General features: G+C 58.1%; 38 protein-coding genes, 4 pseudogenes and 1 riboswitch. Of the genes and pseudogenes, 24 read left to right on the top strand and 18 right to left on the bottom strand.

Features of this window, described 5'->3' with window-relative positions; translation table 11 throughout:
• Positions 1–746 precede the first annotated feature (746 nt).
• The 6 genes from IQ16_RS46950 to nodD1 all read right to left on the bottom strand — a co-directional run bounded on the left by IQ16_RS46950 (position 747) and on the right by nodD1 (position 6,365).
• Positions 747–1,103: a type 1 periplasmic-binding domain-containing protein gene (locus tag IQ16_RS46950; RefSeq protein ID WP_231166580.1), complete on the bottom strand. Its 357-nt coding sequence runs from the start codon at positions 1,101–1,103 to the stop codon at positions 747–749.
• A gap of 344 nt (positions 1,104–1,447) precedes the next feature.
• Complete coding sequence (locus IQ16_RS46945; RefSeq protein ID WP_028154217.1) at positions 1,448–1,738, bottom strand: ABC transporter substrate-binding protein; 291 nt, start codon at positions 1,736–1,738, stop codon at positions 1,448–1,450.
• A gap of 424 nt (positions 1,739–2,162) precedes the next feature.
• A complete protein-coding gene (locus IQ16_RS37480) occupies positions 2,163–2,876 on the bottom strand; it encodes a MerR family transcriptional regulator (RefSeq protein WP_026312621.1) in 714 nt (237 codons plus the stop codon).
• Between the two features lie 122 nt (positions 2,877–2,998).
• A complete protein-coding gene (locus IQ16_RS37475; RefSeq protein WP_014497819.1) occupies positions 2,999–3,208 on the bottom strand; it encodes a hypothetical protein in 210 nt (69 codons plus the stop codon).
• Between the two features lie 586 nt (positions 3,209–3,794).
• Positions 3,795–4,787 (bottom strand): transcriptional regulator NodD2, encoded by a 993-nt coding sequence (gene nodD2 / locus IQ16_RS37470; protein WP_011084818.1) that lies wholly within the window; start codon positions 4,785–4,787, stop codon positions 3,795–3,797.
• Between the two features lie 633 nt (positions 4,788–5,420).
• Entirely contained in the window at positions 5,421–6,365 is a 945-nt protein-coding gene (gene nodD1 / locus IQ16_RS37460) for a transcriptional regulator NodD1 (RefSeq protein WP_018646994.1), read from the bottom strand.
• Positions 6,366–7,158: 793 nt separating this feature from the next.
• Between nodD1 and IQ16_RS37450 the strand changes: the two genes are divergently transcribed.
• From IQ16_RS37450 to IQ16_RS37365, 14 genes and pseudogenes are all read left to right on the top strand, one after another.
• The gene (locus IQ16_RS37450) at positions 7,159–7,791 is read left to right on the top strand and encodes a NodA family N-acyltransferase (RefSeq protein WP_011084822.1); all 633 of its coding nucleotides are present in this window, start codon (positions 7,159–7,161) and stop codon (positions 7,789–7,791) included.
• Entirely contained in the window at positions 7,788–8,447 is a 660-nt protein-coding gene (gene nodB / locus IQ16_RS37445; RefSeq protein ID WP_011084823.1) for a chitooligosaccharide deacetylase NodB, read from the top strand. Before IQ16_RS37450 ends, nodB begins: the two co-directional genes overlap by 4 nt.
• 14 nt (positions 8,448–8,461) lie before the next feature.
• Complete coding sequence (gene nodC, locus IQ16_RS37440; protein ID WP_011084824.1) at positions 8,462–9,919, top strand: chitooligosaccharide synthase NodC; 1,458 nt, start codon at positions 8,462–8,464, stop codon at positions 9,917–9,919.
• On the top strand, positions 9,846–10,475 hold the full coding sequence (gene nodS / locus IQ16_RS37435; RefSeq protein ID WP_014497813.1) for a nodulation methyltransferase NodS: 630 nt from the start codon (positions 9,846–9,848) through the stop codon (positions 10,473–10,475). The genes nodC and nodS overlap by 74 nt, the downstream gene beginning before the upstream one ends.
• Before the next feature lie 13 nt (positions 10,476–10,488).
• Positions 10,489–12,198, top strand: a complete 1,710-nt coding sequence (gene nodU, locus IQ16_RS37430; protein WP_018646997.1) for a nodulation protein NodU — start codon at positions 10,489–10,491, stop codon at positions 12,196–12,198.
• A 1-nt stretch (position 12,199) separates the two neighbouring features.
• Complete coding sequence (nodI, locus tag IQ16_RS37425) at positions 12,200–13,120, top strand: nodulation factor ABC transporter ATP-binding protein NodI (protein ID WP_011084827.1); 921 nt, start codon at positions 12,200–12,202, stop codon at positions 13,118–13,120.
• 3 nt (positions 13,121–13,123) lie between these two features.
• Positions 13,124–13,912, top strand: a complete 789-nt coding sequence (locus IQ16_RS37420) for an ABC transporter permease (protein ID WP_011084828.1) — start codon at positions 13,124–13,126, stop codon at positions 13,910–13,912.
• 255 nt (positions 13,913–14,167) lie between these two features.
• Positions 14,168–16,194 (top strand): annotated as a pseudogene (locus tag IQ16_RS47400) (carbamoyltransferase family protein).
• A gap of 165 nt (positions 16,195–16,359) precedes the next feature.
• Positions 16,360–17,472, top strand: a complete 1,113-nt coding sequence (locus IQ16_RS37400; RefSeq protein ID WP_011084832.1) for a nodulation protein NodZ — start codon at positions 16,360–16,362, stop codon at positions 17,470–17,472.
• A gap of 728 nt (positions 17,473–18,200) precedes the next feature.
• The gene (locus tag IQ16_RS37395) at positions 18,201–19,037 is read left to right on the top strand and encodes an SDR family NAD(P)-dependent oxidoreductase (protein ID WP_018646999.1); all 837 of its coding nucleotides are present in this window, start codon (positions 18,201–18,203) and stop codon (positions 19,035–19,037) included.
• Between the two features lie 252 nt (positions 19,038–19,289).
• The gene (gene nifA / locus IQ16_RS37390) at positions 19,290–21,038 is read left to right on the top strand and encodes a nif-specific transcriptional activator NifA (RefSeq protein WP_014497807.1); all 1,749 of its coding nucleotides are present in this window, start codon (positions 19,290–19,292) and stop codon (positions 21,036–21,038) included.
• 517 nt (positions 21,039–21,555) lie between these two features.
• Positions 21,556–22,422: an electron transfer flavoprotein subunit beta/FixA family protein gene (locus IQ16_RS37385; RefSeq protein ID WP_011084835.1), complete on the top strand. Its 867-nt coding sequence runs from the start codon at positions 21,556–21,558 to the stop codon at positions 22,420–22,422.
• Between the two features lie 1,211 nt (positions 22,423–23,633).
• Entirely contained in the window at positions 23,634–24,785 is a 1,152-nt protein-coding gene (locus IQ16_RS37370; RefSeq protein WP_014497805.1) for a GFA family protein, read from the top strand.
• Complete coding sequence (locus IQ16_RS37365) at positions 24,770–25,447, top strand: 2OG-Fe(II) oxygenase (protein WP_014497804.1); 678 nt, start codon at positions 24,770–24,772, stop codon at positions 25,445–25,447. The genes IQ16_RS37370 and IQ16_RS37365 overlap by 16 nt, the downstream gene beginning before the upstream one ends.
• 543 nt (positions 25,448–25,990) lie before the next feature.
• On the opposite strand, the gene IQ16_RS46070 is transcribed toward IQ16_RS37365, so the two are convergent.
• From IQ16_RS46070 to trpD, 5 genes are all read right to left on the bottom strand, one after another.
• A complete protein-coding gene (locus IQ16_RS46070) occupies positions 25,991–26,458 on the bottom strand; it encodes a hypothetical protein (RefSeq protein ID WP_018647484.1) in 468 nt (155 codons plus the stop codon).
• A 469-nt stretch (positions 26,459–26,927) separates the two neighbouring features.
• Positions 26,928–28,238, bottom strand: coding sequence for a preATP grasp domain-containing protein (locus tag IQ16_RS37355; RefSeq protein ID WP_018647485.1), 1,311 nt, complete (start codon positions 28,236–28,238; stop codon positions 26,928–26,930).
• Positions 28,239–29,030: 792 nt separating this feature from the next.
• Positions 29,031–29,291, bottom strand: a complete 261-nt coding sequence (locus tag IQ16_RS37345) for a hypothetical protein (protein WP_133415003.1) — start codon at positions 29,289–29,291, stop codon at positions 29,031–29,033.
• An 872-nt stretch (positions 29,292–30,163) separates the two neighbouring features.
• Positions 30,164–30,349 carry a hypothetical protein gene (locus tag IQ16_RS37335; protein WP_014497801.1) on the bottom strand — a complete coding sequence of 62 codons (186 nt, stop codon included), beginning with the start codon at positions 30,347–30,349 and terminating at the stop codon, positions 30,164–30,166.
• A gap of 239 nt (positions 30,350–30,588) precedes the next feature.
• Positions 30,589–31,602 carry an anthranilate phosphoribosyltransferase gene (trpD, locus tag IQ16_RS37330; protein WP_014497800.1) on the bottom strand — a complete coding sequence of 338 codons (1,014 nt, stop codon included), beginning with the start codon at positions 31,600–31,602 and terminating at the stop codon, positions 30,589–30,591.
• A gap of 1,196 nt (positions 31,603–32,798) precedes the next feature.
• Between trpD and IQ16_RS37320 the strand changes: the two genes are divergently transcribed.
• From IQ16_RS37320 to IQ16_RS37285, 7 genes and pseudogenes are all read left to right on the top strand, one after another.
• Positions 32,799–33,032, top strand: coding sequence for a hypothetical protein (locus tag IQ16_RS37320; RefSeq protein WP_014497799.1), 234 nt, complete (start codon positions 32,799–32,801; stop codon positions 33,030–33,032).
• Positions 33,033–34,540: 1,508 nt separating this feature from the next.
• Positions 34,541–35,785, top strand: a complete 1,245-nt coding sequence (gene ltrA, locus IQ16_RS37310; RefSeq protein WP_014497798.1) for a group II intron reverse transcriptase/maturase — start codon at positions 34,541–34,543, stop codon at positions 35,783–35,785.
• Positions 35,786–35,961: 176 nt separating this feature from the next.
• Positions 35,962–37,066 (top strand): annotated as a pseudogene (locus IQ16_RS37305) (IS3 family transposase).
• 89 nt (positions 37,067–37,155) lie between these two features.
• A pseudogene (locus tag IQ16_RS37300) lies at positions 37,156–38,201 on the top strand (IS110 family RNA-guided transposase).
• Positions 38,202–39,139: 938 nt separating this feature from the next.
• A complete protein-coding gene (locus IQ16_RS46065; protein WP_014497793.1) occupies positions 39,140–39,301 on the top strand; it encodes a hypothetical protein in 162 nt (53 codons plus the stop codon).
• Positions 39,283–39,702 (top strand): DUF7694 domain-containing protein, encoded by a 420-nt coding sequence (locus IQ16_RS47720; protein ID WP_011084853.1) that lies wholly within the window; start codon positions 39,283–39,285, stop codon positions 39,700–39,702. The genes IQ16_RS46065 and IQ16_RS47720 overlap by 19 nt, the downstream gene beginning before the upstream one ends.
• 603 nt (positions 39,703–40,305) lie before the next feature.
• Positions 40,306–41,202: a YopT-type cysteine protease domain-containing protein gene (locus IQ16_RS37285; RefSeq protein ID WP_011084854.1), complete on the top strand. Its 897-nt coding sequence runs from the start codon at positions 40,306–40,308 to the stop codon at positions 41,200–41,202.
• Positions 41,203–42,441: 1,239 nt separating this feature from the next.
• Here IQ16_RS37285 and groL read toward each other — a convergent pair.
• On the bottom strand, positions 42,442–44,082 hold the full coding sequence (gene groL, locus IQ16_RS37280) for a chaperonin GroEL (RefSeq protein ID WP_014497791.1): 1,641 nt from the start codon (positions 44,080–44,082) through the stop codon (positions 42,442–42,444).
• An 84-nt stretch (positions 44,083–44,166) separates the two neighbouring features.
• Positions 44,167–44,481 carry a co-chaperone GroES gene (locus IQ16_RS37275; RefSeq protein WP_014497790.1) on the bottom strand — a complete coding sequence of 105 codons (315 nt, stop codon included), beginning with the start codon at positions 44,479–44,481 and terminating at the stop codon, positions 44,167–44,169.
• A 950-nt stretch (positions 44,482–45,431) separates the two neighbouring features.
• Between IQ16_RS37275 and IQ16_RS37265 the strand changes: the two genes are divergently transcribed.
• Positions 45,432–46,079 (top strand): FkbM family methyltransferase, encoded by a 648-nt coding sequence (locus tag IQ16_RS37265; protein WP_011084858.1) that lies wholly within the window; start codon positions 45,432–45,434, stop codon positions 46,077–46,079.
• An 822-nt stretch (positions 46,080–46,901) separates the two neighbouring features.
• On the opposite strand, the gene IQ16_RS37260 is transcribed toward IQ16_RS37265, so the two are convergent.
• The 5 genes from IQ16_RS37260 to IQ16_RS37235 form a co-directional block, all read right to left on the bottom strand.
• Positions 46,902–48,068 (bottom strand): flavin-dependent monooxygenase, encoded by a 1,167-nt coding sequence (locus tag IQ16_RS37260; RefSeq protein ID WP_014497789.1) that lies wholly within the window; start codon positions 48,066–48,068, stop codon positions 46,902–46,904.
• Positions 48,069–49,964: 1,896 nt separating this feature from the next.
• On the bottom strand, positions 49,965–50,708 hold the full coding sequence (locus tag IQ16_RS37250) for a carbonic anhydrase (protein WP_026312601.1): 744 nt from the start codon (positions 50,706–50,708) through the stop codon (positions 49,965–49,967).
• 8 nt (positions 50,709–50,716) lie between these two features.
• Entirely contained in the window at positions 50,717–51,430 is a 714-nt protein-coding gene (locus IQ16_RS37245; RefSeq protein WP_014497787.1) for a thermonuclease family protein, read from the bottom strand.
• 1,134 nt (positions 51,431–52,564) lie between these two features.
• Positions 52,565–53,290 (bottom strand): hypothetical protein, encoded by a 726-nt coding sequence (locus tag IQ16_RS37240; RefSeq protein ID WP_014497786.1) that lies wholly within the window; start codon positions 53,288–53,290, stop codon positions 52,565–52,567.
• 345 nt (positions 53,291–53,635) lie between these two features.
• Positions 53,636–53,926 carry a hypothetical protein gene (locus IQ16_RS37235; protein ID WP_131234261.1) on the bottom strand — a complete coding sequence of 97 codons (291 nt, stop codon included), beginning with the start codon at positions 53,924–53,926 and terminating at the stop codon, positions 53,636–53,638.
• Positions 53,927–54,277: 351 nt separating this feature from the next.
• Positions 54,278–54,479, top strand: a riboswitch (cobalamin riboswitch).
• A 101-nt stretch (positions 54,480–54,580) separates the two neighbouring features.
• Between IQ16_RS37235 and metE the strand changes: the two genes are divergently transcribed.
• Complete coding sequence (gene metE, locus IQ16_RS37230; protein WP_011084864.1) at positions 54,581–56,926, top strand: 5-methyltetrahydropteroyltriglutamate--homocysteine S-methyltransferase; 2,346 nt, start codon at positions 54,581–54,583, stop codon at positions 56,924–56,926.
• A gap of 597 nt (positions 56,927–57,523) precedes the next feature.
• Positions 57,524–57,671 (top strand): annotated as a pseudogene (locus IQ16_RS37220) (IS5/IS1182 family transposase); the annotation flags it as partial.

Here is a 57,671-nt window from a genome sequence, read left to right as displayed (position 1 = left end):
GCGCAGGCGAGCAATCTCACCGCCTTCATCGGAGCCGGTTGATTGGTTCTCCTGCTATCCGGGCTAGGAAGCATAGGGAATGCCCGGGCAGGCGGCTGAGCCGCTGATGACCCGCCATGCTTGAGAGCGCACGAAGTAGCGGAACGAGTAGCGTTGACTTGGACGCCAAAACCTTGGTGCCCCCGCGGCCAAGAGAGACATGCATCCCGGCGCCGGCTATCCACCAGCTCTCGCTACCCGTATACTCGGCTATAGTCTAGGTAGTGGGCCTGATTGCTTCGTGCCGTCCCGCTGTCTCTTCCATTCGTGGATCTGAGATTGCGCGATATAATCCAGGCTAGAGAATGCGTAGATGCTGGTCGGGCACGAATCTGACAGAAGACGAACGCCTCCAACAAAATCCGTGCTTGTCCATAAAGAATCGTTAGCTTCGCTTTCCTAGTCCTCAACCTTCGATCACTGGCTGCATAAGGGGCATGCCTTCAAACCTAGCAGAACGGTAAATGGCCGCCTCCGAGGCCAGTGCTGCAGACGGGATCAGACAAGGGGGCTGCTATTTGTCTATCATCGGGCGTAGCACCTTCGGCAGGGCGGCGCTCGGTAGCTCTGCGAGCGCCGCAGCGAGCGCGAAAAACGCTGCAAAAGCAGCGAATATAAAAGCGCTAGCGAGCATTGCTGCGACAACGTTCTGAGGGCGTCTCATCATTCGAGATACTTCGCGTGGGGAATGCTGCGTTGCATGAAAATCAGTACTTCTTGACACGCTCGACATGACCGTCGCGCCAGCGATAAACCAAAAATCCAGAAGCCGAGTTGTCCCTCCTTTTGTCGAACCGGTCGATCGGTCGGGAACGAAGCGCGCTGGCGACCCGGTCAGCATTGAAGGAGCCGCTCCGGTTCACCGCCTCTGCCCAGGCTTGCACAGCGGCACAAGCGTATAGTGTGTAGCCTTCACCGGGCAGCCCGGAAGCTTTGAGTCCGGCGACCGCACTGGCAGCATTGGCGTTCCCAGCGGGGTTGGGCATGAAGGTAAACAATGTGCCATTCCCAGCGCTGCCGGTAATGGCCCAGAATTCGGAGGTCATCAGCGGATCGTTCGCCATGACCGTGAGGTCTGCTTTTGCTTCTGCTGCCTGGGCGTACCAACAATCCGACTTCGGTGTGGTAGCCGCCGATATAGGCGACGCGCAGCCGGTCCTTCTCCATTCTTGAGAGCAAGGCTCTGAAGCCCCTTTCACCGGCAACATAGCTTTGCCGGCTCACCTGCCGTCCCAATCGATGAAGCCGGGCTTCAACCACGTCGACAATCCCCCTGCCAGCAGTCCTCTTGTCGTCCAGCACCGCGATTTTCTCGAGGCGATAATTCGTGTGAATGTACTCGGCGGCAACGGCTCCCTGTTGGTCGTCGGGCCGCAGATCCGAAAGACAGTCTCAAGGCCGTGCTCTGTTAGTTGAGGAGTTGACGAGCCTGGTAACACCTGGACGATGCCAGCTTCGCGTAGATGTCGGAGGCCGGGATCGACGAAGAGGAACAAAAATGGCCAACCACCAACAGGATCCGCTCTGTCGTGAGCTTATTCGCGACTGCGACAGCTTGCCTAGGGTCGCAGGCGTCGTCAGCGACGCTCAATATAGTTTTGGCATTATCGGGAAGCTGGCCTGAGGCGTTCAGGACCTCGACCGCCGCAGCCGCACCATCGCGCATTTGCGCGCCGAATGCAGCGCTGCTTCCGGTCATTGGGCCAGCCACGGCGATCTTTATTTCAGAGCCGCGCGCAGACGGAGCGACGAGAGCGCAGAAGAGAAGCGCCGCAGGCGCAAGAGAGGCATGCCGCTTATTTACCATTGTAGAGCTTCCAATGCTCACCTGAAGTGAACCGCAACTGGTTGTAGTCAACCACGCCTGTAGACAGGCGTTGCTTGCTGGGCAAACCTGCGTTGGCCGGGCGAGCCGCCAACTACGGTAAGATCTACAACTTGACGTTACGTGCGGATCAAGCCCTTTTGGGAAGAGCGATGGAGGCGTCAGGGACGCGGATCGACCGGCGGTGACAATCCTTCCGTTTGATTCCGTAAAACTCCAAGCCGCGTCGGAGAGCGGCCGGTTCACCTAGCGTTTCTTAGCTTGCCCTAACCGGCGTGTGGAACCCGCCATGAATGCGTCAGTAAGGCTGATCCTCCAATCCGCCAAGGGCAAGATCGAGATATTGCATTAGACAGGGATCCCAACCAGCCAGACTGCGGGGCGCGCTTAATCGTGCAAGTACCTTCAGGATCATCGAAACACGTGAATCGTCGCCGGCGATTTCGCTGATCAGCAAGCGTGCTGCAACCGCGACAGCCTTTGCGCGCTCTCCGCAAGGGTGCTCGCCCCCATCCATGCAGTCGCGAAGATCATCACGGATTCGCCGCCAGCGGTCCTCTCGCTCCGCAGCTAAATTGCAGGTGCACCGGGACGTCTGACTCCGCGTCTCGGCGCGCGACATGGCGTTCAGGGTGGCAGGCAGCTCATCCACACTTACCTGCGCCTCGCTGTCGATGGTCATGTTGCGCAAACGGTCGCGCAACAGAGTTGTGCGCGCGACTTGGACTTCTATGCGCTCTAGATGTTTGCGCAGCAAGTCCGTGAGTGAGGTCGTCCCCTCCATAGCTTTACGGATCTCCACGAGCGAGAAGCCAAGCTCACGCAGCGCGCGAATCTGATGAACCCGTTGCCCGCTTTCGCGGTCATACATCCGGTGACCGCCCTCAGTGCGCTCTGTCGCTGCTAGCAGTCCAGTGTGCTCATAATGGTGCAGCGTGCGCACCGTTACTCCGGTCGCCTCTGCAAGTTCGCCAATGCGCCATCGACGCCGTCTTGGTGTAGCTCTGTTCATGTTGTTCAATTTCAAAGCCTACAACCTGACGTCACGTATGATTCAAGCGGATTTCTAAGCTCCAGTTGAATCGCCTTTAATTCATGCGCGCGAGTGGTGACTATCCTTAGAATGGCGGCTGATCAACCCTCAGGAGAAAGGGTGATCAACAAGTTCGCCAGGCGTGCCAGTTCAGCCTCGCCAGCCGCCGTACGCTCCAGGATAAGTTTGGCGATTGCTGCGCAGTTTTCTGGACTCCGCATCGACGGAGGTAGCGCGTCGACGGCGCCGTCATAAAGCCGTCCGAGGGCAGATAGCTCTTCTGGATCGAACACCCCGCTGCAAAGCTTCAACGTTCAGCTCCTTGTTTGAAATTGAGTCAAGCGCAGCGCACGTCGTCAAGACGTTTGGCTGCGGTAGGGCCAAAAGAAGTCATACCTGCGGCGCAAAGCGATGAGGATGTGATGTGCTGCTGTGTGATGCGTTCAGGCCACACGCGTTCGCGATGCTAGCTTCGACGGCACGGCAAGTCCGACGATCTCTATGCTCACAATGAACGGTGGTAGGAATCCGAATAAGCTGATCATCTCCGTTCATCGGGAGCAACTACCGACCCAGGGAGTTGACGGCAAGAGCTCCGTGCCTGGCCTACCTTCTTGAGAGAGCTGCGCCCTGCCGCGGCCGTTGCAACGTAAACGCCTAGCTTCAGTGCGAAGGCATTGCTCCGTCGCTCGCCGGCCCCGTTCCGTTCCCGTCCCTAAAAGCATCAAGTCGGCAGTCTGCCGTTTCTCGCCCCCGAGGCGGAGGTGCGAAGAGCGAAAGCGCCTCTTGCCTGCCGCAAGGATCCTTTCCCCCGGCAATAAGAGCAAGCCAGGCGAGCAGGAATTGTGTGTTGAGACAAGTGTTGGAATGTGAGGTTCGTAGACTTCGCGAATGTGCTTACGGCAACGGTGAGACGGATCGCACGAAATGTCCCGGGGGCTCCGCGTCTTCCGGGCTGCTGGTCACACGGAGCTCTTGTGTAGTTGCCATGCGGGTGGCCTCCTGAAACAAAATGTCCCTCATCCACAGACTTCCCGGGTCGCTGTTGTGAAGTGAGGGCCATTGGACCGCCTCGGTGAAGGCGGGGAATGGATGCGGAAGCTCAACGATCCGAAGGGGCATCGTTCTTTGGAAATGCCTCACGAGCCCTAATGGCATCGTGCCTATGCGGTTCGTCCCAACTATGAGAGGCGGGATCATGCTGAAGCTCTGCACGAGGATGTCGATGCGCCGCGTGGGTCCGAGATCAGTCAAAAAGGAATGCTCAACTGGCGTCCGGGGCGCACCTCCGTGCTTAACTGCAACGTGACCCATCGACATATATCGATCGAATGTAAGCCGGGGTTGTAATTCCCTATTGGTGCAGCAGCCTACGCAGACGAGTCGCTCCTCGAATAGGGCCGCTCTGGGGTGCGTGCTGGACATGAAAAAATCTGGCCGGATAACAAAATCGACTTCACCGCGGCGGAGGAGCAGCTCGTGTTCATCGGTCGGCGCAGCCAATTCGAAGCTGACGGCGGGGGCTTCTCGCGTGACGCGTGCTACGACATTTCGGAAGAGCACAACTGTTACGAAGTCAGAAAGGACGATCCTGAATCGGCGGTTCAATCGAGCTGGGTCGAACGGATGTCGGGCCATAATCGAGAGTTCAATGTGCATCAGAGCCTCGCGCACAGGAGCCGCGAGCCCTTCCGCGCGTGAGCTCAAGACAAGTTCGCGCCCCCTCATTCCAAACAGTTCATCACGGAAATGCTTGCGCAGCCGGGCAACGGCTGCGCTCATTGCCGGCTGACTAAGATTGATCTTGCGTGCGGCTGACGAGAGGTTGCGCTCAGTTATTAGAGCATCCAGCGCGACCAGAAGATTTAGATCCAGACCTTTGAAACGCATCTCTTCCTATCCGGCACAAACGTCGTTGCTGCGCAATAGCGTGCGGTGGCGCCAGCGCCTGGAGCAATCGTCTTGGCCCGCCCCAATGGACATCGGCTCATTCCTGCGCCCGGGAAAGGAAGCTTGCGAGATGACCGCAACAATGGAGAGCAGGCGGAAAGCCGATCGGCAGCGGCGGGAAAGCGTCGGGAGCTCCAAGCTAATTGGTCTTGCCGGTTCCGGCCGGCCACGCAGCAGGGTCGTTCAGTCCGCTGATGGCAGATCAGCCCAGTGTTCGTCAGCGTGCCAAAGCGCGGTGTCGACAGCTGGGTCGTGCAGCGCTTGTCACGAGAGCAACCTACAACCTGACGCAATGTGCGGTTCAAGACATTTTAGTGATAGAGCCAAACATTTGCACGGCAGGCATATTCTTCTGCGATGGTTGCCGGACGTAGCCTGAATGCGTCGTGAGCGCATCAAACCGCACCTTCGAGGTCACCACGCGCACAACTGGAAAAGGCTTCGCGACCGATCGTCGCATTGCGCGTCTGTGGCTCCTTCTCACCTCCATACCCTGGAGAGACGAAAGAAAACGGGGCACGTCGAAGGTTCTACAGTGTGCCGGGGATGTTCAGAGCGCAGCTTAAGGTAAGCCTAACAGCGCCTGCGAGTTGGAGGCTCCTGGTCCCCAGATGCCATGTTGGATGCTTCCTCGAGCAATATCCGACGCATCCAGATGCTCGCGGGGTCGGTATTGTGGAATGAGGGCCACTGCAGGGCCTCTGTGAATGTGGGCAGGGGGAGGGGCGGTTGGATGATCCGCAACGGCATCCGCTTTTCGAAGTGCCTGGCCAGTCGTAAGGGCATCGTGCCGATACGGCTCGTGTCTAGCAACAGGGGCGGAATCAGGCTAAAGCCCTGCACGACGACCTCAATTCGTCTCCTCAGGCCGTGCTCAAGCAAAAACCATTCTTCGAGGTTCGGTCTCAGTGCGCGTCCGAACTTGGCAGTAACGTGCCCCATCGAGATGTATTGTTCGAACGTAAGCTGCCGGGATAGCTGCTTGTTCGCGCGGCATCCGACGCATACGAGGCTCTCGTCGAACAGCGTCGCCTTAGGGTGCGCGCTCGACATGAAAAGTTCCGGCAGAATGAGAAAGTCGACCTCGCCCCGCCGCAGCAGCTCATCCGGTTCATCAGAAAATGGCAGCAGTTCGAAGCGCACCGCGGGGGCTTCTTGCGCCATGCGGTCCACAATTCTGCGGAAAAAAACGATCGTCATGAAATCTGAGAGAATGACCCTGAAGCGTCGGCTCGATTGAGCAGGGTCGAGCGCGTCCCGCGATATGATTGAGAGTTGGATGTGCAGCAGAGCCTCGCGAACCGGACCTGCAAGCGCTTCCGCGCCAGGTGTCGGGACGAGTTCGCGACCTCTCATAGTAAAGAGTTCATCGCGGAAATAGGTGCGCAGCCGTGCGATCGCAGCGCTCATAGCAGGCTGGCTCAGATTGATTTTGCGAGCCGCCGCTGTGAGGTTGCGCGCCGTCATCACGGCGTCGAGCGCAACGAGAAGATTTAGATCAAGTCCCTTGAACCGCATGTGATGAGTCTATCCATCGTGTGGATGTGTTCTATCGAAACAATCGATTTTACCAAACTGGGGGAGGTTGGATAGCAAACTGAAGTTTGGAAAAAGCAATTAGACGCGCCACGATGGTTTCCGGTCGTTCACGTGAGCTAAGAGAAGAGCTCCCAGACGTGGGAGCGCACCATGGGCGCGCGTTGTTGTTTCTCCTTAAGCGTGGCCGTTCGAACGCCAAGCGCGTCCCGATAAACGTTGGTATGCGGATATCATCCGTTTCCATATTTCAGGTTTACCCGCGTACAATTGAGGGCGCGTTCAGCCTCATTCTAGTGTCGAAGAATAGAGGCAGACGCAGGTTGCGGATGCCAAGAATTCCAGGCGCCGTTCCAAATGGCTCGCCTGTCCAGTGCATGTGGGGCGTGTCGAAGATGTATAAAAGCCAGTGTGATCTGATGCCGCTCCGATGCGCCATCGATGAGGCTTGCGCGCCGATGGCCGGCCCTCAGACGTCAAAGCGCCGGAGGGCGATGCGACTGCAGGCACAAAAGCTCGCTGGTGCAGACAGGTTCTGGCTAGCCCAACCGCCTCGTCGGCAGCTTCCGAGTTATCGTGAGCGCGGCATCAACCGCACGAGGGTGCAATCAAGCGATCGCTCCGTCGCGCAAAGGCCAGCGGCGCGGAGTAGGCGAGCAGTGCCGAGCTCCGACAGAGCATGGCGGCGCATCTCAGCATTCATCGGCGGTTCGGCGAATAGCGAATTGACGTGACCATCCCCGCTCTTCATTCCACCGGCGCAAGGAAGCTCGCCATGAACATTGCCGTCTCCCCGACTGCGGAAGGATCTTCTGGGCGCGCTCAAGTGCAGTGGAGCCTTCGTTGGGAAAGTGAACTGCAGCTCGCCGATCATGCCGAGCTCGCGGAGTTCTTCCGCAAGAGTTACGGACCGACGGGTGCGTTCAATGCGCAGCCGTTTGAGCGGAGCCGAAGTTGGGCTGGAGCAAGACCCGAGCTCCGCGTAATTGGTTACGACGCGCGCGGGGTAGCGGCTCACATCGGGCTACTGCGCCGCTTCATCAAAGTTGGTGAAGTCGATCTCCCTGTGGCCGAACTGGGGTTGTATGCGGTGCGCCCCGATCTCGAGGGGCACGGGATAGGCCACGCAATGCGCGTGATGTATCCCGCACTCCAGGAGCTCGGCGTTCCATTCGGATTTGGCGCGGTTCGCTCGGCCCTCGAAAAACATTTGACCCGACTGGTCGAAAGGCAGGGGCTCGCCACCCTGATGCGTGGCATTCGCGTCCGCTCCACCTTGCCGGATGTCTATCCAAATTTATCGCCGACGCGCATCGAAGACGTGATCGTCGTGGTGTTTCCGGTCGGACGCTCGATAAGCGAATGGCCGGCCGGGACTGTCATCGATCGTAACGGGCCTGAGTTGTGACAGAGCGTTCCACCCTATCTACTGTCCGCTGCGACTACGCTGACGCGGGCGGAAGTCGAGCTGTCCATTTGACCTTTGACGATGGGCCAAATCCATTTTGTACGCCAGAGGTGCTCGATGTCCTGGCGCAACATCGGGTCCCCGCGACATTCTTCGTCATCGGGACGTACGCGACGGAGCATCCTGAACTCATCCGACGAATGATTGCGGAAGGGCATGAGGTTGCGAACCATACGATGACCCATCCTGATCTATCCAGATGCGGACCTACGGAGCTACACGACGAGGTGCTGACGGCGAGCGAAGCCATCCGTCTGGCGTGCCCGCTGGCCTCGCCCAGGCATATGCGAGCGCCTTACGGCATATGGACGCGAGATGTGCTCGCAGTGGCGGCGAGCGCTGGTCTCACGGCTCTGCACTGGTCGGTCGACCCTAGAGATTGGTCCCGCCCCGGGGTTGATGCAATTGTGAATTCCGTACTGGCGAACGTACGCCCGGGTGCAATTGTGCTCCTGCACGACGGATATCCTCCCGATGAGGAGGGATTGCCCAGTGGCTCTACGCTGCGCGATCAGACCAGGACGGCGCTGGCATATCTCATTCCAGCACTACAACGGCGCGGGTTTGTAATCCGTCCACTCCCTCAACTCCACTGAAAAAACGACACCCCATGGACCTGCTCGCGACGACCAGTGCTGCCGCCGTTTCATCTTATGCGCTCCTATCGACGATCTATAAGAGCGTGCAAGCGCTTTATGCTCAGCCGGCGATCAACTCATCGCTGGACAACCTTGGACAAGCCGAGGTGGTCGTTCCTGCTGTGGACGTGATCGTGCCGTGCTTCAACGAGAATCCGAACACACTCGCCGAATGTCTGGAGTCGATTGCCAGTCAAGACTACGCCGGAAAGATGCAGGTATATGTGGTCGATGACGGATCGGCAAACCGCGACGTTGTCGCGCCTGTACACCGGATATATGCGAGCGATCCGAGATTCAGTTTTATCTTGTTGGCGAACAATGTGGGAAAGCGCAAGGCGCAGATCGCAGCGATACGCAGCTCATCCGGTGATCTGGTTCTCAACGTCGATTCCGATACGATACTTGCTGCCGACGTCGTCACGAAGCTTGTATTGAAGATGCATGACCCGGGAATCGGTGCGGCCATGGGTCAGCTGATCGCGAGCAATCGCAACCAGACCTGGCTGACCAGGCTGATCGACATGGAATATTGGCTCGCGTGCAACGAAGAGCGCGCGGCACAGGCGCGCTTCGGTGCCGTCATGTGTTGCTGCGGCCCATGTGCCATGTATCGGCGTTCCGCGCTCGCCTTGCTTCTTGATCAATATGAAGCCCAATTCTTTCGTGGGAAGCCGAGCGATTTCGGCGAGGACCGCCACCTAACGATACTCATGCTCAAGGCGGGGTTTCGAACCGAATACGTTCCGGACGCCATAGCAGCCACAGTCGTCCCGCACAGTCTTCGGCCATATCTACGACAGCAACTCCGCTGGGCGCGAAGTACCTTTCGAGATACGTTTCTTGCTTGGCGCCTGCTGCCAGAGCTCGATGGTTATTTGACGCTAGACGTTATCGGGCAAAATCTCGGCCCATTGCTCCTCGCCATTTCATCACTTGCTGCGCTCGCACAGCTCCTGATCGATGGCTCTATACCCTGGTGGACGGGATTGACGATTGCTGCAATGACTACGGTCCGGTGCTGTGTGGCAGCGCTTCGTGCCCGCGAGCTGCGGTTTATCGGCTTCTCGCTCCACACGCCGATCAATATCTGTCTCTTACTGCCTTTGAAGGCCTATGCGCTTTGTACATTGAGCAATAGCGATTGGCTATCTCGGAAAGTCACCGATATGCCGACGGAAGAGGGGAAACAGCCTGTCATCCTGCACCCGAATGCCGGACGAAGTCCTGCTGGTGTAGGGGGGCGCCTGCTCCTATTCGTAAGGCGGCGTTATCGCAGCCTCCATCGAGCCTGGCGGCGACGGAGAGTGTTTCCGGTCGCGATCGTTCGACTGTCTACAAATAAGTGGTCGGCTGATGACTCAGGACGAAAACCATCAGTTATTAGAGCGAGAGTTGGCTGTCGACGACCCGTGGCGCCTCGACACTAGTGCGTTCGAGCAGCAGCGATACGCGCAAATGCTCCGGATGTCGCGCCGCGACGGAGATGCGGCGTCTGCGCTCGAAGTAGGATGTGCAGCCGGTGCATTCACGGAGATGCTGGCGCCGCTATGCGAGCGACTTACGGTCGTGGATGTCATGCCGCAGGCAATCGAGCGAACGCGACTGCGGACCGGGAAATGGTCACATATTAGTTGGGTGACCTGCGACATTCAGCGGTTCTCGACCACTGAGCAATTCGATTTGATTGTCGTGGCTGAGGTTCTTTACTACCTCAGGGACGTCGTCGAGATGCATGCGGCTATCCGCAACCTGGTGAGTATGCTTGCGCCAGATGAGACTCTCATTTTCGGGTCTGCGCGTGATGAAATATGTCAACGCTGGGGGCATGCTGCCGGTGCTGAGACGGTGATCGCTCTCTTCAATGAGAGCCTATCAGAGATCGAGCGCCGGCACTGCTGCACCGGGTCGGCGAGCGAAGACTGCTTGATCGTCCGGTTTCTGAAGCCGGGCGGCGCGTCGGCACAATCAAACGCCGGTCATTAGGCCAGGAGGACGTATGCGCATCTGCGGAATAAAGTTGACACATGACGGAGCAATTGCTGTCGTCGAGGACGGTCGGCGTCTTTTTTGCGTCGAGCAAGAGAAGCGCGGCAATGGTCCTCGCTATCAGTCCGTCGACAATCTCGATGCAGTCGTCTTCGCCTTGGCGGAGCATGGCCTGAATCCGCGCGACATCGATCAGTTCGTGATTGATGGCTGGGACGGGGAGAATGAATCGCAGTTCCAGCTCCTAAGCGGAGCGGTGCCGGTCGCGCTAAAAGGCGCGCCATATGTCGAGCGTCATGCTGAGGGCCTCCTTGATTCCGTCGACGGCTATGGCCTCCTCCTCGGAGGCGAGGAGTTTCCATATAAGAGCTACCCGCATGTCACGGGCCATGTCGCCTCAGCATATAGCACCAGTCCTTTCGCCAGCGCGGGGAAACCCGCGTTGTGTCTGGTATGGGACGGCTGTATCTTTCCACGCCTTTACTATGTCGAGCCCCAGGGCGCGCGGCTCATCGGATCGCTGTTTCCGATGATTGGCCATGCCTATGCCGCCGCGGGCCTTCACTTCGGCCCATACCGGCAGCCGAACCGCTCCAGTTGGGATTTGGGCATTGCTGGCAAGCTGATGGCCTACATCGAGCTTGGTTCCGTGGACGAACGCATCGTGGAAGTGTTCCAGGAGCTTTATGAAACGCGCTCAGCGGCTGACACGGAGCAGGCTCGTCGCTACCGCGAAAACATCAACAATGCGGAAGCGTCTCTCGCAGTTATTCACGACTTCTTCGAGTCAAGCGCATTGCGCCTGAAGGCCAAGCGCGCGGAGGACGTCCTCGCGTCGTTTCATGTGTTTCTGGAACGTCTTCTCGTTAAGGAGATCGCGATGGTTCTGCTACGGCACTCGTCGCTTCCGGGAGCGCGAAATCTATGCATCGCCGGAGGTTGCGGTCTCAACATCAAATGGAACAGCGCGCTTCGCGCGACCGGATTATTCGATGATGTCTGGGTGCCGCCGTTTCCAAATGACAGTGGCTCGGCAATCGGCGCGGCGTGCGGCGCTATGGCAGCGCAAGATGGCTTCGAGCCGTTGGAATGGTCAGTTTACAGTGGCCCCGCCCTGCAGGAGAGCGAGGTTCCGCCGGACTGGGAGGCGGCGCCGTGCAGTCTGCCTGAACTTGCCTCGATTCTTGCTGACAACAAGCCCGTCATCTTTCTTTCCGGGTGTGCCGGGCTCGGGCCGCGGGCGTTGGGCGGTAGAAGCATTCTTGCGGCCCCAACGTCCCCGGAGATGAAGGATCATCTCAACGACATCAAACGGCGCGAACACTTCCGGCCGGTGGTGCCGATCTGTCTGGAAGATCGTGCGCCGGAGATCTTCAGCCCGGGTACGCCAGATCCTTACATGCTATTCGATCACCAAACCCGGGCGAATTGGCGCGACAAGATCCCGGCAGTGGTACATCTCGACGGCTCGGCGCGGCTGCAGACAATTTCCCGCAACTCTCCTCACAAAATTGCTGCGCTTCTCATCGAATTTGAGCAACTCACCGGCATTCCGCTGCTCTGCACCACGAGCGCCAACCTCCATGGACGGGGATTCTTTCCCGATGCTGCGGCGGCATGCCAATGGGGGCGCGTCGAGCATGTGTGGTGCGAGGGCATGCTCTGGAGCAAAACGGTCATCAAGAAGTCATCGCCTACGGAACGACTTCTGTCAGCCTAAGATGAACATGTCCAATATGGCGATCGACCTTGTCGGCGTGAGAAAGTCATTCGGGGACAAGGTTATCGTCAATGACCTGTCGTTCTCGGTTGCGCGCGGAGAGTGCTTCGGGCTGCTTGGGCCAAATGGAGCTGGCAAAAGTACGATTGCACGCATGCTCCTCGGCATGATTTCCCCCGATCGAGGCAAGATTACGGTCCTCGATGAGCCTGTGCCTTCCCGCGCTCGTGCGGCGCGCGTGCGCGTAGGCGTGGTGCCGCAGTTCGATAACCTTGAGCCCGAGTTCACCGTGCGGGAGAACCTGCTTGTGTTTGGCCGCTATTTCGGCATGAGCGCTCGCACGATCGAAGCGGTTGTGCCCTCGTTGCTTGAGTTTGCGCGGCTTGAAAGCAAGGCGGACGTGCGCGTCTCCCTTTTGTCCGGTGGTATGAAGCGGCGGCTGACGCTGGCGCGCGCTCTGATCAATGATCCACATCTACTCGTGATGGACGAGCCGACGACGGGGCTCGATCCGCATGCTCGCCACCTGATCTGGGAACGCCTGCGGGCTCTTCTTGCGCGCGGCAAGACGATCCTCTTGACCACTCACTTCATGGAAGAGGCCGAACGCCTTTGCGATCGGCTATGCGTGCTTGAGAGTGGATGCAAAATCGCCGAAGGCAAGCCAGACGCCTTGATCGACGAGCATATCGGCTGCAACGTGATCGAGATCTATGGCGGTGATCTAGATCAACTCCGGGAGCTGATCAGGCCGTATGCGCGGCATATCGAAGTGAGTGGAGAGACGCTTTTTTGTTACGCGCGATGTCCGGACGAAATCAGCGTGCACCTGCGCGGGCGAACGGACCTTCGCGTTCTGCAGCGCCCCCCGAATCTCGAAGACGTGTTTTTGCGGTTGACCGGGCGCGAGATGGAGAAATGAGCGATGGATGATGGTTATGCGTCGGTCATGCCGGCTAATGCGTACAATTGGACCGCGGTATGGCGTCGAAATTACTTGGCATGGAGGAAAGTCGCGCTTGCATCGCTTCTCGGCAACCTCGCAGATCCCATAACCAATCTGTTTGGCCTTGGCTTTGGGCTCGGACTCATTGTGGGACGGGTTGAGGGGACTTCGTACATTGCGTTTTTGGCGGCGGGTATGGTCGCGATTAGCGCTATGACATCCGCGACCTTTGAAACTCTGTACGCAGCCTTTGCTCGGATGGATGTCAAGCGCACCTGGGAGGGAATTTTGTTCACACAGCTCACGCTTGGCGATATCGTTCTAGGTGAGTTGGTGTGGGCGGCCAGTAAGTCCGTTCTAGCCGGGACAGCAATCGGGATTGTCGCTGCCACCCTGGGTTATGCATCCTGGACGTCGGTTCTTTGTGCGATACCGACAATCGCCCTTACGGGCCTTGTCTTCGCCAGCCTGGCAATGGTCGTCATATCTCTTGCGCCAACTTACGATTACTTCGTGTTTTACCAGTCGCTCGTCCTTACGCCCATGGTGTTCTTGTGTGGCGCGGTCTTTCCGACGAGCCAAATGCCCGACTCATTTCAGCACTTTGCCGGCTTGTTGCCGCTGGCACATTCGGTCGACCTTATTCGCCCAGTGATGCTTGAGCGCGGCGCCGACAATGCCGCCCTACACGTAGGCGCGCTCTGCGTTTACGCGGTCTTGCCCTTTTTCGCGTCGATCGCGTTATTTCGGCGCCGCCTGCTGCGTTGACGTGAGTTCAGCGAAACGGAGAAGTCAAAGCGATGCAGTGTCATGATGCGTTCCGCGGTAGCTCGCGAGTGACCTGGTCTGTCAGAGCAGCTTGTGAAACGGCCTTGAGAAGCCGCGATCGAGCCAGCTCTACGGCCGCCTGTTCGGCCGATCGGACCTTGCAAAGTCGTGTTGTGCTGCCTGGCACGCGCACCGGCTGCGCGTGACTGTACAGATTAGATCGGTGGGACGGCATGGCCTTCCATGGAGAACGGGATGTTGAGCATAGGACTGAGTGGCGGCCTTGACAGAATCTATGAAAGCTCTCCGGAGCTGCCGAATACATTTCTTCACGATGGCGCTGCGGTACTTGTGCAGGACGGCCGCGTAATTGCTGCTGTCGAAGAGGAGCGCCTCAACCGCGTCAAGCACTCCAACAAGTTCCCCAGCAATTCGATCCGATACTGCCTTTCTACCGCAGGAGTCGAGCTCGGCGACATCGACCGTATCGCGTTCTACGCGACTGAAGCTTACTGCAAAGCCATGCTCGAGCGCCTTTCTGTTTCTCAGCCCGTTCCGTTGGACCCCAAACTGTTGCTGCGGCAGCTGTTGGCACGGGAATTCGGGGCCGAGATCGATCCGTCCGGGTTTCCTTCGTGAATCACCACGAAGTACATGCCGTGAGCGCGTTTGCCATGTCCGGGTTCGAGCAAAGTCTGGTGTTTGCGATCGACGGCGGGGGCGATTTTCTCTCAGGCTTAATGGCGGTAGGGTCCGGGACCGTAATTGCGCAGCTTGTAAGTTTCCCGGAACACAACTCTCTTGGGCTGTTCTATCTCGAGACGATCCGATATCTCGGCTGCGGGATGTTCGACGAATACAAAGTGATGGGGCTTGCACCGTATGGTGATCCCGATCGCTATCGCGAGCTCTTCGCGCAGTTCTACGAGTTGTTGGACAGCGGTGGCTATCGCGTTCACCTGGATCGAATCGGACCAGCCCTTTTGCGCAACATCCAGGTTCGGCGAAAGGGAATGCCATTCACCCAACAGCATCGAGATGTCAGCGCGTCGCTGCAGGAAGCGCTGGAGCGGATCGTGTTTCACACCCTGCGGCACCATCGTAAAGCGACGGGCATGACACGCCTGTGCCTAGCTGGCGGGGTGGCCCATAATTGCACGCTGAACGGTAAGCTGCTTTATTCCGGGCTATTTGACGACATCTTTGTTCAACCCGCGGCGCACGACGCCGGTTGCGCACTCGGCGCTGCATTAATGGTATCAAGCGAGCTAGGCAGGCCAGCGCCGCGCGAGCGACTGCCGGACGTTTATTGGGGGCCCGATCTTGGGAACGAGCAAGCCACAGAGCTTGAGCTCAACGCATGGTCAGGCCACCTCGACATTCAACGAAGTGATGACATAGCATCCAGTGCGGCGGACTGGATGGCAAATGGCGCTGTAATCGGCTGGGTTCAGGGGCGCTCTGAGTTCGGCCCACGTGCGCTTGGTAACCGCAGCATTCTAGCGGACCCGCGGCCTGCGGAAAACAAGGATCGCATCAACGCGGTGGTCAAGAAGCGCGAGAGCTATCGCCCCTTTGCGCCATCTGCATTAGAGGAGGATGCGAGCGAGTTCTTTGAGCTCCCCGACGGCACGCGGCAGCTCCCCTTCATGAACTTCGTAGTTCGCGTGCGTGAAGCCAAGGGTAACGTGCTCGGTGCGATCACGCACGTTGATGGGACGGCTCGGCTGCAGACCGTATCGCGCAAGACAAACCCCGCCTACTGGGACGTCATTAATGCGTTCAAGAAGCGAACGAGCCTTCCGATTCTTCTAAATACCTCATTTAACAACAATGCCGAGCCGATCGTGCAGTCCGTGTCAGATGCGATCACCACGTTTTTGACGACTGATCTGGACGGACTTGTTGTTGGGCCGTTCCTCGTCAGGAAGCGGCCAGCATCACTGCAGGATTGGAGTGCGCTGGCTGCGTCATTGCCGCCGTACGCATCCCTTCATCGTGTTCGCTCCCACATAGCGCCAGATCGGCAGGAAACGGTCTGCGAGATCCGCATGGGACATTCCGCCCACTCTAGTATGCGTATCTCACCTGAGCTTTTCGAGATCTTGATGCGAATCGAGGGCGAGGCGTCGCTCGGGTCGCTTTTCGACACAGCCCTGCTGGACCAGGCCAAGCGTGAAGATCTTGTGAAGGAATTGCGGCTCGTATGGGAGCTTCGGGGCGTTCGCCTGCATCCGCTGCACGCGGCTTGCCGTCACGATAATGTACAAAGCGGAACATAGCCATGACTCATGCGCATGGCCACGCCCATGCGTGCATGTGAGGGGACCAGGCCATCCGATGCAGAGCGGGGCATCGGGCATCGGGCTTCGGGCAGGTCGATGCAACACCGTTGAAGAAAGGACGATCGTATTGAGAGAACGCGGCCCGTCACGGATAGCCCTGCTATGAAGTTCTACCGATGCAGCTCGCCGGCACCGCGATTTCAGGCCGTGACGCCGGGCGAGAAGATACGCGAGACGTCTGTACTGACGTCTCTTGTCCAACCAGGAGCGCGCGAAAAGGCAAGGCAGATGGTTAGCGGTTCGAGCAATGATCGGTTCGTAGTGTCCCGGCGACGTACGGGGTTTGGCGACTGTCTGTGGTCACTCGCGGCAGCCTGGCGATTTGCAAAGCAGACAGGACGGACGCTAGCCATTGATTGGCGGGGATCTTGTTATCTTGATGAACCATTCACCAATGCCTTTCCAGTCTTCTTCGAACCGGTTGAAGACATTGGCGGAGTGCGAGTAATTTGCGATGACGACATCAATACGCGTTCGTTTCCAGGACCATTCTTTCCAACATGGTGGAACAAGCCATCTTTCGATTGCATCTATCGACCGGACGAGCAGATTTTCAGGGAACGCGATCAACTCGATCAACTGTTCCAAAGTCAGAGAGATAGTGACGCTAACACGGTTGTGTGTGATGCCTGCCTGATGTGGCGCTGCGATCAGGAAGCGGAACGCGAAATCTTCCGGAGTATTAAGCCGCGGCCTGAAATTCAGGCCCGGATTGATGCTATCTACCGCGAGCACTTTGAGCCGTACAGCGTAATCGGCATTCATGTCCGGCATGGCAATGGCGAAGATATTATGGGGCATGCCCCTTACTGGGCGGACACGGAGCGCGCCTTGCGGCAGATCTACAATGCCATTGATGAGGCCAGGAGTTTATCCCACGCAAAACCTGTGAGGGCGTTCCTGTGCACGGACAGTGCGCTCGTCCTCGAGCAGGTTTCGGTTAAATTTCCCGATGTCTTCGCGATTCCAAAGCAGTTCCAGGCGCCTCAAGCGGGCCCATTGCACCATCCCGCCCTCGGAGCTGAAGGCGGCTTTTCTGCCCTCACCGAGATGTATCTCCTTGCCCGCTGCGACACGGTGATCCGTTTTCCGCCAACGAGCGCTTTTACGCGCTATGCGCGTCTTTTCGCCCCACGCGTTATAGAATTCGATTTGAACGATCCGGGCCGGTTGATCCTGATTGAAGACAACTCGCAAGCGCTTATGGCTTCGTGAAAGTCGCAAACCCGCGTGATCGATCTCACCGCCGCTCTTTACGTCCGATAGCCGTGGAAGTTCTTCTCCGGGCGACGATTTTCTGGCCCGCGGGCTGTCATTGCCGCAACGTTCCAGGGGCGAAGAGAACGAAGCCGCGGCCGAATGCGTTCGGCTAAGGCGCGGCTTCGACAACAACGGCCCTAAAGTGCCGCTGCGTTTTACAGAAGGAGCACGCCTTCGTCTTCGCTTCGGGCGGGCCGCAGACGGAAGCTAAACAACGCTCAATCACGGATGAACATTTCAGCTCGCCAGCTCATGCTTGGAACTAGCGCCGCGAAATCCAGTGCCGCTCAGAGCATGGCGCGATAGATCAAAAGTGGCCGCCGACGAATCTAACGTGCAAGCTTGGTACATCAGTTTTATGTTGGGGCGGCTAATGGCCGTGGCCGTTATCCCCGGGCATTTTTCGACTTCGACGAGAGGCGCCGGCCAGCCGCAGGCTCGTACGGTTGTGCGATCGTGAAAGCGAACGCGGGCTGGGTAGCCCTTTCATGAAGCGGGCGAGTGCTCGCGAACTTACGTAGCAGAGTCACCATCGCTGTCAGAAAGCTCACCTCCGCTGTCTTGAATGCGCCAAGCATTCCGCGTGCGCGACATTAGGACGCAAAACGGAAGCGCATTTACGTACATCGCAGTGGCGCAAATCCTGCTACGCGTGCGCGGGCGCAAAAGTAGAGGAGGCGGCCGTGGGTCTCGATCTGCCAAATGACAATCTGATCCGAGGTCCGCTGCCCGAAGCACATTTGGATCGCCTCGTTGACGCCGTTAATGCGCGCGTTGATCGTGGAGAACTGAAGGTGATGTTACTCACCGGCGCATCGCGCGGAATTGGCCATGCCACTGCCAAGCTATTCTCGGAGGCAGGCTGGCGCATCATTTCTTGCGCACGCCAACCGTTCGACGGCGAGCGATGCCCCTGGGAGGCTGGGAATGACGATCATTTCCAGGTCGACCTCGGCGATCATCGAATGCTGCCGCGCGCAATCACCGAGGTTAAGAAACGCTTGGCCGGTGCGCCCTTGCACGCGCTGGTGAATAATGCGGGTGTGTCGCCGAAAACGCCCACAGGCGATCGGATGACATCGTTGACCACCTCAACCGATACCTGGATGAGGGTCTTTCATCTTAATCTGGTGGCTCCGATCCTGCTGGCGCAGGGTTTGTTTGATGAGCTAAGAGCCGCGTCAGGATCGATCGTGAATGTGACTTCAATCGCGGGCTCGCGGGTGCACCCATTCGCCGGTAGCGCCTATGCGACCTCGAAAGCTGCGCTTGCGAGCCTCACACGCGAATTGGCCCACGACTATGCGCCGCATGGCATTCGCGTCAATGCGATCGCGCCCGGCGAAATCAGGACCGACATGCTGTCGCCCGACGCGGAAGCGCGCGTCGTGGCAAGTATCCCGCTGCGCAGAGTGGGTACTCCGGACGAAGTGGCCAAGGTCATCTTCTTCCTATGCTCGGATGCGGCGAGCTATGTTACGGGTGCCGAGGTGCCGATCAACGGTGGCCAGCATCTGTGAAGCGGCCGGCCCGGCGGCGAAGCTGACTTGAGCTTCCCAACGGACTCACGTTCTCCGCTGACCACGCGCATACAATCAACAGAAAATGAATCGAAGGCACACGGCAAGTTTACTGTCGTGCCATGAAAAAGTGTCACGGTTCGATGTCATCTCGTCAACACTTGGCGCTAGATCGAGAGTGACATGCAAAACGAACCTCGCCAATCCGGACATGGGTCCAGGGAGGATGATCAAGGAAACGGAGACAGGCTTATGCTGCATATCCCCTCCTCGAGCGAAAGACCTGCCTCGCAGCCGGAACCGGAGCGTGCCCCCCCGGGGGAGCCGTCGCATGAGAGCGCGCTGGCCGGCATCTACGAAATATCGAAAATACTAAATGCTCCCGGCCGGCTCGAAGTCACCTTGGCCAACGTTCTCGGTCTTCTGCAATCGTTTGTGCAGATGCGACACGGCCTCGTCTCGCTGTTCAACGATGACGGCGTTCCAGAACTTACAGTTGGCGCCGGCTGGAGCGAAGGCACTGACGAACGTTACCGGACGTGCGTGCCGCAGAAAGCAATCCACGAGATCGTAGCGACAGGCAGGTCTCTTATGGTCGAGAATGTAGCCGCCGAGACGGCCTTCAGCGCTGCCGACCGGGAGGTTCTCGGCGCCTCTGATAGTATACCGGTAGCGTTCATCGGGGTCCCGATTCGCGTTGATTCGACGGTCGTTGGTACGCTGACGATCGACCGTATCCCGGAAGGCAGTTCAAGTCTTCTCGAGTACGATGCGCGGCTGCTCGCCATGGTCGCGAACGTGATAGGACAAACGATCAAGTTACATCGCTTGTTCGCCGGCGATCGCGAACAATCGTTGGTGGACAAGGACCGGCTAGAGAAACAGACAGTTGATCGTGGGCCGCCCGCTCGCGAGCGCAAGCAGCTTCAGGCACACGGGATCATTGGCGACAGCCCGGCGCTGAGCGCACTGCTTGAGAAGATTGTCGTTGTAGCCAGATCAAACAGCACGGTTCTGCTGCGTGGCGAATCCGGTACCGGGAAGGAGCTGGTAGCCAAGGCCATTCACGAGTCGTCCGTTCGTGCTAAGCGGCCGTTCGTTAAGCTGAATTGCGCGGCGCTCCCCGAGACGGTCCTGGAATCGGAATTGTTTGGCCATGAGAAAGGTGCCTTTACCGGTGCTGTCAGCGCCCGCAAGGGGCGCTTCGAGCTTGCTGACAAAGGGACGCTATTTCTTGACGAGATCGGAGAGATCTCACCTCCGTTCCAGGCGAAGTTGCTGCGAGTTCTGCAAGAGCAGGAGTTCGAGCGCGTCGGCAGCAATCACACGATTAAAGTCGATGTTCGGGTGATAGCTGCGACCAACAGGAACCTTGAAGAGGCTGTGGCAAGGAGCGAATTCCGCGCGGACCTCTACTATCGTATTAGCGTAGTTCCCTTGTTGTTGCCGCCGCTTCGCGAAAGACGCAGTGATATTCCGCTGCTCGCAAGAGAGTTCCTCAGAAAGTTTAACAGCGAGAACGGCCGCTCTCTTACTCTGGAGGCGAGTGCGATCGATGTACTGATGAGCTGTAAATTTCCGGGAAATGTCCGCGAACTCGAGAACTGCATCGAGCGGACCGCGACACTCAGTGCCGGAACATCGATTGTAAGAAGTGACTTTGCATGCAGCCAAGGCCAATGCCTTTCCACGACGCTTTGGAAAAGCACATCGTATGGCAAGACAGACCCGGCGGCACCGATGCAACCGGTGCCTGCAAAGTCCATCATCCCGCTGGCTGAAACGGCCCCTCCGCCGCAGGCTGTCTGCGAACCGGGCTCATTGGCACCTTCCGGCACAGTTCTCGTTAGTGGTGCGAGAATGGCTGATCGCGAGCGGGTCGTTGCGGCTATGGAAAAGTCTGGCTGGGTGCAGGCCAAGGCAGCGCGCCTACTCGGGCTAACCCCGCGCCAAGTCGGCTACGCGCTGAGGAAATACGGAATCGAGATAAAGCGGTTCTGAGCGCCCCGCATCGGCCTGGACTGATTCCGCCAAATCGATAAGTGAAGACGGTCCGCGTAGTTAATCTAGCAATCTGAGGGGAATGGACCGCCGGGGGCGTCGGCTTGCCACGACCCCGAGAAGGGCTCAACTATTCAGCGACAGATGGGGCGGAGAGCCTCACTTGCGAGTCGCACAATCGCGAACCGCCGGTTGCTCGAAATGCAAAGAGCTATCATCCTTATCTCAATCAAGCCGGATTGGCGAACGCAATGCTTAATGACCCTCGACCGGTCCGGGCCTGCAGGGGATTAGCGGCAGTCAATCCGCAAGCAGTCCCGCCGCCACTTGCCAGCGTGGTGCTGCGAAACAGCGCTGTCCGAGCCTGCTTTGTGCCGGCATCCCTTTCAGGAAGCGCGGGGTAGAGAGGGCGCACTACCCGGTGTTAAGCCTTGTGACAGCGAGCGGTCCCAAGCGGCGGGGATGGTACAAGACTTGCTGTTCTCTTCCCAACTGACGTAACTTTAGGAGCAACACCTTGCATAATATTGTCTGCATCAAGCAAGTTCCGGACTCGGCGCAGATCCGCGTGCACCCCGTGACCAATACAATCATGCGTCAGGGAGTGCCGACCATCATCAACCCGTATGACCTATTCGCGCTCGAGGCCGCGCTGGGGCTGCGCGATCGGTTCGGTGGCGAAATTACCGTGCTTACCATGGGGCCGCCATCGGCAGAGGAGTCGTTGCGAAAGGCGCTGACTTATGGTGCTGATCGCGCCGTCCTACTTACTGATCGCTGCTTTGCGGGCTCGGATACGCTGGCCACTACGTATGCGCTTGCAACAGCGATCCGGAAAATTGGCAAGGAATATGGTCCGGCAAACCTCATCTTCACGGGAAAGCAGACCATCGACGGCGATACAGCGCAGGTTGGTCCTGGCATCGCGAAGCGACTGGGCGTAGGGCAGCTAACTTACGTTGCGAAGGTCAGATCCGTGGACGTCGCCAATGAAACAATTGAAGCGGAGCGGCGCTCGGAAGGCGGTGTGCAGGTTCTGCACACTAGGTTGCCCTGCCTCATCACCATGCTTGAGGCGACGAATCAGATTCGGCGAGGCGCGATGGCGGATGCCTTGCGTGCCGCGCGAGCCAAAATCGTGAAATGGAGCGCGCAAGATGCAGGTGTCGAAGACATCTCCAAATGTGGGCTCAAGGGCTCGCCGACTGTCGTCAAACGTGTGTTCGCTCCCCCTGCGCGGGCCGAGAGGGCGGCGCTGGTTGAGTCCGCCGAGCAGCCGGCGCAGGCGCTAATAGACGCAATCTTCTTGAATCAACCGAAGCTCGAAACCGATCTGGCGACACTTGCTCGTGACGCCCGATCTGGACTGTCCGGGCAATGTTAGCAACGCGCTCCAAGAAATGTATCAACGCTCGCACCCGAGTCGATGAGAGCGCAACATGTCGTTGTGCAACGCGGTAAGCTACCATAAGAGTTTGCTATGCCATCCGTCGATCTCGCCATCGGCTGAGGCCGCATGTTCCGTAGAGCACGTTATCGCTACGATCGAGTCCGGAGCCGCCCAGGATTGCCGGGGCACGGCCAAACAGGCCTGCGCATATTTCAGATCTTCCGTTTTGTCGTGTTCGACCGTGGAAGACCATTGCGTCCTCCGTACCGGTCGCGAGCAAAGACGGAATACGTCAGCAACCCGGGTCACCATGCTAGCGCTGCCGTCTGCACGTCCAAAGCCCTGTCGCTGGCTTTAAGGAGCAAAGCCAACCTATGCGGCGCCTTTGAAGCAATCCGCCAATTCAGCAGCCGTGTGTATGTGAACAGCCGCTGTTTCGTTCCTGACGGCGGTGCGCAGCCTCTCAAGTGCTATGCACTTGCTATGAGGATAGGTCACAAGTGTTATACCAGCTTCTTCGGAATCTGACGGAGCAAATTCAAGAGTTGGCATGATGGTTGCTGTTAGCCAGTAAAAATTAAGAGGGGGTAACCGCGAATGCGAAGAACAGGCGAGCGGCATGCCACGAACGACCTGAGGCCCTGTGAGGTCGGTAGGCACGAATTGGATTTTACAATGCTGTACCAAGTTGACAGCGGTTCGATGAAATGGCGGCAGCAGCAACCGCGAGGGCTTCATTCATTTGCTCAGGCAGCCAAAGCTGCACCGCGCGACTAGGCGTGTCATTCGCGCATGCGGCATTAGCATCAGAATGGCATGCGCGGCGAAGTATCCAAGACGATTCTCCGCGCGCATGCTCGCCGTGGCTGCCATTGCGGCATCGGATTGCTGCTGGACTGGAAGCCAACCGGATCCTCGCCGCTCCCTCAATGAACGAAGTCCCTTCGATGCGCATGACCAGGACAGAGAAGACCGCAATCTGCCGTGGCCAGGAGAACGACGAAAGTTTGCGTGAAAGGTGAACGCAACATTAGGCCCTTTGAAGCCAATGAACTCAGCGCGGTCAATAGTCGGCCCGGACATGAAGGTAGCTTCGTCAAGGACCGTTTCGCTTCTCATCTGCAGGGAGTCAAATGATATCTCAAGCGTCTCGATTTGCACCGGATCAGCCTCCGAAGTTATCCTGCGAGTACTTGACTGAGCGAGTGCGAGCCTTGTTCGGCCCGCATCCGTTCGCCTCCCAGATGTCCGGAGACCAGGTCGCCAGCCTGCTGCCTGAATACCTAGCGATGTCACAGGCGTTCCCGTACCTGCAGGCAGGGTCGCAAAGGGACCTCATATTCGATGCAATGCATCAAAATCGGGACATTGGGAGGGACATTGAACTGACCAGCGTGGTCGCGAATTTTATCTGCTGGGATGAGACCGGTGGCCATGGCGGGATTCTCCGGGGCGGCAAGGCGGCGTTGCCCGATATTCTTTTGACAGAAAACTTTCACTCCAACCTCTTGAGAAAGGATGCTGCACGACTACTCGGCAGAGCGATAAGGCCCAACTATAGCGACAGGACGAAGCAGTACCTGCATTCTCTCTATGCCGGATTGTCATCGAAAGACCCCCTGGTTCGTTGCGCCTACATGGTCGCCTTTGAGCTCCATGCTGCAGACATGATCCAGTCGCTGTGGACCACTCTGGTCAAAACCTTCAAGGCGCGGCCGGACGATCTTGAGTATTTTCGCGGCCATGTCGGCGGAGAAGATCCCGCGGAGAAGTACCACGGAGAAATGACAGGCCGGCTGATTGGTGAACTTGTGCAGCCTGGCCTTAATGATCGCTTTTTGAATGAATTCGGCCGAGCCTATCGGCTCAGCGTCCAGTGGTGTCGCGATCTGCTCGGAACGGCGGCGCGTACGGGAGATGATCACTCCGAGATGCAACATCATGGCCGTTGTCATTGCGGCGCTATCAAATTCTACGTCAATGCACCTCGAGAGCTCTCTGCAGTTCGATGCAATTGCTCAATTTGTCAAATGTCTGGATTTGTCCACTTGCTCGTACCTGGCGATAAGCTGCGCATCGAGTGCGGCGAAGAGTTCCTCACGACATACCAGTTCAACAAGAATATTGCGCGGCACACGTTTTGCCGGCTTTGTGGCGTAAAGCCATTCTATAGGCCGAGGTCGAATCCCTCCGGGTACAGCGTAAATATCCGATGTCTGGATAGAAAGACCATCGAGCACTTAAGAATATCTGAGTTCGATGGCGCGCATTGGGAGCAAGCATTCCTGTCAATGCAGCAGGACCCGGAGTCATGCTTCGAAGATCAAAGGAGTGAGCTCGAATGGCGCGCGCAATGAAAGATAAATCCTGTCTTCTTTCAGAAGAAGTCCTGACAAAGTACCGGATTGAGCTGCTAGTAAAGGGGTCCGTCGTAATCGCCCCGCAAATGTTATTCACTCAAGACGACATAGCCAGGATCGATCAGCTGCAGGCTGAGATTCCGGAAGAAGAAGTGCGGGAGGGAGATGCGGGCGACTTGCACAGCGTCTTTGTCCAGCGCGTGAGGGTAGACCCGCCCGGCCACGCGCCTAGCAACGTGAGTGGTACTGCTTCGGGTCAGATCATGGAGCTGCTCGAAAGTAGAGATCGCAGCTTCGCGCTAAGAAAGATCTTCGGAGCATCCGCAGATTACGTGGTTCGCCGATGCCAGATGCATCGTATGCCGCCGGGGTCCTTTATCGGCATTCATTTGGATGCGGCGAGTGATCCGGATTTCGAGTACTCGGTGATTGTGCAGCTAGCGAGAGACTTCGACGGCGGTGAATTCGTGGTATATCCAACCGGGTACGAACAACACGTATTCCGGCCGCCATTTGGCGCTGTGCTTGTCACAACCTGTAAGGTCCGGCATGAGGTAAAGCCGGTATCAAGCGGGGAGCGCCGATCCCTCGTATACTTCTGTTCAAAACGCAGCGGCGTGAACCGCCGGATCATCGAGGGTTCTAACGCTCGGCCCTAGCGTGCCGCGCCTGATATGGGTCTCTGCAAATCGTGGGCTGAGCGAGCTCTCCGGGGAATTGATGGCTTTCCCATCTTGCGGGTCCTTCGTGAGGTCCGACACGAGTCTGGTCGCAAGCGATGGCTTACATTGATCGTACGCGTCCGGTGACGGCCCCTAGTTGGGCGTCTTGAGCGGATGGCCGACCTCGCTCATGGGGCATGAGCGACGTTCTGAGGTTACCAATTCCGGGCGTGAGTTCGTGGACGCGCTTGGCGAGATGATCCAGCAGGCAGGCCAGCACAAGCCTGTGGATCTAGGGCTTGGCTGTGGCGATGAAGTGATCGCTTTGGTCGTGTCATTGTTACTCCAAGCTCTGCGCCCCGATCCGGGCCTTTTCCTCGCCCGTCCATCGTCGGCGACGATCCCAGTGATCACCTCGACGCGACGATCACCTTGCTACTGGCTCGAGCATGGTATTTGCCATCGTTCCTCCTCCACGGATCCGCTCATGCCGAGCTGTATCGCGGGCGCCGAAAGGGGAGCGGTTGGGGCCTCACGCCGTTACAATGGGCCGAATATTTCCACCACAATCACCACAATCACGAGGAGAGTGGTCGCAAAGGCCATGATGACCATTCCGCTGCCCGCAGGTAGGAGGCTGAGAGGCGAGGCGATAGGATTGCAGATCGACGGCATCACACGGGGCGGGAGATTGAGCCTCTCAGTGCTATCGAAGATATAGCTAGTCGGGCGTCGGGACTCACGGACCACACATCCAAAGCTGGGTTGCATCCCCGCGGAATTGTCAGCCAGCTGGTCCCGACCGGGGTTGTCCGGCGGCTGCCCGGGAACGAGCGGCGTTTGGCTGTAGTAGGGACCACCATGCTTGGAGCTCGGTGCCACCTCGCGCAGAGCAGTCTGCCTGACAAATGCGGAACTTGCGCCAGCGGCCACATTCATGGCTTTTGCAACTCCAGATGCAAGCAGAATCAAAGCCAAGTCGAACAAGATCAATCGGATCAGCCTCATTGGGGCTCCGAAGATAGCTGCTGCGGCCGCGTTCTTTGCGGCAACTCCTGCTCCTATGCAGCAATTTACGTGCCGGCAAAGTGCGGTCTTTTGGGGCCGCTTATTTCATAGTGAAACTCGCATAAACCCAAGCCAGCGAGTGCAATCGCGCATCGTATTGTCGAGTTTCAACGTAGGCGTCGCAAATCGGCCAAGCAGGACGTGCAATGCGATTAGCTTTTGGGGTCGGCAACTGCGCTGGCAGCCTTACGCCATGACGCTCGTCGCTGTACAAGCTTCGGCGCACCGCTGGTCTCGTCCGGGACGAACAAGAGCACTCTCATAGGGCCACCATTCATCGTCCGACCAAAGCTTGCTCGGTGATTGGGGCACCTTCGTCGCCACGTGAAGGAAGGGAGGCGCGCGTTCCCGGTGCGCGATGGTGTATCCCAGGCTTCGAAGCGATGAATTGAGCGGCTGACGATGTTTGCTACGACTTCAATAGTCGGTGTTGCTGATCGTGGGCCGCGGGCCTGTTCGGCGCAATCACAACGCACTCCACAGTGCCAGCCTTTTCATCGGCAGCAAGCGGGATCACGCCCTCCTTACGTGTGTGGTCGAATATAAGTCCATCCTTGACGAGACGATCATGCGCCGCCCGGAAGGATGCTGATCGCACATTTCTCACAGATAAAATAACGTTACAGCCGAAATAGTCGACGCCTAGCAGCCGGACGGCAATGTCGTGTAACACCGAGCCGCCACCCCAGCGGCCGTTCGCTTCATTGAACAGCAACCGCCCGTCTTGTGCGAAAATGGCGTCGATGTTGATCATTCCGCGATACCCCAGGTCTCGCGCGAGTGCCACAAAACGGTAGGCATGGGCCTGGGCAGCTAACAATTGCTCTTCCTCCAAGTCGCTTGGAAGCTCAAGTCCCGTCCGGATCAGAGCTCTTTCGGATCGGTCTGCGCTTTTACGCAGACGTATGCTTCCACTATTGACAAAAGCGATTGATGCATCATCCTGGATTGTATACTCGAGATAGAATAAAGATCGGGCCAAGTGGTACGATTCCACGACCAGCGTCTTACACGAGGCTGTTGTCATCTCAGACCACAATGCTTCGGGATCAAACGACGGCCACGAAACCCACCGAGTATCTCTGGCTCCAGGTAGCGGATCGCTCTTATTGCTGGTCAGGATGACGTTTCCAACTCCACCAGCTCCATTATCCAACTTTACAATGACCGTGCCGGTCTCGGATTTGAGGGAGGTGACGGCTTTGAACAGTCCATTTGGGTCTGTCGCGACTGATCCATGGGGGAGCGGAAGTGCAACGCTTGTTGCCAATTGACGGAAGTGGCTCTTGCGATTCAACAGATCAGGCCCGCGCTGCAAAGCGAAGTCGTCACCGGTCTTCGGTATGCCTAGAATGGCCGCCAAGCGTGCGACGCCTTCAGTAGAGTAGCAGGGATACAATTGCCAGTCTGATTTCTGGCGAATATGTCTTTTGAGCCGCTCGACAACAGTTTTGGACAGTAACGTACAATCATCGAGGATTGTCGATTGGCGGCTCGCAGGTACAAGCAGGCGAAGAGCCGATGAATGGAAATTGAGCGTTCCGCCAATGAAGGATAACAGATCGGCCGGGATCACTACCGGAGAGACTATCAGGTCGCCCTCCTGAGCAAACCACGCTGAACGAAATGCCGAGTTGGCGGCCAGCGAAAGTTGAGCTTTTGTTAGGTGGGCGCCCGACATCTGAGGCGTACCGGCATTCATAATCAGGATTCGCGGCATTCTCGACCTCCGGACATCTGGTCGTGATCAGGATGGGATCGTCATGGCAACCACGAAGTCGTTGCCATGCCGTGGCAAGGCTCTGGGAGAGGGGAGAATTTGCGCCATCTCGATGTCACCTGCGATGCAGCGGGAGAGAACGGCCCGCCTCGAATCTGCCGATCTCAATTTATGGCTCGGCCGCGTATGAAATGATCTCGCAGAGCCCGATAAACGGGCTCTGACCAAACATGGGCGATCAGCGCTTGCGCCTCGATCCGGCAGTCGCCGCCGCTTGGTCACATAAGCGGCGGGTGCGTCTTCCCATCGAGCAACGGCTCGACCGACCAGCATTCGGCTACATTTGGATGTTCCGTAAGCACTCGCTCTATTCTTGCTGGAAAGATATTCTCGCTTGAAATAATCGAGAGTTGTTTTGCCGCGGTGAAGCGGAATAGATCCATCGGCCTCGCAGTGTCCATTGTCGCCGGCGAGGCTGGGGATCTCGAGTCGGGCTCCTCTCATGGCTCTCCAAGGCGCGAGCGATCCGCTCAATGTATCGATTGAGGATGACATAGCTGGACGGCTTCCGTTCGAAATGAATCGCGGTCTTGTCAAAGGTATAGGTAGCGCTTCCCTCGGCCGGGGTGGAAAAATTCAGCTTGCTATTCATGCGTGTCAGGTCCGCGCATTCTGTTTGCGCCACCCGCAACGGCCCCCCAAATCCTGACGAGGCCCCGGTCATATGCTTCGGCTGGCGCTTGTACAGGCTGTGCTCACACGGTCTTGGCGGAAGCCTTCTTTTAATGGCTGTCATGGGGTGCGAACGATGGATATCGCTCGAGGGAAATCTGCCGATCGATCGATCACTCCGCTCTGCTCAGCTGCGGTGTGCATCTTCCGGTAATGATCGGCACACCACGAAGAGGTCTTCTTGCCGCGTTTTTGATATACAGGCTCGCCGCACATATAGGCCGCTCTCATATCTCCATCTTTGAAACCGATGATGCAACGGCACTGGCCTTCAACATGATGAACTAACAGGACCTTCTTAAGGCCATCGCGGTCTTTCAACTTGCTGCTCCAGCCTGCCAAACAATTTCTTCCGATGCCGCGCTGGTCACGCGGAGTCGCCCGCGCGGGCCACTCGTCGAAACCCGCGCGGGCTCACCATCTGCCAAACCTTGCACGGTCGAAACGCCTTGCCAGGTGCGGAAAGGAGCTTGAAGGTGGCGGGTTCGGCGAACTGAGTTTTGTGCGTTGCTGCGCGAGACGGGCAGCTTCAGGAAGCGGGCGCCACCTAAGCGCTTCCGATAGACTTCCACGTCGATCAATTCTGACCTTATCGGCTCCCGTGGCGAAGTGGCCGCCGGCGGCCATATTGTCAGGATCAGAAATGCCGAACCATTTAGAGCTACGTGCGAGCTCTGGCGCCGCGATCGGAACTCGCTGCACAGCCCTCCCGAGCGAGGGACTATAGACAATGAGGAGCATGACCGGCCATCGGTCAGCGGATATGACCAGCTGAGGCATTCGCAGTCCCTCACACGATAGGTGCCACGCCCGAGAGCGTACGATTTAACGTTACGTCAGATTCAAGCCCCTTTTTTGCGGCCTATGAAAACGTGACCAAGGTAATGCTGGCCCAAGCAGTCCCCCAAGGGGCTATCGCGAACATGTAGCGCCGCCGTGAGGGGGGCGAGCCCCAGTTAATGAGGGCCATTGAGGAGAGATCCAGCGAACGCGTCGGCGGCGTACCCAACGCACGTCGCCGCTCGCTTCCGGCGAAATTTGGAGTTGCTCAGGGGGCGTATGCGGGAATCACCATCGGCGGTCAGTCTGAGAAGGCGAGATATCGAAGCCAAGCTTGGCAAGTGTTTTTGGCGTTTGCGTAAAGCGCCACGCTGGCCTGCCAGTCTCTCGGCATGTAGGCGGCAACGGCGCACCTAATGCGCTCTCAGCAGAACACGTCGTTTTGCCTCGAAAAGATGCTCATCCAGGGTATCGTGCAGCGCACGCCGCAGCTCTGGCGGGATGGAGCTATCTGTATCGATCAATTCCCGAAACTTCCGGATGATGTGTTCTATTGTTGCGATCGTTCCCAGTGTTTCCATCCTCTGCCAGGGCATCATCCATTGTCTCCTTTGGCGCGTAACGCACGTTGCGCCGCGGGTCCTCACCTCAGCAACCGGGCCGAGAACAGCCTCTAGTCGGCAAAGGGGTGGCTGTCGGACACCTGCTCAGCGCGAGTTGTTTCGTCAGCGGCGCTCACTCAAATTCCGCAGAAGTGGCGCGCATTTGCAGCTGCAATATTCTTGCGCACGTAAGCTGCACTCTTGATCGCATTAGTCGAGCCTCAGCCAGCTCAGCTTTAGGCGTTTGAAACCGCAATCAAGCGAGTCAGCCGGGCGGCTGCAGCGCCGTGATCAAGTGATTCTTGGCCAAGTGCCACGCCTTGCTGTAGGTTCGAGGCACGACCGGCCACCACCAGTGCCGCCGCCGCGTTCAAAAGTGCGGCATCACGAAAAGGGCCTGGGAGGCCGTCGAGCACTTTCTCTAACGCAATGGCATGAGACTCGCAATCACAGCTCTCCAGCGCATCGGCGCGGTAGCGGGGGAGCCCGGCTTCTTCCGGCGTCACTTCGAACGTGCGGACTGTACCGGCCTCGACCGCAGCAACAAAGCTTGTCCCGGCGAGGGATATTTCATCGAGCCCGTCCGAGCCATGAACAACCCATACCGAATCGGCACCCAGGTTCTTCAAGACGTACGCCAATGGCTGCACCCATTTGCGAGCGAAAACTCCAAGGATCTGCCGCTTGACGCCGGCCGGATTAGACAAAGCCTCGATTAGATTGAACATTGTGTGGGTTCCAAGCACGCTTCGGATCTGGCTGATGCGCTGCATCGCAGGATAGCCGGCTGACGCAAACATGAAGCCAATGCCGGCTTCGTGCACACAACGTGCGATCGCATCAGGCTTGAGATCGACCTTTACGCCTAGACTCGCCAACACGTCTGCGGTGCTTGAACGCAAAGTCGCAGCGCGGTTAACATACTTGGCGACAGGAACGCCGGCCCCGGCGACGATGAAGGAAGCGCACGTCGATACGTTGAGCGGACGCATCGCCCCGTCGCTCGCACCAGTGATATCGATGGGGTCGCATTGCATTTCCACCTTGGGCATTAAATTCCGCATTGCGGACGCGGCGCCGGTGACTTCTTCGACTGTTTCGCCGCGGACTCTCATCCCAATCAACAAGCCACCGATCTGCGAGGGAGTTGCGTCACCCGACATCATGCTGTCGAACGCTGACGCAGCCTCCTCGCGCGTCAGTATGGCGCCCGTGGCAACTTTCGCGATGATCGACTTGAGCGGTTCCATCGAACTGTGCACGTCCCTTGTCCAATCTGAGCTGCGACCGTTCAGCCAGACGTCTTTGCAGCCGAGTGCCTTGTTGCAGCTGCCTGTCTATTCGCACTCGCTATGCCGCACTTGTCCAACAGGCGGCCGACAGATGAAACGTGAGCATCTGTGGCGACGCTACAACCTGACGCTACGTGAGGGTCAAGCCCTCTCCATTCGATGGTGCCCTAGATAGGACGCCGGCGGCTGGTCAGAGGACTGCAGTCGCTTGATACCAGAACAATAGCGTCGTCTCGAGCCTGCTTGCCGGCGATATTAGGAGGGTCACAAGGCTTTTGGCTTCCGGCGCCGCCGTGGCGGGGGCCGCCGGTTAACCTTCGTGCGATGTGCTGCACGTGAGCTGGGACGACTTCTGGTAAGGAGCCGGGCGGACAAGTCGTAGCACCTTCACTTCGATCTGCTGCTCTGATTGCCGATGTCCCGCCCGGAGATCACGTATCGGCATTGCTGACTGAGGCGATCTTGCTTGGATCTGAGGCAGACAGTGATAGCAAAGCGATCTGGTATATGACTACTACAAAGGCGTAACACGTCTTCCATACAGGCCTCTTTCTCCTCTGCGGTCGGCGCTTGATCAAGCGCGTTGGCTGGCGCGAGCATGACCGTTGTCATTGCCAGGCCAAGAGCGATGGCGCCGTAGCGAAGTCCGAGGTCCGAAGCCAACTTAGTTCGTTGTTTCTGAATCATAACATTCCTTCAATTCGGGTGGGGTGACGTTTTGTTCTTGCTGTGTGCGGAGCGCATCATCTGCCAACCGGAAAGCTGCGGATCTGCTTAGCTGGCTGTCGGCAAGCTCGTTATTCTACTTTGCGGTTCTCATTGTACGGAGCCCGTCATCCGCCGGGAATGACATTCGATGAATCGGGGGTAGGCCTGCACCGGATGGTGTTAGGCTCTCTATTTCGTCGTCCTGGGCTAGCGTACATATTTGAAGCATTCGCAAATGTCGTGATGTCAGGAATCCCCTGGCTCTCAGTGGTGATCCCCACTTGTCCCAACTCGTACAATCTAACGATGCATGCGATTCAAAGTCTCTTCATAAGACCGATGGTCTAAAGCTGTCGGGGGCTGTGGACTAGGGATCGACCGCTTCGGCAGCCGAGCCACGAGCGTCGCTCCTACGTGATGATACGGAGCGTAGGTGTCGCAATTGTTTGATCTACGAATTGCATGCTCTCGGCATGAATCCGAAAAGCAAACTCTACCAACCCGATCACTGGCGAGGCCGCGCGCAAGCAACGCGAAAGAAGGCGGCAGCGCTCGTTGACGGGAAAGCAAAAGACAGGTTGCTTAAGATTGCCTTCGAATACGACAAGTTAGCGCAGCGCGCCCTCGTGTGGCGGATGCGCAAAAATGAGGACGATACGTGGCCTGAGCAAGAGCTGTAAGCGCTGCTACGGCCAATCAAGGCTTCAGCCTTTTGAACTATACCCAACCCAAGGGCGAGGCTGATATCGCTCAACAAGCAAGTCAATCCCGCCTGCTCCGAGCGTTGCGGGAGCGAGGAGCGAGGCGGCCGGGCCGTCCTATGCCATAGGACGTGAGGGCGGAGCCGGCCGCTTGCCCAACGTTCCTTCAGGTCTCTTTGCTTCGTCAGCTTCTCGAAAGCTAGCTTTCACATAACGGTAATGCGGAGTACCAGTTCTCACTTGCAGTCAATCCGTTGCGCCTAACGAGGAAGCCCGGATGCCACCTGCGCGGTACGTCGAGCTGCTACTGGTCATTTTTGGCACTTAGCCGCGGCCGCAACGGCATATCAGTGTCTTTCATTTCAGACATCTGGGTTATGCGTCGGAATTCCTATTGCGGTCGCCGGAACAGCGCACTCTAAATCCAGGTCGCAGCGCGAATTGCGCGCCGGCATCAGGTTATTCGCAGCCGTGGCGGCTGCAGCATGCGATAGGCCCTAGAAGCCTCGCGCGGTCGCCATGCACGGGAGGCTGTCAGAAGAAGGCTGTGATGACCAAGTAGATTCCAGCCCAAAGCACCGCATTTATGAGAAGTGCGACGAGGAGCTCCCAGTTCCACCTTCTCTGCGGTTGCAAGGAGGGACGATCGGCGCCGAAATGCTTGATCATTGGGGGCTTTGTTGCGCGCGAATGTACGTCTCATTGCGCTGAGCGCCGGCCAACAGAAATATGCCAAGCTTTGCATGCCTCCTATCACTCATAAGCTAGCAGTCCTCTCTTCATAGGGCGGTAGGAGAAACGATGTTCGTTGCGTCGCGACCACTCGGCCGATTGATTGCTCGTGTATCTTCGGAACGGCAAGGTCGCGTTCGGCCCACGCAGCAAGCTACATGCCAGAAGGTAGAACTGTCGGCAGCGCCTTTCATTTGATGGGTTGGTCAAACGGAGCCGCTGCGCGACGTCGGAGTCGCGACATTCCTGTCGGAAACAAAACCCGCATTACCGTGTGCAACGAACACCGGCGGCGACGCCGGTGATGCTGTGTTGAAGATGGGAGTTTGGCCTCCCGGAGCCGGCCTTCAGGGGCAGGCTTCAAACCACCTCATGCTGCCGCGTTCAAAAGGCGCGGTGGTGAGCGATGAGGAAAAAGGCGGTGAATGAAACCGTCAGGTAAGTGACAAGAAGATGAGTGCAAGCGAACCGCCGATGACGTATCGAAATGGGTTCAAGATGCTGTCAAGACGGGCGTGGGGTAGTAGCGCTCGGAGGAGTGTGGGCGGAGCCTGTTTACGGCCCACGCGGCAGCCGGTGCATAGGCGGCATGATCTCGTCACAGGCTTCAACACGGAACGTCGGAACCTGACGCAATGCGTCAGGGGCGGAGCAACCCGTAATAGTGAGGAAGCGGCTGTAATGGCCGTGGAGCAAAGGGGTTGCGTTATCCTGCCGGCGTCACTGCGCCAACCGGGAAGACCGGGAGGAGCACGGTGAACTCCGGCAAACCGTTGCCCATCACCAAGCGGATGGTGTGGGAAGCCTATAAGCTTGTGAAGAAGGGAAAGGCGGCGGGCGTCGATGGCCAGAGTCTCGAAGACTTTGCCGGCGATCTTGAGAACCACCGCTACCGGCTGTGGAATCGGTTGGTGTCAGGAAGTTACTTCCCGCCACCAGTGCGGCGGGTCGAGATTCCTAAGGCCGGCGGTGGGATTCGTCCTCTTGGCATACCGACGGTCGCGGACCGTATCGCCCAGATGGTGGTCAAACGGTGTCTGGAGCCGGTGTTGGATGGAGAATTTGATCCGGACTCCTACGGCTACAGGCCCGGAAAATCGGCCCATCAGGCCATAGAGCAGGCGCGTAAGCGGTGCTGGCAGCACGACTGGGTCGTAGATCTCGACATCAAGAGCTTTTTCGACACGATCGATCATGAACTCTTGATGCGCGCGGTCTATCGACACACGAAAGCTGACTGGATCCGGCTCTACATTGAGCGGTGGCTTAAGGCTCCGGTCGAGATGCCCGATGGATCGGTTCGGGCGAGGACGACAGGCAGGTCTCAAGGGGGTGTGGTCAGTCCAATCCTGGCAAACTTGTTCCTGCACTACGTGTTCGATGTTTGGATGAAGGGGTCTTATCCCCACATTCCGTTCGAACGCTACGCCGACGACATCATCTGCCATTGCCGCACGCGGCAGGAAGCGGAGGAACTCAAATCGGCGCTGGAACGACGGTTTGCTGACTGCCATTTATTGCTGCATCCGGAGAAGACTAAAGTGGTCTACTGCGCTGACAGCAATCGACGGCGGTCCTACCCGCAGATCCATTTTGACTTCCTGGGCTTTAGCTTCCGCCCCCGTATGGCGAAGAACCGGTGGGGCAGGATCTTCACCTGCTTCCTTCCGGGCGTGAGTCCGAACTCTCTCAAGGAGATGAGGGCTCGCATTCGAGGATGGCGCTTGCCTCAGCACTCGCCGCTTCCGCTTGAAGACATCGCGCGTAGTCTCAGCCCCGTCCTTCGGGGCTGGGATCAATACTACGGGCGATTCTACCCGACGGAACTGCGTAGGCTCTATGAGTACTTCGATGAGCGCCTCGGCGCGTGGCTTCGGTGCAAGTACAAGCAACTGAAGGGCCATCGGGGACGGTCGTTGCGGAAACTCAACGAGATGGCGAAGCAAAATCCAAAGCTCTTTGTCCATTGGCAAAAGCTTGGACGGGCTACGGTTGGATAACAGGAGCCGGATGATGCGAGAGTATCACGTCCGGATCTGTGAGCGGCCGAGGGTGAAACTCCCTCGGCCTACTCGACAGCAAAAGGTGAGCGCCTCGCGAGCGTCATGCCGTATGACCTTGCCCCGTGGACTTAATCCAGATTGAAGTTCGCTCTGGCCGATATGAGGACCAGAGCATGAAGCGCAGCCGCTTTACGGAAGAGCAGATCATCGGGATTTTGAAGGAGTACGAAGCTGGCGTGTCGGTTGCCGATCTGTGCCGGAAGCACGGCGTCAGCGATGCCAGCATCTACAAATGGAAAGCCAAGTTTGGCGGGATGGAGGTCTCGGAGGCCAAGCGGCTGAGGACGCTGGAGGATGAGAACACGCGGCTGAAGCGGCTTTTGGCCGATCGTGGACGCCCACGGGATGAGCGAACGGCGGGCGTGTAAAGCCATCGGCTGTTGCCGCATGACCATCAGATATCGGACGACCCGGGCGGACGACGCGGCCCTACGCCAACGCATGAGAGCGATTGCCGAGGTGCGCCGTCGCTTCGGCTATCGGCGCCTGCATGTTCTGCTCAGGCGGGAGGGCTATCTGGTCAACCACAAGAAACTGTTCCGGCTCTACCGGGAAGAGAGGCTCGCGGTCCGTCGCCGTGGTGGCCGCAAGCGGGCGCTCGGGACCAGGGCGCCGATGGTGGTGCCGATAGCGCCGAATGACCGCTGGTCGCTCGACTTCGTCTCGGACCAGCTCACCGATGGCCGCCGCTTCCGCATCCTGACCGTGGTCGACGAGTGCACGCGCGAATGCCTGGCGTTGGTGGCCGACACCTCACTCTCCGGCACCCGTGTGGCGCGGGAGCTGGACCGGCTGATGATTGAGCGCGGCAAGCCCAAAATGGTGGTCAGCGACAACGGCATCGAATTGACCAGCAACGCCATCCTGACATGGGCCGACCAGAGCCGTGTCGACTGGCATTACATCGCGCCCCGCAAGCCGACGCAGAATGCCTTCATCGAAAGCTTCAATGGCTGTCTCCGAGACGAATTGTTGAACGAGACGCTGTTCACGTCGCTGGCCCAGGCCCGCGTCGAACTCGGACATTGGCGGGCCGACTACAACGATACGCGACCTCACTCGCAACTCGGATGGAAAACACCATCGGAGTTTGCCTTCACCTGCAACCCGCGACGGGATCTGGCGCTGCGCTATGCCGATGGCTCCGCGCCAGCTCCCGCCGCTGCCACCGCCCAACCGAGCAAATCCAACAGCCGGGGCGAACTCAGGACCGGATAAAACTTGATGTGGTGGAACGGCCCGCTCCAACAGCATCAAAGTGCTAGAACGTGGTCGTTGTTCGAACGCCACAAAGGAGGGACCGTTCCGTGAAACAGGTTATCACCATCGGGCTGGATCTGGCCAAGCACGTTTTCCAGGTTCACGGGGCGGATGCCGAGGGCTCACCCGTGTTCAACCGGAAGCTACGGCGCAGCGAAGTTCTGCGTTTCTTTGAGAAGCTGCCAGCATGCCTGGTGGGGATGGAAGCATGCGGTAGCGCCCACTATTGGGCGCGCGAGATCGCAGCTCTCGGTCATGAGGTCCGGCTCATTCCGCCGGCTTATGTCAAACCCTTCGTCAAGCGTGGCAAGACGGATTCGGCGGACGCTGAGGCCATCAGCGAAGCGGTGACCCGAAAGACCATGCGCTTCGTGCCGATTAAGACGGCTGAGCAACAGGCTGCCGCGATGGTGCTGAAGACCCCGCGCTCTTCTAGTGCGGCAGCGAACGCAATCGGTCAACGCGTTGCGCGCGCATCTGGCAGAATTGGGGATCATCGCCACCGCCGGCCTGGCAAAGGTTGAGGCGCTGGTCGCAATCATACGGGATGAGACAGATGCACGCCTGCCCGCAGCAGCGCGCTTCGCGCTGATGGCTATTGCCGACGAGATTGAAGCTTCAGCCGACCAGATCGAGAGGCTCGAGCGCGCAATCGTCGCGGAGGCCAAGCACGACGAAGGACATGCGTCGGTTGACCACGATCCCTGGCGTCGGCGCCATTACGGCGGCGACCATCAAAGCGCTTGTGCCGGATCCCGGCGGGTTCAAGTCGGCTCGCCACTTTGCCGCCTGGCTGGGATTGACGCCGCGGCCTCATTCAAGCGGAGGCAAAGAGCGGTTGGGACGAATATCGAAGATGGGAAATCCAGAACTCCGCTCTATCCTCGTTGTCGGGGCAACGGCCGTCTTGCGGCTTGTCCGAAACGACGTTCGGGCGCGGCCGTGGCTGAAGGCGCTTCTCGCCAGACGCCCCTTCAAGGTTGCCGCCGTCGCGCAGGCCAATAAGACGGCGCGGATCATCTGGGCGCTCCTGGACAAGGGTGAAATTTATCGGCGTCCCGACCCATTGGCGATTGCCGCGGTGACGCAGTGACCGCCAAAACGATCTGACCGGCGCAGGCCGGCAGAGGGCGAGGTGCAACAACAGGCGATGAACCCATGGGACGAAATCCCGAAACGAGTGAAGCTACTGCCCCCAATGCGCTCAAGCGCGTAAACTTGATTTAGCTCCTCGTTCCGCGGATCTCATCGAGGCCAGCGGCCATATTGTGCCGCGCGCAAAGGCCGGACATATGACCGCACCGTTCCAATGTGTGAAATCGACTGAAAAAGCTCTTGCCTCGCGGGCCGTTCCACATATGGGGGCAAGGTCACGTAGCCAACGCGTTAAGGGCCGCATCTTAGTGAGGCCTATAAATCGAGCGATATTTGCAGTGGCAGCCAATGAGATCGGTTAATCATTGTTCCTGACCGTTAGCTGACGATCGAGGTCGCAGCGGTCCGCTGGATGTGCCAGCTAAGAAGTGCATTCCAGACGTCTGCGGCTATGTACGAGCCGATTTGGACGCCATAAAACTGAATGGTTTTCACATAATTGACGCATTAGGACTGTTCAGCCTTTGCGAGAAGGCCGCAAGGGATCAAGTACACTCCCGCAGAAGCAGCAATGTCGCCCGGAGCTATCTGGTGCGGCAACTGCGAGCATCATGAAGTCTGGATTCCGCCGCCAATAGGAGAGCATGGCATGATGAGGGACAATTCATTGAAGACGAGATGAGGCCTCAAGAGCCGCCGACTTCGCATGCTCAAGCGTGATGTGCGCTCTGCCGGCGATGAGCAGTGAATGCCTGGCACCGATCAAGACTGCTTCGCCGCGGAGAGGCTCAATGGCGGACTTACATAAGTAGCGGGAAGATTCGATCGGCGGGTCGCCTAACTCAACGTACAGATCGTGCCGCCGCCCGTCCTCAGGCAACCGGCGGCACCGAGCGCAATTCGAGCACCAGAGGCATAACTAGAGGAGCGTGAGTGATGATAGACATCTACCGCTTTTGCGGATGGTGCGTTGTAGAGTGGTTCAGGAAAGCTGGGCCGAGAATCGCGGAGGTTGACTTGTTGCGCGACAACGTCCTCTACGTAGAGTTCAGGGCTATCCGAGAGGCAAAGGAGCGGGCGTGCGAGCGCAGGTGGTAGACAAGCTGGAGGCGGGCCGGGTGCAGCATGGCCGGTTCGCGACTGCTCCGGGATCAGGCCCTTGCGGTCTCTTCTTTGTGCAGGGGCCTTGCGGGTGTGAACTAAAGATAAGTGCATTTGTCCGTCCTGGGTGGGAGCATGTCGCTGTTTCGACACCGCGGCGTTGTCCAAACTGGGAGGAGATGTGCTTTGTCAAAGACATGTTCTGGGATGAAGAAGAGTGCGTCATGCAACTGCATCCGCCACATTCGCGTTATGTGAATAACAGCCGATATTGCCTTCATTTGTGGAGACCCATTTATCGAGACATTCCGATGCCGTCTCCGAGCTTCGTAGGCGTCGTTGGATTGAGTCCCTCAGATGCGGCAACGTTGTTCGCGCGGATGAGCGCGACAGCATGACGGACTGAGTTTACAATATCCGAGCACAAGGTGAGGCCGAGCGGGTGCACAAGCACCGGTTCGGCGTCCCGATGAGAAGCGGGTGTATGTCAGGCTCGCTCGGCCGTTGCGGCGTGCAAGGCGGGCTGAGATGAAATGCCGCTGTCAAACAGGAGCAGCCTCAGAGCGAACAACAGCATCTCGCTCGCTGATAGCCGATCACGGGGCGAACTGGGGACGCGAATTGCGCGCTCTTTGGAGGCGAAGTTTTGGGCGCCGGGCGGCGCGGCACGATGAGGGTGAGATCGATCTCAAGCCCACGACCGAGCCTGGTTTGGTGAAGGCATCGTCTAACGCAGCCATCATCCTGACTGAAGCTGAAATTACACGAGCGCGACCTCTTTCACTGTGCAAGAGTCACTAGCTGGTCGGCCACCGCCTCACACCTGCAGCAGCGCCCGGAAGCTGGGACTGTCGCACAGCCAATTTGCCATGACGGCGATAGCTTCCCTAAGCTTGTGTGGTGGCCAGCTCCTCGTCAGTTTGCCGCGATATCGGTCGCAGGCAAGATGTGAGCAGCGCGCCCTCTGAGGAGACGCACGCGGAAGAAGCCGGTGAACCAGCATGTATAATCGAGTCGATGGCGAATACGCACATACTGAGCAAGCTGAGGAATCGAGTTGGCCCGCAGACGGTAGCGAATGTGCCCAAACACTCACCGAAATCGCGCGGCTGGAGAGCCTGGCGCCCGGCGAATTGTTCGATAGAATGGGGCTCTGCTTCAGCAAGCCGCATACCTCAGATGCAATCGATGATAGTTCAAACACCTCGGGCCTCAGCACATCCTCTCTGTCCTCCAGCTCCGAGTTATCCGTTGCCACTAGCCCTGTCCGTCCTCTGTTCGATTACAGGACGGCGGAATTGCCCCAAGCCAATGTCAGTGGAATCTGTGTTGGATTGGCCGCGGAGTGGCTCCTTGATCTCCCAAGCAGCGCTTCCTCCCGAATGGGGGTTCTGCTCCCGGGCACGGAAAATCACCGCTCGGCGGCAAGACGGCAGGAACAGTCTGAAAAGCTTAAGACTCAATTGAAAGAGGATAAGGCGGAAGGGTCTCACAATTTCCAGGCAAAAAGCACAATCTTGCGTGACGCCGGCCTAGAACCATCTGCTGAAGAGACGCGATATAGGTTTGGTACATCTTCGTGCATCGACAAGATCGTAAACGAGCTTGCGCAGGATCCATCCGTCCATTTGGTCAGCTTGAAATTCGTCCAACCTGGCGCCGGCACCCACACGATTGCAACGGCAACGTCGAATGGAACGACGATCCTCTCTGATCCTAACTATGGCGAATTTACTGTTCCGTCAGATCGGGTCGGAGGGTTGTTTAAGAGTCTTGCCGAGCGCTATAGCACCCTGAACAAACGTGATATTTCGGCGGTCGTCACACAAAGGATCAGGTATGGGCATCCCAATGCAACGGACCTTGCCCTATTCCCGCGCGCGGAACCTCATCGGTAGACACGAGGCAGCCGCATCGCCCGCCTTGTTTCACCCGCCGCGGTTTCTGTGGATGTTCAATCGATGCTCTCGATGGAAGTTCTCTGGAAGTAGTGCAGAGAGGGGAATGTTTAGCGACATAGGTTCGCCGGTCACTGAGGTTTGTGAGCCCCGCGCCATCGCGTGTCAGAGCAATCGCCTGCGCTTCCTCTCAGGCCGGACCGGCGGCCCGTTAGGCTAACCTCCTCGTAGGGTTGCGTTACCCGACGCCCAATCGCGCTCAGGGGGCCGGTCGGCAACCAAGCATCCACAGAGTCGGCACTAGCTGGAGCCGATCTGCTTCGGAATCACCGCCAGCCGCTTTTATAGTGAGCTCACCAACCAAATAGCTGCTGCCGGGGGCATCGGCTTGCCGTCGCACCGGCGCCTCAAAGCCAGTCATCGCTCGCCACGAGCTCCGCGACAATCCGCCTTCTCTCGTCGCTGGACTTGATTGACGGCTTCGGTGAGGACCTCATCCGCGATCTGACTCAGTGATATTGCAGCGCTGTGTTGTTCCAAGCTTCTCAATGGAATTGTGCGCCGAGCTGGAGCACTCTTTCACGGATTAAAGTGCCGAATAGTGCGAGTGACATCGCGAAGTTTGGACGAGGAGTTCCTGCGCGGAGCGCTCGCATGGGGGGTATTTAGCTAATTCGGATGACCGGCGCCCGGTAGCGTGGATCCGATTACGCGGGAAGCAGCGGGGGCGCTGGTCGGGTGGATGGATCAGACGCTGTCTCTGCCGCGCATGCGCGACTGGTTGAAGTTAGCAGGAGCGTGACTCGGCGCCGAAATCCCCACGCATACTCGGGGCGAGCGCTGTCCCTACCACGCGCCGCTAACTTCAAGAGTCATTGTACACCGAATAGCTGTCCAAAAGCTGACGAACCCGACGGCATGCATCCGGCGAGAGCGCCTGCGCGGGTTCATGCCCTGCTGCCTAGCACCCAGCCATCTGCCTAGTGGACGACCAACGTAAAATATCGTTAGCATAGACACATTCCATCCCCTCAGCGCGTCGTGCCGGACGCGGTCCTGTCGCCGCCAAGGAACGGTCACAAGCAAGTTGAGCCGGGGCCTGCCGCCGCGCACATGGATAGGCCGATAGGCCCATGGGCTGTATTCTTCGTCGACTGGCAGGCTACAGACCGCTCGCTGCAAAAAACCCTGACATTATCGCCAGGGTTTTGCATGCCATCGAGAATTTAAGGAGGCCGATCAGAAGTCCATACCGCCCATGCCGGGGGCCGCAGGCATTGCTGGACCAGCCGTAGCCTTCTTCGGCAGCTCGGCAACCATCGCTTCCGTCGTGATCAGCAGCCCGGCCACCGAAGAGGCGTTCTGGACCGCGATGCGCACGACCTTGGCCGGGTCAATGATACCCTTGGAAACGAGGTTGCTGTACTCGCCTGTCTGGGCGTCGAAACCAAAAGAGTACTGCTCGTTGTCGAGGACCTTGCCGACTACGATCGAACCGTCCTCGCCGGCGTTGATTGCGATCTGGCGGGCCGGCCAGGACAGCGCCTTACGCACAATCTCGACGCCGGTCTTCTGGTCGTCGTTCTCGGTGCGCAGACCCTTGAGCTGCTCGGAGGCACGGAGCAGGGCGACGCCGCCACCCGGGACGATGCCTTCCTCGACTGCCGCGCGGGTCGCATGCATCGCGTCATCGACGCGATCCTTGCGCTCCTTCACCTCGACCTCGGTCGCGCCGCCGACGCGGATCACCGCGACGCCGCCTGCGAGCTTGGCGAGACGCTCCTGGAGCTTCTCACGGTCGTAGTCCGAGGTGGTCTCCTCGATCTGCGCCTTGATCTGGGCCACGCGCGCCTCGATGTCGGCCTTCTTGCCGGCGCCGTTGACGATCGTGGTGTTCTCCTTGTCGATCATCACCTTCTTGGCGCGACCGAGCATGTTGAGCGTGACGTTCTCGAGCTTGATGCCGAGATCTTCCGAGATCGCCTGGCCGCCGGTCAGGATCGCGATGTCCTGCAGCATGGCCTTGCGGCGATCGCCGAAGCCCGGAGCCTTGACGGCCGCGACCTTCAAGCCGCCACGGAGACGGTTCACGACCAGGGTCGCGAGCGCTTCGCCTTCGACGTCCTCGGCGACGATGACCAGCGGCTTGCCGGTCTGCACCACGGCCTCGAGCAGCGGCAGCAGCTCGTTCAGCGAGGAGAGCTTCTTCTCGTTGATGAGGATGTAGGCGTCGTCCATCTCAACGCGCATCTTGTCGGCGTTGGTGACGAAGTAGGGCGAGATGTAGCCGCGGTCGAACTGCATGCCCTCGACGACGTCGAGCTCGGTCTCGAGCGATTTGGCTTCCTCGACGGTGATGACACCCTCGTTGCCGACCTTCTTCACCGCGTCGGCGAGGAATTTGCCGATCTCCTGGTCGCCGTTAGCCGAAATTGCGCCGACCTGGGCGATCTCCTCATTCGAGGTGACCTTCTTGGAGTTCTTCTGAAGGTCCGCAACCACAGCCTCGACCGCAAGGTCGATACCGCGCTTGAGGTCCATCGGGTTCATGCCGGCGGCAACCGACTTGGCGCCTTCTCGCACAATCGCAGCGGCCAGGACGGTCGCGGTGGTGGTACCGTCGCCAGCAGCATCCGCAGCCTTCGAAGCGACCTCACGCACCATCTGGGCACCCATGTTCTCGAACTTGTCGTCGAGCTCGATCTCCTTGGCGACTGCAACGCCGTCCTTGGTAATTCGAGGTGCGCCGAACGACTTGTCGAGCACGACGTTGCGGCCTTTTGGACCGAGCGTGACCTGCACGGCGTTGGCGAGAATGTCGACACCGCGCAGCATACGGTCCCGCGCGTCTACTCCGAACTTCACTTCTTTGGCTGACATACAAAATTCCTTCAGTCCCTATTAATTCATCCTTTGGCGCGCCCGATGGGCTCTCCTCAGGAGGGGTGAGCTGCGAGCTGTGAATTAGGCGGCTTTCTTCTTGGAGAAGACATCGGTGAGAACACCCATCACGTCGCTCTCCTTCATAATCAACAGGTCTTGCCCATCGATCTTGACCTCGGTGCCGGACCACTTGCCAAACAGCACGCGATCACCGACTTCGATGTCGATCGGAATTAGCTTGCCGCTATCATCGCGGCCTCCCGGGCCAACTGCAACGACTTCGCCCTGCGATGGCTTTTCCTTGGCAGTGTCGGGGATGATGATGCCGCCGGCGGTCTTCTCTTCTGCGTCGATGCGCTTGACCACGACGCGGTCGTGAAGCGGACGGAATTTCATAGAGGTCTCCTGAGCGTGTGAACAAGTTGAAGTTAGGCACAATGTGACAAGCAGCCCGTAGCAAGAGTCAGGCCAGAAATGCGCTAAGCGATCTGCCCTTCCAGTACTGCTGAAGCATTCAGCGGCTGCGATTGTGTTGTCCAGAAGCAAACGCGCAGAGGTGCACCAGCCCGCCCGGCTGTCGTGAAAATGACATTGCGTTTCTTCGAATACTGCATTGATCCCGGGAAGACTTCAACGTTGCTCCGGTGGTCGTTGAACAGGTCGAAAGGCCTCGCGTGTTGGCGGCGGTGCTGGCATTGCACATGATTGCCTGACGGCACCATCTAGCAGCTGTGGCGGGCAAAGCGTGCGGTCCACAAACGGTGTCCAGCGGCGGTGCTCAAACCCTACTGACTTCACCCTGGTCATCGTGCCGGCAGCACTTGAAGAAATTTGCGCGCGCCGCGAAAGCTTGATTGCGCCGGACATCGCGCACCGCGGTGCTTTCACCGGCCGCGTTCCTCGCCGGCGATTCCGCGGAAGAGATTGACGGGAGCTACTATCTGAGATGGCGGCCATCAGCCGACAGCGCACATTTTTGCGCAATTGTCATCGAGATGAGGGGCTGTTGCTATGCATAAGGGGCCACTCTGCTCGGCACGTGCCATAGATCATATCCGGCAGGTGGCGCTTGAACGAAAGCGTTCTTTCGGCCGGCGAAAAGCCAGGACGGCGATCTAACTCACTGAGGCCGCATTTTCCGGCGATAGGGTCGAGATTGCATCGCGAGGTGCTCGATAGATTCCCTCTACTTGATGTCGATGGCATCCAAACAGCTGTCGAGGATCGAAGGGATTGGCGGATATAAGAGCAATATACCTTGATATACGTTGTGCAGCTGCTTCCGGCGTGTGATCGGCTTCCAAGTCGAAATTCATCCGATCTCCGCGCACCATGGAAGAGCATCTGTGTCATCCGTAGAAGTACATCAGCACATCGTCTCACTTCTGCAGAAGCCGAATCCCGTCATCCTGGATATTGGCTGCAATGATGGGACTGATACGCAAAAGTTCCTCGAGCTGTGCCCGCAACCCGAGCTTTACTGCTTTGAGCCCGACCCCCGAGCGATCGCGCGCTTCAAGAAGAAGCTCGGTCCATCCCTCAATAAGGTGAAGCTGCTAGAAATCGCCATCAGCGACCGAAACGGGACGATCGACTTCCATCCGAGTAATGCAGATGGGGATGCGAAAGATTGGGACCTGTCCGGCTCAATACGCCGCCCAAAGAACCATCTTACCGAGTATGATTGGGTCCGGTTTGATCGGCCTGTCTCGGTTGAAACACGGCGGCTGGACGACTGGTGCAGCGAAGCCAAATTGGACGGAGTCGATTTCATCTGGATGGACGTTCAGGGAGCCGAAGCCGACGTTATCGCCGGCGGCATGCGGACCTTGAGCAACACGCGCTTCATCTACACCGAATATAGTGATCGCGAGCTCTACGAAGGGCAGTTGAGCCTGCAAGCCATTCTTAGCTCATTGCCATCATTTGAAGTGGCGGCTCACTATCCGCGCGCAGTGGAAGGTGATGTATTGCTCAGGAATACGCGTGTCTAGCAGCTACTCAGATCTAGCGTCTCATTCATGCAGCGCCTGATCAGCGTACTCTGTGATGGCCGTAGCTGCACAACGGTGATCGTCAAGGCGGGCGGCTATCGTTAGCCCGATTGGTGTGCGGTTTCGAGCCGGCGTGAACGCCAGCCGGTCCATAGGGAGCGGCCAGCGCCATGGTAGTCAGCGGGTCCATCCGATCCTGAGGAGCTAAGGCCGTGGTGCCGTGGCGATCGAACAGCCGATGTAGCAGCAAGGCGTTCGCACATTCATGACGTCGCTTCGTCGGTTCCGCTCTACCGGCAGTCGCCAGGATCTACTGCCGATCACGCCAAACCATCGCGCGGCCTCATCGGCGCGCCCCAAACCGGTCTAGCTTGCTAATGTCACTCCATCCCAACGGCAGAGGGCTGGCTGTATTGGAGGGCTGACATGGGTCTCTTCAGCCGGAAGATGGCCGGTTAGGCGATGCGCGATCTCATGCGGCCGCAGCGTCTCTTCCGCGCCGTCGATGCCGATCCGCCAGCCGCGGCCAAGAGCCAGATTGATCCATCATTCCGATGGAGGTGCACGGTACGCTTCACATCAATGTCGTACTGCCCTTGCCAGTGTCGGCGTGCCGCATCGATAAGCGCAAGGTTGAGTGCCAGGATATTGCGCCGTGCAGTGCTGCACGGTGCGCCCAGGCGGCACAGCCCGTGAGAGTCGAGCCCCGTCGCTCGGTGATTTGGAAAGTTCGTGGGTTGCCGTTGCGCAGAAATTCAGGTCGATCCCGCTCGGCAATCCATTCGCGTGGCCTGTGGTTTGCCCGCGCCTGATCCCTTTACTTCATGGAAAGCCGGGCTGTATTGCAGTTCCGAGCAGGGCGAGGCCAGCACTCTGAAGCGTTCCCTCGTTTAAAGCTGCGTGCTGGGCAACCACGAAGCTGTCGCACATGGCGCGTGCTAGGTTGCTGCTGGTATAGAGCGCCTCAGTTCCAGCAAGACCGCTCGAGATCCTGCAGACCTCAGCGCCCTGCCGCGCGGCGTTCGTCGCGGCGAGCCGCACTTGCATCGTGGTGCTCAGATTTACCCCGCCCGTGAGCGCTTGCTTCCACAGCTCTTCCGTGGCCTCGTAAAAGAAGGAACGAGCGGAACGTAGCATAGATTCGGCTTTGGCGATTTCAAGTTGGACATAGCCGCGCTCAGCCATCACGGGCGCTCCAGTGATCGAGGCGCGGCTTCCGGCCATGGCGATCACCTCGTCTATTGCGGCTCGCGCAATCCCGATGCCGACGACCGCATGCGCCTGCGCAGCGAAAGCGACGGACGGATAACGATAGATCGGCCCATCAAGTGTTGCCGGACCGCCGCGGATCAAGGTCCATTGCTCTGGCACAATGACGTCGCTGACGACAACGTCGTGGCTTCCGGTGCCTCGTAGTCCGATGACGTCCCAATTGGGCCGGATTGTCACCTTCTCTGCCGGAATCACCGCTACACGCGGGAGGTCTCCGGCCGGATCGTCTTCCAGTTTTATACCAACTCCTATCAAATCCGCCCCGGGCGAGCCGCTAGCGAATGGCCACACGCCGTTCACGACAAATCCGCCGGCGCATCGCCTGGCGGGCTGGAGCGGGAAGAGCGCACCCGCCAATACGACGTCAGGTCCATTGGCGTACACTTTTCGAAGCGTGTCGTCCGGAAGAGCAGCGAGGTAGCGAGCTCCATCCCCGAAGCTGGCGACCCAACCGGCGGATCCGTCGGCCTCGGAGATGCGCTCGATCTGGCGGCAAAATTCGGCTGGTGTTCGCTCCTCGCCGCCGAATCGCTTCGCGACCATAGCCCGATAGATACCGATGCGCCTGAAGCCGTCGATGATCTCTTTTGGAATTTCCTGCGCGGGGCCAAACTCGTTGCGACGCGCACGGATCTCGACAAGTAGCGGCGACAGATTATCCCAGGTCGCAGCCGCGGTGTGGGATACAGGACATTGCTTTTCGGGTGAAGCGTTCATAGATCGTCCTCCGCGTCTTGTGCCGACCATGGTCGTGCGTCAGCCATTGACTGCGCACGGGGCGAAGCTGGGTGATACGATACCGGCTGGAGGACATTCTCAGAGCTGTCGCAGTTGATATCGCTTGCATGAGATTGCGCACGGTAGCTTCCCAATTTAAGGGCCGGGAAGCCAGACTGAGATGTAGCTGTTGCCGTTGCATGGAGGCTGGCCGGCAAAACAGCCGGTAGACGGCGGCGCGACATCGGCCCGTGGTTGCCGGGCTGGATCTCCGGCGGCTGGTCGGGGGGGCATGCGATGTCATGTCTTCTCCATGGACGTGTGCTCATACGTCGGACAAGCCGGGTCGAGCCAAGTTTGGAGTTCCTGAGCTATGCTCGGGAGGGCGCTCAAGCCTGCGACTTAGTTTTCCATCGTCTCAGCAATCGGCGTGCCATTAAGCATGTCTGCCGGCCTTGTCCGAATCTCGCGAGATCATTCCGCCGCGCCGTGCCACACATGCTCGTGTCTTCGTGTATACTTTCCGCCAATGTCATTGACTCAACAAGCCGCAAGCAAACCGACAGAAGCGGACCTCGATCGCCGACCGGCCAGATTCAACGTTAGTGCCAAAATTAAGACCCGCTCCGATCTCCCGATGCTACCAACAGCCCAATAGCTGTTCGTGCGACTGCGGGGAGCGCCTGGTTAGAAGCGGACCTCCAGACAGCTGGTGTTCAGCAAACGCACGGAGCTCAAGACGCTGAATTACGCGATCAAATCTGTTCGAGGCACTGCAAGAGTACCCGGCTCATGCAAGCAAAGACAAGGCGCGCTTCGAAGAGGCCCCGGGGAGCTTAGGAGGCTCGTTGCAGCACACGAGCCGTCTACCTTCTGTCCTACAGGACGCAAGAAATTCGGGCAGAATTCTGACCTGTCGACCTCTTTTGCAGCCGCCGGCGCCTCCCTCTTCGGCGGTTTTCCAATGCTGAGATTTTGGCCGAGCTTGCCAAATTCGCGCAGCATGCCTGCGCCACGAGCGTTACGACTGATGAGGGATCCACGTTCTGAAGCTAGTCTTCTGTTTCCTACTGAGCGACGCCGTGGTTGAAGAGCTTGCTTGCCAAATCTATCGGGTGTTAGATGATTTCTGGCTGGCAGACGCGGTGCGCAACATTTGAATCATTGTTCTGGTATTCGCCTGGGCGGACAAATCTGGCACAACTTACTGTGTCCGCAGCGACTAACAACCTGATGGGTTTCGCGTACACGCTATGCAATTTGCGAGCTGCCAGTTTCGTCTCGTGTCGAACTCGTTATGGAGGACGGATAGTAAATTGTCCAAAGCGGGCGGGTCGCGCGACTGTGTGCAATATCAGGCAGCGCATGCGAGATCGTGGTGAAAACAACCATGCTTTCAACGGCCTTATCATTGCGGGCCGGGTCCTTGGCGGCGAACGAGACTATCATAACGAATGATGGCAGTCCTGCTGGTTGTTCTATGTGATCTGCAGCCCTGGCTGAGCTTGGTGATAAAGCAACACCATTCATGGCGTGCTCGATCGGAGCTAGAAGATCTCAGGATCGTCGCCGGCTCTGGAGTTCACAGCCAGGCAATGCGCTTCATCGCTATCTGCTACCGGAACCACGCTATTGGGTTTGCAACTCAATATGGAGGCATGAACGCTGTCGGACGCGTTAGGTGCGTTTCTTGATGCTCGCCGCGTGTTGCTAACATGAGTAGGTAGAACATGAGGAGAATCAAGACGCCACGCATACCGAAGGACTTCCCGAAGTGATCATTATTATGGAGCGGATGGTATCCGGGGCATTTGTCGCAGACGGTGGACCAAACAGCGGAACGGAAGGGCCGTATCACACGGCAGATGATTCGCCTCGGGTGTGAATGTGCTAGCGTCAGCTGACAATATCGACCTTACCGGTGCCGATCCGATACAGGCCTCCGACGACTTTCAGCCGGTTCTGCTCAACTGCAGCCGTCAGAATCGGGCCCGTCGATCTGAGTTTGTTCACATTGTCGATCACATTTTTTCGGGTTGCGTGGGCGGATATATCGCCGGCTTGCCCTAGAGATGCGTTCACCGCGGGAGCAAGTGCGGTCACCAGGGATGAAATGTGCCCTGGCGGCGGCTTATCTTGATGGAGCGACTTGATCGTAGCGTCTATCGCGCCGCAATGATCGTGGCCTAGTACGAGGATTAGCGGCGTGTTCAGTACTGCGACCGCATATTCCATACTGGCGAGCGTATCATCATTAGCGAAGTTGCCGGCGACGCGGCAGACAAACAGATCACCGAGCCCGCTGTCGAACACAAGTTCGGGCGCCACGCGAGAGTCGGCGCAGCTCAAAACCGCCGCATATGGATTTTGGCCTTCGACCAAAGCCGAACGCTCGCGCCTGAAATCGTCGGCTCGCGATGTACCCTGGACATAACGATCGTTTCCCATCAGCAGCCGCTTCAGGGCAGCATCTGGCGACAGCAGGTTATCTGGCTTGGGCGTGCCTTTTGCTTCCCTTGCATCGGCAATTTTATTGCCGAATCGTAGGAAAACTGTCGAAGCAGCAAACAACAACAGCGAACGGCGCGAACGCGCAGTGCTGGTTAAATGGTTCATATTTGGAGAATTGGCTGCATGCATGTGTCGCCTCATCGCACGGCCTTACGCCACCCGGTGGCTTCGGCTTCCGCTTCGCTACAAAGCCAGCGTTCGCTGCGCTTCTTCGTCATATCGATTAGTTCGTAGCTGGCTTGCCCTGGCAGGTGATAAATCCGCTCGCCGCTGCGCTCGACAGTGCCTTTTATCAGGCACTCGGGGGACGGTGGTTCCGACAGCAGGACTGATCCGAGCAGTACTTCCTGCGCGTCGATCGGAACCGACCACGCGCCGATGATCATCGTGCCCTTATTGCGGCGAGGCCAGTCCCACGGAGCGATGAACGCTCCCGACCACAGTCCGGCATGGGCTGTGCTTGCCGACAACTCATAGACAGCGTGAGATGCAGCAGCCGATAGTGCCCAGCCCGAGCGTACCATCCAGACATTCACATTCTCGCCTTCGATGAAGCAGTTACCGAGGGCTCGTCTGTACTCATCGACTCTCTGGGTGTGACAATCCCAGGTTCGCCCATTTGAATGCTTGATAAGCTCGTCGCGAGCAGCTACGCCGCAGGCCCATTTGCGACCGTTGGTGTCGAGACAAATCTGGTCCGTCTCAGGAGCTTCGATGCCTGAGAGCCGAACGTTGGTTTTCTCGATCTCGATCGTATTGCCGTCGAGGATGCGCGGAGCACCGCTGAGCGTCGCGGCGCAGACCGGAGATGTGACGAGAGCGAGCAATGCGAACATAATTCCGCGGTTCACCGACAATAACCTTTCGCTCCTGATCCACGTTTCACGCACGATACGGTGCCGATACATTCGACTGCTTGACAGCATTATGTGCGTTATTCCGCCGGCATTTCCGAGCGCTCTATGAGCGCTTCGCCGGAACGCGAACCTACGGCCTGACGCTGCGTAAGGATCAAGTGATTTCTTCGGGGCGGGCGGCGGTATTCTTCGAGCATCGGCTCTCTCACTAGGACCGCGCTGTACCCTCCACCTGAGGGGGAAATCCTCGCGGGCGGGCCGAACGGGCGATGCTGAACAAACCCGAACCCCGGAATGTTGTGTTTTGCAAAAAAGGAGACCGACTATGAAGCGCCGGCGCTCGCGGTGGAGTCAGGCGTTGAGGAGCAACCTTGTTCTGGTCGGCCACGGCTCCCAGCGGCAATCTTGCCGCTGCCGACGGTTCTGCGATGAAATTTCGCATTTCACACGAAAAGATGTGAAAAATCTTGTCTGGCTCGCTCTGACCGATTTAGAAGAAGACGCAATGGAGTTCAGCGTAGACGCCCGCGCATAACTTAGCTCCTTGCGCGAGCAAACCGCGCAAATCCGATGCCTTTTCCGCCCGGCAGGATGATCGTTGATGTCGACCAGGGCAGGTGGAGCACAGTTATAGAAGTGTTTTCCATGCTTCGAAATCCGGATCTATGACGTGCAGACGAATGGGTGCCAGATAAGCTAGGGCCGAGCCAGTCTGGTCCTCGACGTTCTTGCGTACGGCTCTGAGCTTCCCGGTCTGCACGCTCCGAAATGCGCAAGCGCCCAGCGGTATGCTGGGTTGCTACCGGTGAACGGTTTCCGGTAACTTCCTCGCCGGCTTCGTCTCAGCACTCATTTCCTGGTGCCTTCGACGTTGCTACGCAAACTGATGTCCTCACACCGGGTGGAGTGAAGGCGGGAAAACCACATCTCGCAAGCTCGTGCGCGCCGCTGACACTAGGCGGAACAAACGGAATCGCGCGGCCCGACCTTCTTGCGACGGGACGGACTGCTGCGAGAAAGGCACCCGGACCGTTGCGGATGCTAAAACAAAGCAAGTGTAGAGCGCGTATGTCTTGCAATAGGTTCGAGGCGCTCCGCCACTGCGGCAAGATGTTGCTCTGCGGCGGTTTACTCAGGCCTTGGCTCTCCTAAGTCTTCCTCTTCTTTTGGCTCGGTGCGTTGGAACCAGGAGCCAGGGGGAAATTTCGCGATGCGTTTGGCAAAGGAGGATTGTGGCTCCCAATCCTGTCCTTCTCTCTTCTCGAAAGTGATGACCCCGTTGTGTGTAAAATAACGTGGTCCTTGGATACTACAATTCACCAAGAGCAGAACGCGCCACACGCCACCCTTCTCGGCCGGTTTATCATTCCGCTTCGGTAAGTAGTCCACTCCAACTGGTTCAATGATAGTGCAGCGGCCCTGCCGCAGAAGATCGCCGAGCCGGCCTTGCGGGGTAGTCACAAAGTTGAAGTTGGCCGGATCATGCAGAAAGCGAAGATTTGCGTCCCTTTCGCCATCTGCGACTTCACTGGCGATTAGGGAGAGCGCCAGGGCGCGCCAGCCCAATTCCATCGGCTTCGCATAAGTCGACGCAAGTTCAAGCGTGCCGTCGAGGGCGATCTTCCAGGCGATAACGTACTGTTCGTCCGATTTGTTGTCCCGGTGTCTGGTCCACGAAACGAAAATAAAGTCGTTTTGGCCAAGTTCAACAACGCCCCACATTTGAGGCACGAACTGTGCCACCTTCGAGACATTGGAGATAATTTGTTCTATCGTCTCACCATCTTGCGCTCGCCAAGTTGACTTCAGTCGTTCGACCAGGGGACTGTCGCTGGCCCGAATATTATTGCTCATGGCAGCCGGCCAGGCGAGGCAGATTAAAAATCCGACCACGCTAAGCCATAGCGCGGGTCTTCCAGGCATTCTCTTCATAACCCTCGGCCTATCGCGTTTCATCCAAATATCTTGTGAAGCAGGCAACCTCGAACCTGCTATGCCATCGCAAGAAGTTTACGGGGATGCACCCGCTAGCTGTCCCGCGCGAGCAGGCGCTCCCCTCTATGTCATGCGCAGCTAACTTCCCCGGCAGCGACTGCGTCAATTGGCTGAGCTGGACCTGCCCAGAGGAGGAGACTGGGCATTCCGAGGGTCTGCATTCTTCGTGCCAGGCAATAGGCGGAAAATTTCACGGAGTTTGTGTCACTCTTGTCGACTTTCCGACCTTTGCATGTTTTCGATGTTTCTGTTTGGCGTATCCGCCGCAGCTTGTGCATCCATGTCCCGCACCGGATATTTAGCAGAAGAGTTGAACGCCTCGATGCCGGATGCCTGTGGACGGAAGTGGGTTTGCCGCCATTGAGCTGTGTGGTTCGCTATCGTGCCGCCCGCGTTCGAGCTGCGTGATTGCCAAGCACCAAGCCGGCTTGATCCCAGCTCTGAAGTCTGGGTGGCACGCAAATCAACCCCTCGCCAGTTGCTAAATTTCGCCACGTGCCTTGGCCTATTCGCCGCAGATCCTTTAGTTGAGCGAAGAGCTGGCTAGCTGAGGTGCTGGGCGAACCTCTGGAAATCGCAAAGCCGCATTGAAAGCGCTCTGATATAACGTCGGTACTCCCGCCGGCAGGCTGCTTCTGTCCCTTTCATCAATTTAGCGTGCGGCTCCGCCTCAAGGCAGCTCCGATGCTTATCCGGCATCTGAGAAGGATATGTCTGATTATGGCATCTCTGATGAGAGAATGTTTCTAGATGGTGAAGTCACAGAGATGCACGGTCATTCGGCTAGCGGATGTCGCAGATTAGCTTGCACATAATCTGAGAGGTTGACGGAAGAGTTCTCCTGCCGATAATCCAAGTCGTCGAGGTTCTCCGGTTCCCATTGATCCGGAGCTAAGAGGGAAGCCGGTGCAAATGCCGGCTCTGCCCCCGCAACTGTGAGCGGCGAGCCGCTGTCCGACGATGTCGCTGAAGCCTGCACGGCTTCGGGAAGGCCGGACAGCAGCGATGACCAGCAAGCCAGGAGACCGGCCCCGACAATATATTGGTCCACGGGCGGGGTGTCTCGGTGGTGCGCCAAGCAGCCGTCGCACGCGCGACTTCTCCTGCCTGCGTCCGCCATGGCCTTTGTCCCCAACAGGGGTTAACGCTATGTCTCCTCTCTCTCTTCCAGTTGCTACGCTCGGAACGCCACGCATCGGCCCAAGGCGTGAGCTCAAGCTCGCTCTAGAAAGCTACTGGGCTGGAAAGATTAGTGAACAGCAGTTGCACGAAGACGCATTCGGCCTACGCGCAGCGAACTGGGCTCGTCAAAAATCGCTCGGCGTCACGATCATTCCGTCAAACGACTTCTCGCTGTATGATCAGGTGCTCGATACAAGCGTCATGGTTGGCGCAATCCCGGAGATCTACGCCGCGAACGGAGAATCCGTTTCGCTCCAAACGTACTTCGCCATGGCCCGCGGATCGCAATGCGGCGAGCAGGATGCGAGTTGCGCCCAGAGCCCGCGGGGATCTGGCGTGCCCGCGCAGGAAATGACCAAGTGGTTCGATACCAACTACCACTACATGGTTCCTGAGTTTTACCGGGGACAGGCGTTCAGACTGTGCTCTCGCAAACCCGTCGAAGAGTATGAGGAAGCGAGGGCTCTTGGCTTTCAGACCCGCCCTGTCCTGATCGGGCCGGTCACATTTTTAAAGCTCGGCAAGAGTACCGATAGTGCGTTCCAGCCCCTCTCTCTCCTCGATGATCTGATACCCGTCTATATCGACCTTCTGCATGAATTAGCCAAACGAGGGGCAAGTTGGGTCCAGTTTGACGAGCCCTGCCTGGTCCTTGATCTGGATGAGGCGGCGCGAAATTCGTTGCTGCACGCCTATAACCGGTTCGCAAAGGAGGGACCCGCTATCAAGATCATGCTTGCGAGCTATTTCGGCGCCCTAGGCGACAATCTGGATACTGCCTTGAGCCTGCCAATTTCCGGTCTGCACGTCGATTTGGTTCGAGCGCCAGAACTATTGGATCAGATCGTTGCTGACGGCCGAAGTGATCTCGTCATGTCGCTCGGTGTCATCGACGGCCGGAATGTGTGGCGGTCGAACTTGCCGTCGCTCCGTCAGCGGCTGAAGCCCTCGATTGCGAAGCTTGGCAGGCACCGTGTACAGCTCGCTCCATCCTGCTCGCTGCTTCACGTGCCGGTCGATGTTGAACTCGAGACCGGGCTCGCGTCCGACGTCAAGAGCTGGCTTGCTTTCTCGGTTCAGAAGATGCGTGAGCTTGCGATCCTGGCGCGGGTACTCGCAGGCGACCAGAATGTTGGGCTAGCTCTTGCCGAGTCGGAATGCGCTGCGACTGCCCGCCGGACCTCGCCGAAGATCCATAATGCCAACGTCGCTGTCCGAATGAGGGCGATCGATCAGACGATGCGCCAGCGCGCCACCCCGTTTGCCCGTCGTTCCGAGATCCAAAGGGAACGCTTTGGACTACCGGCTTTTCCCACCACGACGATAGGATCGTTTCCGCAGACCACAGCGGTGCGAAATGCTCGCGCGGCGCATGCGCGAGGTGCGATGAGCGAGGAGCAATACGACAGGTTCCTCAAAGAGGAGATAGCCCGCGCCGTACGTTGGCAGGAGGACATCGGTCTTGACGTCCTCGTTCATGGCGAATTCGAGCGTAATGACATGGTGCAGTACTTCAGCGAGCAACTCGCCGGCTTCGCATTTACAAGGAATGGATGGGTTCAGTCCTATGGTTCGCGCTGCGTTAGGCCCCCGATCCTGTTTGGCGATGTAGTGCGGCCGAAGCCGATCACCGTGGAATGGTGGCGCTACGCGCAATCACTAACTAGTAAGCCGATGAAGGCGATGTTGACCGGACCGGTGACGATCCTGAACTGGTCGTTTGTTCGCGATGATATTCCTAGAAGCGAGGTCTGCCGTCAGCTTGCGCTCGCGATGCGCGATGAAGTCCGCGATCTCGAGAATGCCGGTGCGGCGATGATACAGATCGACGAAGCTGCACTTCGCGAAGGATTGCCATTGCGCCGGTCGGACTGGAAGGCATATCTCGATTGGGCCGGAGATTGCTTCCGCATCTGCTCATCGGGCGTTACCGATCAAACGCAAATCCATACACATATGTGCTACTCAGAGTTTAACGACATCATCGGTGCGATCGCTGCAATGGATGCGGATGTCATTTCAATCGAGACGTCGCGATCGAAAATGGAGCTGCTGGATGCGTTCAGGAGGTACGAATATCCAAATCAAATCGGACCGGGCGTGTACGACATTCACTCTCCGCGCGTTCCCGAGACGGACGAAATGAAGGAGCTGATCGTGCTAGCTCGGACGCGCTTGCAGGATTCTCAGCTCTGGGTCAATCCGGACTGCGGCCTAAAAACGCGCAAATGGGAGGAGGTTCGGCCTGCGCTCGCCAACATGGTCGCTGCCGCGCGCGAACTGCGCGCTGCATCCGATCCGCAAATCCGTTGATCCCGAGCTCCGGTCTGTTCTCGACAAAGCTAATTGGGTTATGGTGATTTACGCTTTCCACATTATCGAGGCTATCCTTGCCGCTGACAAAATGCCCGGTCCACTTCGTGGACCGGGGAAGGTACGGTCTCGGAGAAAAGATGGTGACGCGTTACGCTAGTTTCGTCGGCCGCGGGAGAATTGCCGGCTGCTCGATCAAGGCGACGACATTCGCCGAAAATCTGCGACCCATTCAAGCAGAAGTGCCGCAGCTCAATCATGCCATGGTACGCGGCCGTCTAGGCTGTGATTTGTCGCTCATGGGCACGTTGGCAACGGCCGCGACAGCAATGAGAAAACTAATGCTTGACGGACACCGCAAGGCACCGGCGCGGATTCGGTCCGCTCGGAGATGCCGTCAGGCTCCCTCAATCAATCCACGCTAGATAGTCGTCCGTGAAGAAGGACTAAGCCACTGATCGGGAATCTCGATTTGGGCTAAGGGGCATTTCCAGATTGCAAGGTTTTGATGCTTTGGGCGTCAGAACCTTGCGATTTGGTTTTCGTGGATTCCCTCGAAGCGGGAAGCATGATTCCTTGTCTGCATCGGAGGGAACGATGCGGCCGAAGAAGCACAAGACGACGGGATCGAACGATCTGTTCCGGGCTCGGCTCGACCAGATCATCAATATGAAGCACGAGCTGGTTCTGCTCGCCGGCAAGGTCGATTGGGACTGGATCGACGGCGAGATCGCGCCGCTCTACA

It is taken from the genome of Bradyrhizobium huanghuaihaiense, assembly GCF_007830635.1.
GTDB classification, from domain to species: Bacteria; Pseudomonadota; Alphaproteobacteria; order Rhizobiales; family Xanthobacteraceae; genus Bradyrhizobium; species Bradyrhizobium huanghuaihaiense.
The sequence above is the reverse complement of the archived record's forward strand: the minus strand, read 5'-3'. Positions and strand labels throughout refer to the sequence as shown.

Bases quoted from the DNA above. Each gene is read 5' to 3' on its own strand.
- IQ16_RS37480 (WP_026312621.1), bottom strand. From the start codon at position 2,876: ATGAACAGAGCTACACCAAGACGGCGTCGATGGCGCATTGGCGAACTT.
- IQ16_RS37365 (WP_014497804.1), top strand. From the start codon at position 24,770: ATGGCGCGCGCAATGAAAGATAAATCCTGTCTTCTTTCAGAAGAAGTC.
- groL (WP_014497791.1), bottom strand. From the start codon at position 44,082: ATGTCAGCCAAAGAAGTGAAGTTCGGAGTAGACGCGCGGGACCGTATG.
- IQ16_RS37420 (WP_011084828.1), top strand. From the start codon at position 13,124: ATGGATGATGGTTATGCGTCGGTCATGCCGGCTAATGCGTACAATTGG.
- nodD1 (WP_018646994.1), bottom strand. From the start codon at position 6,365: ATGCGGTTCAAGGGACTTGATCTAAATCTTCTCGTTGCGCTCGACGCC.
- IQ16_RS37260 (WP_014497789.1), bottom strand. From the start codon at position 48,068: ATGAACGCTTCACCCGAAAAGCAATGTCCTGTATCCCACACCGCGGCT.
- IQ16_RS37335 (WP_014497801.1), bottom strand. From the start codon at position 30,349: ATGATGCCCTGGCAGAGGATGGAAACACTGGGAACGATCGCAACAATA.
- IQ16_RS37400 (WP_011084832.1), top strand. From the start codon at position 16,360: ATGAAGTTCTACCGATGCAGCTCGCCGGCACCGCGATTTCAGGCCGTG.
- nodC (WP_011084824.1), top strand. From the start codon at position 8,462: ATGGACCTGCTCGCGACGACCAGTGCTGCCGCCGTTTCATCTTATGCG.
- IQ16_RS37285 (WP_011084854.1), top strand. From the start codon at position 40,306: ATGTATAATCGAGTCGATGGCGAATACGCACATACTGAGCAAGCTGAG.
- IQ16_RS46945 (WP_028154217.1), bottom strand. From the start codon at position 1,738: ATGACCGGAAGCAGCGCTGCATTCGGCGCGCAAATGCGCGATGGTGCG.
- nifA (WP_014497807.1), top strand. From the start codon at position 19,290: ATGCTGCATATCCCCTCCTCGAGCGAAAGACCTGCCTCGCAGCCGGAA.
- metE (WP_011084864.1), top strand. From the start codon at position 54,581: ATGTCTCCTCTCTCTCTTCCAGTTGCTACGCTCGGAACGCCACGCATC.
- trpD (WP_014497800.1), bottom strand. From the start codon at position 31,602: ATGGAACCGCTCAAGTCGATCATCGCGAAAGTTGCCACGGGCGCCATA.
- nodD2 (WP_011084818.1), bottom strand. From the start codon at position 4,787: ATGCGTTTCAAAGGTCTGGATCTAAATCTTCTGGTCGCGCTGGATGCT.
- IQ16_RS46065 (WP_014497793.1), top strand. From the start codon at position 39,140: ATGATAGACATCTACCGCTTTTGCGGATGGTGCGTTGTAGAGTGGTTC.
- nodU (WP_018646997.1), top strand. From the start codon at position 10,489: ATGCGCATCTGCGGAATAAAGTTGACACATGACGGAGCAATTGCTGTC.
- IQ16_RS37275 (WP_014497790.1), bottom strand. From the start codon at position 44,481: ATGAAATTCCGTCCGCTTCACGACCGCGTCGTGGTCAAGCGCATCGAC.
- IQ16_RS37355 (WP_018647485.1), bottom strand. From the start codon at position 28,238: ATGCCGCGAATCCTGATTATGAATGCCGGTACGCCTCAGATGTCGGGC.
- nodS (WP_014497813.1), top strand. From the start codon at position 9,846: ATGACTCAGGACGAAAACCATCAGTTATTAGAGCGAGAGTTGGCTGTC.
- IQ16_RS37240 (WP_014497786.1), bottom strand. From the start codon at position 53,290: ATGAGCAATAATATTCGGGCCAGCGACAGTCCCCTGGTCGAACGACTG.
- IQ16_RS46070 (WP_018647484.1), bottom strand. From the start codon at position 26,458: ATGAGGCTGATCCGATTGATCTTGTTCGACTTGGCTTTGATTCTGCTT.
- IQ16_RS37250 (WP_026312601.1), bottom strand. From the start codon at position 50,708: ATGCATGCAGCCAATTCTCCAAATATGAACCATTTAACCAGCACTGCG.
- IQ16_RS46950 (WP_231166580.1), bottom strand. From the start codon at position 1,103: ATGGCGAACGATCCGCTGATGACCTCCGAATTCTGGGCCATTACCGGC.
- nodI (WP_011084827.1), top strand. From the start codon at position 12,200: ATGAACATGTCCAATATGGCGATCGACCTTGTCGGCGTGAGAAAGTCA.
- IQ16_RS37450 (WP_011084822.1), top strand. From the start codon at position 7,159: ATGAACATTGCCGTCTCCCCGACTGCGGAAGGATCTTCTGGGCGCGCT.